At 70.3% G+C, this 57671-nt stretch carries 51 protein-coding genes (1 of these 51 running past the window's edge); 35 read left to right on the top strand and 16 right to left on the bottom strand.

Features of this window, described 5'->3' with window-relative positions; genetic code table 11:
• The 4 genes from GPZ80_RS03755 to groL form a co-directional block, all read left to right on the top strand.
• Positions 1-621, top strand: the 3' portion of a protein-coding gene (locus GPZ80_RS03755) for a hypothetical protein (RefSeq protein WP_187218376.1). 402 nt of this gene lie to the left of the window's left edge; 621 of the gene's 1023 nt are visible here — the last part of the coding sequence; the start codon falls outside the window, past its left edge; the stop codon is at positions 619-621.
• A 55-nt stretch (positions 622-676) separates the two neighbouring features.
• Positions 677-1444, top strand: a complete 768-nt coding sequence (locus GPZ80_RS03750; protein ID WP_187218375.1) for a hypothetical protein — start codon at positions 677-679, stop codon at positions 1442-1444.
• Positions 1445-2154: 710 nt separating this feature from the next.
• Positions 2155-2448 carry a co-chaperone GroES gene (groES, locus tag GPZ80_RS03745; protein ID WP_091384212.1) on the top strand — a complete coding sequence of 98 codons (294 nt, stop codon included), beginning with the start codon at positions 2155-2157 and terminating at the stop codon, positions 2446-2448.
• A 94-nt stretch (positions 2449-2542) separates the two neighbouring features.
• The gene (gene groL / locus GPZ80_RS03740) at positions 2543-4165 is read left to right on the top strand and encodes a chaperonin GroEL (RefSeq protein WP_187218374.1); all 1623 of its coding nucleotides are present in this window, start codon (positions 2543-2545) and stop codon (positions 4163-4165) included.
• A 57-nt stretch (positions 4166-4222) separates the two neighbouring features.
• Here the strand turns inward: groL and GPZ80_RS03735 are convergent, their stop codons facing one another.
• Positions 4223-4522 carry a WhiB family transcriptional regulator gene (locus GPZ80_RS03735; protein ID WP_091384209.1) on the bottom strand — a complete coding sequence of 100 codons (300 nt, stop codon included), beginning with the start codon at positions 4520-4522 and terminating at the stop codon, positions 4223-4225.
• A 202-nt stretch (positions 4523-4724) separates the two neighbouring features.
• Between GPZ80_RS03735 and GPZ80_RS03730 the strand changes: the two genes are divergently transcribed.
• The 5 genes from GPZ80_RS03730 (at position 4725) to GPZ80_RS03710 (ending at position 9226) form a co-directional block, all read left to right on the top strand.
• Complete coding sequence (locus GPZ80_RS03730; protein WP_312880100.1) at positions 4725-5786, top strand: MerR family transcriptional regulator; 1062 nt, start codon at positions 4725-4727, stop codon at positions 5784-5786.
• Positions 5783-6685, top strand: a complete 903-nt coding sequence (locus GPZ80_RS03725; protein WP_187218372.1) for a hypothetical protein — start codon at positions 5783-5785, stop codon at positions 6683-6685. The genes GPZ80_RS03730 and GPZ80_RS03725 overlap by 4 nt, the downstream gene beginning before the upstream one ends.
• 126 nt (positions 6686-6811) lie before the next feature.
• Complete coding sequence (locus GPZ80_RS03720) at positions 6812-7408, top strand: response regulator transcription factor (RefSeq protein WP_018682728.1); 597 nt, start codon at positions 6812-6814, stop codon at positions 7406-7408.
• Positions 7409-7606: 198 nt separating this feature from the next.
• Entirely contained in the window at positions 7607-8179 is a 573-nt protein-coding gene (locus tag GPZ80_RS03715) for a sigma-70 family RNA polymerase sigma factor (protein WP_187218371.1), read from the top strand.
• Entirely contained in the window at positions 8180-9226 is a 1047-nt protein-coding gene (locus GPZ80_RS03710) for an anti-sigma-D factor RsdA (protein ID WP_187218370.1), read from the top strand.
• 116 nt (positions 9227-9342) lie between these two features.
• On the opposite strand, the gene GPZ80_RS32425 is transcribed toward GPZ80_RS03710, so the two are convergent.
• Positions 9343-9783, bottom strand: coding sequence for a DUF5319 domain-containing protein (locus GPZ80_RS32425; RefSeq protein WP_376771632.1), 441 nt, complete (start codon positions 9781-9783; stop codon positions 9343-9345).
• A 164-nt stretch (positions 9784-9947) separates the two neighbouring features.
• Here GPZ80_RS32425 and guaB point away from each other — a divergent pair, with 164 nt between their 5' ends.
• From guaB to GPZ80_RS03670, 7 genes are all read left to right on the top strand, one after another.
• A complete protein-coding gene (guaB, locus tag GPZ80_RS03700) occupies positions 9948-11459 on the top strand; it encodes an IMP dehydrogenase (RefSeq protein WP_187218926.1) in 1512 nt (503 codons plus the stop codon).
• A 25-nt stretch (positions 11460-11484) separates the two neighbouring features.
• On the top strand, positions 11485-12630 hold the full coding sequence (locus tag GPZ80_RS03695) for a GuaB3 family IMP dehydrogenase-related protein (protein ID WP_187218368.1): 1146 nt from the start codon (positions 11485-11487) through the stop codon (positions 12628-12630).
• The gene (locus tag GPZ80_RS32420) at positions 12627-13133 is read left to right on the top strand and encodes a GNAT family N-acetyltransferase (RefSeq protein WP_187218367.1); all 507 of its coding nucleotides are present in this window, start codon (positions 12627-12629) and stop codon (positions 13131-13133) included. Before GPZ80_RS03695 ends, GPZ80_RS32420 begins: the two co-directional genes overlap by 4 nt.
• Before the next feature lie 73 nt (positions 13134-13206).
• Positions 13207-14925 carry a GMC family oxidoreductase gene (locus tag GPZ80_RS03685; protein WP_187218366.1) on the top strand — a complete coding sequence of 573 codons (1719 nt, stop codon included), beginning with the start codon at positions 13207-13209 and terminating at the stop codon, positions 14923-14925.
• A 77-nt stretch (positions 14926-15002) separates the two neighbouring features.
• The gene (locus tag GPZ80_RS03680; RefSeq protein WP_312880098.1) at positions 15003-15317 is read left to right on the top strand and encodes a plasmid pRiA4b ORF-3 family protein; all 315 of its coding nucleotides are present in this window, start codon (positions 15003-15005) and stop codon (positions 15315-15317) included.
• Between the two features lie 67 nt (positions 15318-15384).
• A complete protein-coding gene (locus GPZ80_RS03675; protein ID WP_187218365.1) occupies positions 15385-16350 on the top strand; it encodes an MBL fold metallo-hydrolase in 966 nt (321 codons plus the stop codon).
• Positions 16347-17909, top strand: coding sequence for an FAD-dependent monooxygenase (locus GPZ80_RS03670; RefSeq protein WP_312880097.1), 1563 nt, complete (start codon positions 16347-16349; stop codon positions 17907-17909). The genes GPZ80_RS03675 and GPZ80_RS03670 overlap by 4 nt, the downstream gene beginning before the upstream one ends.
• Before the next feature lie 370 nt (positions 17910-18279).
• Here GPZ80_RS03670 and GPZ80_RS03665 read toward each other — a convergent pair whose 3' ends face one another.
• Positions 18280-19125, bottom strand: coding sequence for an NmrA family NAD(P)-binding protein (locus tag GPZ80_RS03665; protein ID WP_187218364.1), 846 nt, complete (start codon positions 19123-19125; stop codon positions 18280-18282).
• A gap of 191 nt (positions 19126-19316) precedes the next feature.
• Here GPZ80_RS03665 and GPZ80_RS03660 point away from each other — a divergent pair, with 191 nt between their 5' ends.
• The gene (locus GPZ80_RS03660; RefSeq protein ID WP_187218363.1) at positions 19317-20801 is read left to right on the top strand and encodes an FAD-binding oxidoreductase; all 1485 of its coding nucleotides are present in this window, start codon (positions 19317-19319) and stop codon (positions 20799-20801) included.
• Here GPZ80_RS03660 and GPZ80_RS03655 read toward each other — a convergent pair.
• Positions 20798-22276 carry an aldehyde dehydrogenase family protein gene (locus GPZ80_RS03655; RefSeq protein WP_187218362.1) on the bottom strand — a complete coding sequence of 493 codons (1479 nt, stop codon included), beginning with the start codon at positions 22274-22276 and terminating at the stop codon, positions 20798-20800. The two genes, GPZ80_RS03660 and GPZ80_RS03655, sit on opposite strands and share 4 nt — an antisense overlap.
• 267 nt (positions 22277-22543) lie before the next feature.
• Between GPZ80_RS03655 and guaA the strand changes: the two genes are divergently transcribed.
• Complete coding sequence (gene guaA / locus GPZ80_RS03650) at positions 22544-24100, top strand: glutamine-hydrolyzing GMP synthase (protein WP_187218361.1); 1557 nt, start codon at positions 22544-22546, stop codon at positions 24098-24100.
• 58 nt (positions 24101-24158) lie between these two features.
• On the opposite strand, the gene GPZ80_RS03645 is transcribed toward guaA, so the two are convergent.
• Positions 24159-24362, bottom strand: a complete 204-nt coding sequence (locus tag GPZ80_RS03645; protein WP_187218360.1) for a hypothetical protein — start codon at positions 24360-24362, stop codon at positions 24159-24161.
• Positions 24355-25602: a PspC domain-containing protein gene (locus GPZ80_RS33270; RefSeq protein WP_312880096.1), complete on the bottom strand. Its 1248-nt coding sequence runs from the start codon at positions 25600-25602 to the stop codon at positions 24355-24357. Before GPZ80_RS33270 ends, GPZ80_RS03645 begins: the two co-directional genes overlap by 8 nt.
• Positions 25603-25700: 98 nt before the next feature.
• Between GPZ80_RS33270 and GPZ80_RS03635 the strand changes: the two genes are divergently transcribed.
• From GPZ80_RS03635 to GPZ80_RS03625, 3 genes are read left to right on the top strand one after another with little or no spacing between them, the layout of a single operon-like run.
• Positions 25701-26981 (top strand): PspC domain-containing protein, encoded by a 1281-nt coding sequence (locus GPZ80_RS03635; RefSeq protein ID WP_312880095.1) that lies wholly within the window; start codon positions 25701-25703, stop codon positions 26979-26981.
• Positions 26978-27652 (top strand): response regulator, encoded by a 675-nt coding sequence (locus tag GPZ80_RS03630; RefSeq protein WP_187218357.1) that lies wholly within the window; start codon positions 26978-26980, stop codon positions 27650-27652. Before GPZ80_RS03635 ends, GPZ80_RS03630 begins: the two co-directional genes overlap by 4 nt.
• A gap of 40 nt (positions 27653-27692) precedes the next feature.
• Complete coding sequence (locus GPZ80_RS03625; RefSeq protein WP_222718850.1) at positions 27693-28568, top strand: XRE family transcriptional regulator; 876 nt, start codon at positions 27693-27695, stop codon at positions 28566-28568.
• Here the strand turns inward: GPZ80_RS03625 and GPZ80_RS03620 are convergent.
• Positions 28565-29494, bottom strand: coding sequence for a DMT family transporter (locus GPZ80_RS03620; RefSeq protein ID WP_376771630.1), 930 nt, complete (start codon positions 29492-29494; stop codon positions 28565-28567). The two genes, GPZ80_RS03625 and GPZ80_RS03620, sit on opposite strands and share 4 nt — an antisense overlap.
• A gap of 94 nt (positions 29495-29588) precedes the next feature.
• Here GPZ80_RS03620 and GPZ80_RS03615 point away from each other — a divergent pair, with 94 nt between their 5' ends.
• Complete coding sequence (locus tag GPZ80_RS03615) at positions 29589-30488, top strand: LysR family transcriptional regulator (protein WP_187218355.1); 900 nt, start codon at positions 29589-29591, stop codon at positions 30486-30488.
• Here the strand turns inward: GPZ80_RS03615 and GPZ80_RS03610 are convergent, their stop codons facing one another.
• The 7 genes from GPZ80_RS03610 to GPZ80_RS03580 form a co-directional block, all read right to left on the bottom strand.
• The gene (locus GPZ80_RS03610) at positions 30489-32228 is read right to left on the bottom strand and encodes a serine/threonine-protein kinase (protein WP_187218354.1); all 1740 of its coding nucleotides are present in this window, start codon (positions 32226-32228) and stop codon (positions 30489-30491) included. It lies immediately after the preceding gene.
• Between the two features lie 13 nt (positions 32229-32241).
• A complete protein-coding gene (locus GPZ80_RS03605) occupies positions 32242-33552 on the bottom strand; it encodes a serine/threonine-protein kinase (protein WP_187218353.1) in 1311 nt (436 codons plus the stop codon).
• A gap of 243 nt (positions 33553-33795) precedes the next feature.
• Entirely contained in the window at positions 33796-34608 is an 813-nt protein-coding gene (locus tag GPZ80_RS03600; protein WP_187218352.1) for a hypothetical protein, read from the bottom strand.
• A gap of 137 nt (positions 34609-34745) precedes the next feature.
• Positions 34746-35582, bottom strand: a complete 837-nt coding sequence (locus GPZ80_RS03595; protein WP_187218351.1) for a hypothetical protein — start codon at positions 35580-35582, stop codon at positions 34746-34748.
• Between the two features lie 153 nt (positions 35583-35735).
• Positions 35736-36455: a PIG-L deacetylase family protein gene (locus GPZ80_RS03590; RefSeq protein ID WP_187218350.1), complete on the bottom strand. Its 720-nt coding sequence runs from the start codon at positions 36453-36455 to the stop codon at positions 35736-35738.
• A 123-nt stretch (positions 36456-36578) separates the two neighbouring features.
• On the bottom strand, positions 36579-36887 hold the full coding sequence (locus GPZ80_RS03585; protein ID WP_187218349.1) for a hypothetical protein: 309 nt from the start codon (positions 36885-36887) through the stop codon (positions 36579-36581).
• Between the two features lie 83 nt (positions 36888-36970).
• Positions 36971-37258 carry a chorismate mutase gene (locus GPZ80_RS03580; RefSeq protein WP_187218348.1) on the bottom strand — a complete coding sequence of 96 codons (288 nt, stop codon included), beginning with the start codon at positions 37256-37258 and terminating at the stop codon, positions 36971-36973.
• Positions 37259-37517: 259 nt separating this feature from the next.
• Between GPZ80_RS03580 and pcrA the strand changes: the two genes are divergently transcribed.
• Entirely contained in the window at positions 37518-39872 is a 2355-nt protein-coding gene (pcrA, locus tag GPZ80_RS03575; RefSeq protein ID WP_187218347.1) for a DNA helicase PcrA, read from the top strand.
• A 112-nt stretch (positions 39873-39984) separates the two neighbouring features.
• On the top strand, positions 39985-40284 hold the full coding sequence (locus tag GPZ80_RS03570; RefSeq protein WP_187218346.1) for a hypothetical protein: 300 nt from the start codon (positions 39985-39987) through the stop codon (positions 40282-40284).
• A gap of 22 nt (positions 40285-40306) precedes the next feature.
• On the opposite strand, the gene GPZ80_RS03565 is transcribed toward GPZ80_RS03570, so the two are convergent.
• Positions 40307-40984, bottom strand: coding sequence for a M23 family metallopeptidase (locus tag GPZ80_RS03565; RefSeq protein WP_312880093.1), 678 nt, complete (start codon positions 40982-40984; stop codon positions 40307-40309).
• Between the two features lie 1067 nt (positions 40985-42051).
• Here GPZ80_RS03565 and GPZ80_RS03560 point away from each other — a divergent pair.
• The 8 genes from GPZ80_RS03560 (at position 42052) to purH (ending at position 51036) form a co-directional block, all read left to right on the top strand.
• The gene (locus GPZ80_RS03560) at positions 42052-43830 is read left to right on the top strand and encodes a hypothetical protein (protein ID WP_187218344.1); all 1779 of its coding nucleotides are present in this window, start codon (positions 42052-42054) and stop codon (positions 43828-43830) included.
• Positions 43827-44099 carry a hypothetical protein gene (locus GPZ80_RS03555; RefSeq protein WP_187218343.1) on the top strand — a complete coding sequence of 91 codons (273 nt, stop codon included), beginning with the start codon at positions 43827-43829 and terminating at the stop codon, positions 44097-44099. Before GPZ80_RS03560 ends, GPZ80_RS03555 begins: the two co-directional genes overlap by 4 nt.
• A 134-nt stretch (positions 44100-44233) precedes the next feature.
• Complete coding sequence (gene sucC / locus GPZ80_RS03550) at positions 44234-45403, top strand: ADP-forming succinate--CoA ligase subunit beta (protein WP_187218342.1); 1170 nt, start codon at positions 44234-44236, stop codon at positions 45401-45403.
• 2 nt (positions 45404-45405) lie between these two features.
• Positions 45406-46329 carry a succinate--CoA ligase subunit alpha gene (gene sucD, locus GPZ80_RS03545; protein WP_187218341.1) on the top strand — a complete coding sequence of 308 codons (924 nt, stop codon included), beginning with the start codon at positions 45406-45408 and terminating at the stop codon, positions 46327-46329.
• 184 nt (positions 46330-46513) lie between these two features.
• The gene (locus GPZ80_RS03540) at positions 46514-47176 is read left to right on the top strand and encodes a DUF5336 domain-containing protein (RefSeq protein WP_222718849.1); all 663 of its coding nucleotides are present in this window, start codon (positions 46514-46516) and stop codon (positions 47174-47176) included.
• 132 nt (positions 47177-47308) lie between these two features.
• Positions 47309-48667 (top strand): cell division protein PerM, encoded by a 1359-nt coding sequence (locus GPZ80_RS03535; protein WP_187218340.1) that lies wholly within the window; start codon positions 47309-47311, stop codon positions 48665-48667.
• A 153-nt stretch (positions 48668-48820) separates the two neighbouring features.
• Positions 48821-49459: a phosphoribosylglycinamide formyltransferase gene (gene purN, locus GPZ80_RS03530; RefSeq protein ID WP_312880092.1), complete on the top strand. Its 639-nt coding sequence runs from the start codon at positions 48821-48823 to the stop codon at positions 49457-49459.
• A complete protein-coding gene (gene purH, locus GPZ80_RS03525) occupies positions 49456-51036 on the top strand; it encodes a bifunctional phosphoribosylaminoimidazolecarboxamide formyltransferase/IMP cyclohydrolase (protein ID WP_312880091.1) in 1581 nt (526 codons plus the stop codon). Before purN ends, purH begins: the two co-directional genes overlap by 4 nt.
• 294 nt (positions 51037-51330) lie before the next feature.
• Here purH and GPZ80_RS03520 read toward each other — a convergent pair whose 3' ends face one another.
• Positions 51331-51951, bottom strand: coding sequence for a hypothetical protein (locus GPZ80_RS03520; protein ID WP_187218339.1), 621 nt, complete (start codon positions 51949-51951; stop codon positions 51331-51333).
• On the opposite strand from GPZ80_RS03520, the gene imuA' reads away from it, so the two are divergent.
• The 3 genes from imuA' to GPZ80_RS03505 all read left to right on the top strand — a co-directional run bounded on the left by imuA' (position 51877) and on the right by GPZ80_RS03505 (position 57630).
• On the top strand, positions 51877-52557 hold the full coding sequence (gene imuA' / locus GPZ80_RS03515; protein WP_512699338.1) for a DnaE2-dependent mutagenesis accessory factor ImuA': 681 nt from the start codon (positions 51877-51879) through the stop codon (positions 52555-52557). The two genes, GPZ80_RS03520 and imuA', sit on opposite strands and share 75 nt — an antisense overlap.
• Before the next feature lie 83 nt (positions 52558-52640).
• Positions 52641-54197 carry a DNA polymerase Y family protein gene (locus GPZ80_RS03510; RefSeq protein ID WP_187218337.1) on the top strand — a complete coding sequence of 519 codons (1557 nt, stop codon included), beginning with the start codon at positions 52641-52643 and terminating at the stop codon, positions 54195-54197.
• 118 nt (positions 54198-54315) lie between these two features.
• Positions 54316-57630 (top strand): error-prone DNA polymerase, encoded by a 3315-nt coding sequence (locus GPZ80_RS03505; protein ID WP_187218336.1) that lies wholly within the window; start codon positions 54316-54318, stop codon positions 57628-57630.
• Positions 57631-57671 lie beyond the last annotated feature (41 nt).

The following is a 57671-nucleotide window of genomic DNA, read 5'->3' as shown; positions in this document are numbered from 1 at the left end:
ACCTATAGCCCGAGCTGCAACGCTCGTGACCACCAACTCCACCTGGCTGATCGGCAGATCACCGCCGGGATGACCTGGGACACCCGCCCGGCCTCGGCACGCCACCTCGGTACCGTCTCGGTAGGGGCCGTGCATACCAACTGCACCGGTCACAAGGGTGTCGAGTTCGACATCGACACGTGGGGCATCGGCACCACAAGCACGTACTACATGCGTGCTTCCAGCAGCACCGACCAGCTCGCCTGGCGCAAGTACGACCCCGCGCAGACCAAGCTGTCCATCGACTACAACACGATTCCGGAAAAGCCCACTGAGCTGAGCACCGATCCGCCACTACCCGCGGCGTGCGGGCACTGCGCTGGAGTTCCGTATCTCGCCGACGCGTCGATCCGGTTGAGGACCCGGTTGAACGACGCGGACGGCGATCTGCTGCGCCCCCAGTGGCGCCTCGCGGAGAACGGCGCCGAAACGGCGGCTTGGGATGGTCCGCAGCAGGCTTCCGGTGCGATGCACGACGTGCAGATCGATCTCACAGGCAAAAACGGCAAGACCGTCGGGTGGTGGGTGCACGGAGCGGACAGCAGGCACTCGAGCACCGCCTTCCCCGCTGGTTCTGCGTGACCCGAGTGGGCTGACCAGTGTGGATGACAGGCGCGGTACCTGCGGGGAACGCCGGGTGGACTGCCAGGCGGCGGCACCTCCGCCAAGTGGTGGTTCGCCTGCTGGTGGATCCCAGCCGAGCGGCGGCAGCACCGTTGCTGATGTGGTGGACGCCGTTACGTCGACCAGTACCAAGGGCTCCGCGAGGCCACTGACTTCGCTCGCCGATCTGCTGGGCGTGCCTGCTCCGAAGCCGCCTGCGCCGAAACTGGTGGAGGGTAAGGACAAAACCGCGCGCGATCTGCTCGCTGAGTGGTACCACTCCGACTACCGGCGCGGCGATCCGGTGATCGTGTACGAATTCTGGGATGGTGACTTCTTCGCCGAGCAGATCCGCAACCACTGGTATTTCCGTCGAGATTTCTGGAACGAAATCAACCCCGCCGTGCTTGCTGGCACGCGAACGGAAGGTACCACCAGCTTCGCCCTTGGTGACCATTCGACGGCGGAGAAGCTTTTCATCATGGCGAACGATATGCTCAATTTCACGAATCTCGGTGGCAATGGAAACCTTGAAGCGTCAACGCTCGGCAGTTTCGATGTTCGTTGGCGTCTAGTCGAGGGCAGTCTGGTAAACGGTTCTTGCATGGTGAAACTCGAGATAAAGAACTTCACTACGGTGAAGTCTGCTCTTAGGGATCCCGTGGGTGGCTACAAGGGGGCGAAATCGGATGGTGCTATACTCTTCCAACATTCCATCAGTCAATTCGGCGGTAAAGCTGGCGTGAGATATCAGCAGGATCAGTGGCAGGTTATTCACCTGCTTGAGGAATGGCGGCCGTGACGTTGAAGCAGGGCAGGGTGAGGTCCACTGTCAGGTGGGCCCTCGCCCTGGCGACGCTGGCATTCAGCTTTACTTCGGCGGCCTGTTCGGCAGTCATTGGATGTGCCCCGTCAAAGCTCGTGATTCCAGCACCCGAACTGGTGGGGAACTATCAGCTTGTTCAGGGCGACTCCACGCTCAAGTTGCGGGATGACGGAACGTTTGTGGCCGTCGCTATTCACGCGGAAGAGACGCCCATGGGGGACACTCGAGAACTGTCTGGAACCGGCACGTGGGAAGCAGTCGTGACCAAGGGCGGGACCAGGGTGAGTCTGAGCTTTCAGAACGCGCCTGAACATCCGGGTGGTTACTATTTCGAGATGACTGCTTCTGGGGATCAGTCGAATCCATGGTTGTATAGATTCGCGGGAGATCCCGACTCCTGTCGGGTGAATCGGTACGACCGCACGCCTGCGTGACGACTTCGCGGGCCAGTCCATAGTCAAGAGTCTCGAAGCGGGCGCCTGTGACGCCGAGAGACCCCCGTTCGACGCTCGGTGGTCAGGCATGCTTCGCCAGGCCGGGGGTGTGTTGCACGGTTAGCACTCGCGTGGGTAGAGTGCCAAATGTACGGCACCAGCACCGCCCCGGCACCCGCGACGGCGGGGTGGCAGGAGCCGTCAGTCATAGGAACCTGCCAACGCTTTCGACGACCCGTGGAGGTCACAGCGGTGAGCGTCAACATCAAGCCGCTCGAGGACAAGATTGTTGTCCAGGCGAGCGAAGCCGAGGCCACGACCGCGTCTGGTCTGGTCATCCCGGACACCGCCAAGGAGAAGCCCCAGGAGGGCAAGGTCCTGGCTGTGGGTCCGGGCCGGATCGACGACAAGGGCAACCGCGTCCCCGTGGACGTGGCTGTCGGCGACGTCGTCATCTACTCCAAGTACGGCGGCACCGAGGTCAAGTACAACGGCGAGGAGTACCTCATCCTCTCCGCCCGCGACGTGCTGGCTGTCGTCAACTAGACACCCGGCTGACCTAGTCGAACGCCCCGGCGGCCCCGTTCGGGGCACCGGGGCGTTCTTCATTCGAGTGCCCGCGTATATCGAGAGGTAATCAATGCCCAAGCAGATCAGTTTCGACGAGGACGCTCGTCGGGCCCTTGAGCGCGGGGTGAACAAGCTCGCCGACGCGGTCAAGGTCACCCTCGGCCCGCGTGGGCGTCACGTCGTGCTCGCCAAGAAGTTCGGTGGGCCGACGGTCACCAACGACGGTGTCACCATCGCCCGTGAGATCGAGTTGGAAGACTCGTTCGAGAACCTGGGCGCGCAGCTGGCCAAGAACGTCGCCACCAAGACCAACGACATCGCGGGCGACGGCACCACCACCGCCACCGTGCTGGCCCAGGCGCTCGTGCGCGTCGGCCTGCGCAACGTGGCCGCCGGCGCCAACCCGACCGCGATCGGCCGGGGCATCCAGGCCGCCTCGGACGCCGTTGTCGCCTCGCTGCTCTCGAAGGCCACGCCCGTCAAGGGCCGCGACAACGTCGCCCAGGTCGGCACCGTCGCCTCGCGTGACGCGTCGATCGGCGCGCTGCTCGGCGAGGCCATCGAGAAGGTCGGCGAGGACGGTGTGATCACCGTGGAGGAGTCCTCCACGCTGGCCACCGAGCTCGTCATCACCGAGGGCGTCCAGTTCGACAAGGGGTACGTCTCGGCGCACTTCGCCACGGACCTCGAGTCGCAGGAAGCCGTGCTGGAGGACTGCTACGTCCTGCTGCACCGCGACAAGATCTCGGCGCTCGCCGACCTGCTGCCGATCCTGGAGAAGGTCGCCGAGTCCGGCAAGTCCGTCCTGATCGTCGCCGAGGACGTCGAGGGTGAGGCGCTGTCGACGCTGGTCGTCAACGCCCTGCGCAAGACGATCAAGGCTGTCGCGGTCAAGGCCCCGTTCTTCGGCGACCGCCGCAAGGCGTTCCTCGATGACCTCGCCGTCGTCACCGGCGGCCAGGTCATCGCCGCCGAGGTCGGCCTCAAGCTGTCCGAGGCGACCCTCGACTCGCTGGGCACCGCCCGCCGCGTCGTGGTCACCAAGGACGAGACCACGCTGGTCGAGGGTGGCGGCTCCAAGGCCGACATCGCCGGTCGGGCCGAGCAGCTCCGCAAGGAGATCGAGGCCTCCGACTCCGACTGGGACCGCGAGAAGCTGCAGGAGCGGCTCGCGAAGCTCTCCGGCGGCGTCGCGGTCATCAAGGTCGGCGCCCCGACCGAGACCGAGCTGTCGGAGCGCAAGCACCGCATCGAGGACGCGGTCGCGGCCACCAAGGCGGCTGTCGAAGAGGGCATCGTCCCCGGAGGCGGTTCCGCGCTGGTGCACGTCGCCAAGGAGCTCGAGGGCAACCTCGGCCTCACCGGTGACGAGGCGACCGGTGTCGCGATCGTCCGCGAGGCGCTCGCCGCGCCGCTGTTCTGGATCGCCACGAACGGCGGCCAGGAAGGTGCGGTCGTCGTCAACAAGGTCGCCGAGCTGCCGTGGGGCCAGGGCTTCAACGCGGCGAAGCTGACCTACGGCGACCTGCTCGCCGACGGTGTCGTCGACCCGGTGAAGGTCACCCGCTCCGCGGTGGCCAACGCGGCGTCGATCGCTCGCATGGTGCTGACCACCGAGGTCTCCATCGTCGAGAAGAAGGCGGAAGAGCCCGCCGGTCAGGGCCACGGCCACGGCCACGGTCACGGCCACTAGTTTTCCCGCACGGAGAAGGCCCGTTCGCCTCGGCGAACGGGCCTTCTCGCGTGTGCGCTAGTTGGCGACGGCCAGCGTGCGTTTCTCGGTTTTGATGATCGCCTCCCGCTCCGACTCCGAAAGCCCGCCCCAGATCCCGTAGGGCTCGTGCACGGCGAGCGCGTGGGTCCGGCAGAGGGACAGGACCGGGCATGCCTGGCAGATCGCCTTGGCCTTGGACTCGCGACGCGCGCGGGCGGGTCCGCGCTCCCCATCCGGATGGAAGAAGAACGCGCTATCCATGCCTCTGCACGAGCCGTCGAGCTGCCAGTCCCACACATCGGCGTTCGGACCGGGGAGCCTGCGAGTGTCCGCCATGATGGCCGCCTCCATGTCTGTGGGAAGGGAGTCAATACTCCATTCGGTGCAGCGGCTTACACGCTAGAACCGCGTCAATACTTGTTCAAGAGTGATCGACTCATTCGTACCGCGATTCAGCCGATCGGCATCACCCAGTCGACGCAGCGTGGTCATGTATCCAGTTGCCGGACACTCGGCGTCACCCGACGATGGTGCGGTGGTGACCAAATCCGAGCAGGCGACACCGAGCGGTTCCACGGACAGTGGGCCGCCGGGGGACAGTGAGGCCGCCGAGGCCGCCGACTCCGACGAATCAGGCGAACCGACGCTTCCGGTCGCCGCCGTGGCCCGCAGGCTCGGCATCGCGCCGTCGACCCTGCGCACCTGGGACCGCCGCTACGGGGTCGGCCCGAGTGGGCACACGACGGGCAGCCACCGCCGGTACGCGCCCTCCGACATCGCCCGCCTGGAGCTGATGCAGCGGGCCCTGCTCAAGGGCGCGGCGCCCGCCGAGGCCGCCGACTATGCCCGCAGGGTCTCCGCGGAGACCGGTGCGGGCAGGCCTCAGTCGGATCGCCAGGCCGAGTCCGTCGCCCCGGCCGACCAGGACAGCGACTGGCTCTCGGACATCGCCGATCAGAGCAGGTCACAGGGGTCGCCGGACCCGCGCGGGCTGGGCCGGGCGGCGCTGGCGATGGACGACGAGTCGATGCAGGTGATGATCGCCGAGGCGATCGAGAGCTACGGCGTGGCAACCACCTGGGACTCGATGATCCGTCCCGTGCTGTCCGCGGTGTCCAATCGCTGGGTGCACGCGGGGGACTGCGTGGAGCTCGAACACCTCGTGGACGAGTGCGTGCTTGCCGCCATGATCCGGGCCACCCCGCTGGTGCCCGCGCCGCGCAACACCCGGCCGATCCTGCTCTGCTGCGCGCCCGGCGAACGGCACTCGCTGCCCCTCTACGTCCTGCGCGCCGCCCTGGCCCGCCGGGGGCTCGGCACCCGCATGCTGGGTGCCGCGCTGCCCGCCGCGTCCCTCGCCGCCGCCGTCCGGCGCACCGCTCCGACCGCCGTGGCGCTCTGGGCGCAGGTTTCGGCCAATGGAGGCGCGGACGTGATCGAGCAGATTCCGCGCACGAGGCAGCACATGCGGATCTTCGCGTGCGGGCCGGGTTGGTTCGACACCGACATGCCGGGCCGGGTCGAGCACCTCGACGATCTCGCGGGCGCGGTGGACCGGATCGAATCCGTCGTGCTCGGCGAGGCAGACTCGACCAGGTGAGTGACCCCGATCGGGCGGCGCGCTGGACGGCCGCATTCGGCGAAAACCCGAAAGCAGTAACGCCCGGCGGGCCCGCCGAGCCGCTCGACTTGTGGTTCGCGGCCGTCGCTCTCGGTGGCCGGGGTCAGTACGCCCGAGCCGCTGACCTGCTGCGGAGGTTGATCTCCAGCCCGGATCCGGTGATCGCCGCGTTGGCCGCCGCGACCCGCGCGTCGCATCTTCGCCAAGTCGGCGGTCACGCCCTCGCCCGGTCGTTCGACGCGGCGGGTCTGAACCGGCTCGCCCGGGCCGGCTTGATCGGGCCCGGCGGCATCGACGGTGATCATCCCGACCTGCCCGGACCCTCTGGCGCCGACGTCCGCGCGGCGCGGTCCGACGTCCTGCTTGGCCTCGCCGCCGACGCCATCGGCCTGGGCCGCACCGCCGAGGCGCGCAGGCTCTTCGGAATCGAGTCCACCTTGGGGGACGCGGGCTGGCGCGCGGAGATCCGGCGGGGTTGGGTCGCGGCGGAGACGGAACTGGGGGCGGGGTCCGCGCGGGCCGCTGTGGTGCCCGCTGAGGCCGCCAGGGCCGCCGCGGCGAGGTCAGGGTCGGTGCGCCACCAGGTCAAGTCAGCGCTCGTGCTGGGGGCCTCGCTGGCCGCCGTCGGAGATCGCGAACGGGCCCGGGTCCTGATCTTCGACGCGCTCGCCGACGCCACCCGGCACGGGCTCGTCCCCCTCGTCTGGCCCTGCGCCATGGTGCTCGCCGACCTCGACCCGGACGAGGCGCGAGCGCACCGGCGCACGGCAGCGCACGCCCTGCACTGTGTGTTACGAAACTGCGACCCGACCGCCCGGAGCCTCGCGATGGCGTCGCCATGGGTCCCGACCTGGCTGTTCTCGAGTTGGTCCGATTAGGTGAACGCACCCAGACGGGCATCCGGCGGATTTGTTGACAGATTTACCACCGGATCGTGTCAAGGTTCGGTGCGCAGCGTCCGATAGGGGAATTGGAACGTCACTCGGCTGCAGGAAGGAGTCCCCGTGACGACGGTCTTGATCTGCGATGACCGACGCAGCGTGCGGGAGGGTTTGACCCGTGTCATGTCCGCTGTACCAGGGGTCAGTCGCATCGACTGCGTAGCGCACGGTGACGAGTTGCTCGCCCGCTTCTCTAGGCAACCGGTGGACGTTGTCCTCGTCGGCACCCAGCGCGCCGTGCCCACCGGTGTGGAAGCCACGCGACGCCTCGTCTCCGCGAACCCGCAGGCCAACGTCATCGTGTTCGGCGCGCCTGACGACGCGGGAAGCATCGCCGCCGCTATCGCGGGTGGCGCCCGCGGATACCTCCGGTGGGACGCCTCGCGTCCGGAGCTTGTGGCCGCCCTTGCCCACACGCTCGCCAGCACCTCGGTGCCCGCGCCGCGTCAGCCCTCCGACCCGGGCGTCCAGCTCACCGACCGCGAACTGCAGGTTCTCCGCGGCATGAGCCAGGGCAAGAGCAATGGGCAGATCGGCCGCGAGCTGTATCTCTCCGAAGACACCGTGAAGACCCACGCCAGGCGGTTGTTCCGCAAGCTGGGGGTCCGGGACCGCGCTCAGGCGGTCGCTCACGGATTCAGGCGCGGCCTGGTGTCGTAAGCCAGTGTCGGCGGCGAGCCGTGCGTGCCCGTGGCAATACGGGCACGCACGGCTCGCCGTGTTTCCGCCACCGTGACGCTGCCCACTCCCGGACCGCCCGTCGCCGGGCGGTACCGTGGGTGCCGACGTGCTGAGGTGAGTGCCTTGGACCGTGTCCATCAATCGACCGCACTAGTAACGCCAAGGCTGCAATCTGCGATGACCACATTGGGGGACGGACTGGACGCTTCGGTAAGCGCTGCCGTCGAGGGCGACCCTCAGGCGATCGGACGGGTCCTCGCGTCCGTTCGGCCCCTCGTAGTGCGCTATTGCCGTGCCCGTGTCGGAAGGCAGGAACGCTCGTTCGCCTCGGCGGACGACGTGGCCCAGGAGGTGTGTCTCGCGGTGTTGACGGCACTGCCTGGCTACCGCGACCAAGGTCGGCCATTCCTGGCGTTCGTCTACGGGATCGCGGCGCACAAGGTGGCCGACGCCCATCGGGCCTCCGCACGAAACCGTGCCGAGCCCGTCGCCGACGTGCCCGACGAGCCGGAGTTGGACGCGGGCCCCGAACAGCGAGCCATGCAGGGAGAACTCAGCAGGCGGATGAGTGATCTACTGCGTGTCCTGCCCGACAAGCAACGTGAGATCGTAGTGCTGCGCGTCGTGGTCGGCCTCTCGGCGGAAGAGACCGCCGAGGCCGTGGGCTCCACCCCGGGCGCGGTTCGGGTGGCCCAACACCGGGCGCTGGCCCGGCTGCGCAAGACATTGTCAGCGGAGGAGGTGGTCTGAGTGTCCGACCAGGGCAAACACGGCAGACGTCGTGATGACGAGGCAGAACTCACCCTGCCCCGCTCCAACAACCCCGACAACGGCACGGTCGTTCCGGTGGACTTCGGTCTGCGGTTCGGCGACGACTTCGACCTGAACGGCCCGGGCGGCGACTCGTTCGGCAGGCTCGACGCGTCCGACCTCGACTCCGAGCTCGATGACGCCATCGACTTCTCGCTCGTGCACGCCGACGACGCCTTCCTCGACGCGCTGGGTGCCGCGATCCGCGGTGAGACCCCCGACGAGACCAGTGTCCGCGACGACGAACTCGCCGCCCTCCTGTCGTCCTGGCGCGACGACGTCGACGCCGAGCCCATCAGGGAGCTCGTCGACACCAAGTACGCCGTGGCCACCGTCATCGCCGCCAAGGCCCGCAGCAGGCGCAGGCCGCGTCTGCTCGTGCCCTTCGCCGCGGCCGCCGCGGTGCTCGCCATCGCCTTCACCGGCGCGGGCCTCGCCGCCAAGGACGCCCAGCCCGGCGACACCCTGTGGGGCCTGACCCGGGTGCTCTACGCCGACCACGCCCGCTCGGTCGAGGCCGCCGTGTCGGTCCGCCAAGACCTGAACATCGCCCAGACGGCGCTGGCCGAGGGCAAGCTCGCCGAAGCCAAGGACAAGCTCGACGAGGCGCAGAAGGGGCTGCCGTCGGTGTCGTCGGAGGACGGCCAGGCCGACCTCGCGGCGCTGCACAGCACCCTGGTCTCCCAACTGCCCGGCAGCCCGGCGAACGAGGCCGCGCCGCCGCCGTCGGCCAACCCGACCACCGCCGCGCCGTCGTCCGCCGTGCCGACCACCGAGCCGACCACGCCTGAGCCCTCGTCGCCGAGCACACCGCCGTCGACCACGACCCCGAGCGCGCCGTCGAGCACCACCGAGGCGCCGACGACGTCGGTCACCGACCCCCAGAGCGAACCTCGCTCCGATCCCGCGACCTCGGGCGGCGGGTCCGTCCCGAACACCGGTGAGGACTCCACCGGATCCGCCCCGGACGCCGTGACCACCCCGTAGGCAGCTGACAGAAGGCCCCCGCCGATCTGAACTGGTCCCCGGAAGCTGGAACTGAATTCTCAGTCCGACTTCCGGGGAGCAGTTCAATCCGGTGGGGGCCTTCTGTTTAGGTCAGCTCAGTGCGCGGTCTCCGACGCGGTGACGCCGTCGGCGTAGCCCCGGCAGTACTCCCAGCTCACGTACGCCTCGGGGTCCGGGTCGAACGCGGGCTCGTGCGGCCGCATGCGCCCGTCGTTGAGCAGCTGTTCGAGGCTGGCGGCCAGTAGGGCCCAGTCGTGGAAGTGCGGCTCCTGGCACTCGCCGCAGTCCACGACGATCCCGCGCACGCCACGCGGCTGCAGGAGCGCCTGGTAGACGGCGAGGTCGGCCAGGTCGTCGAGTAGCTCTACCCGCTCTTCACCGGACATCGGCACACCCGACTCCTCCTGCGGCTCATCCAGCGCGCGGGCCGGGTCGTCGGGATCTCCCGCGAACGGGTCCGGCGGGAGCGCCCCGGAGGGTCTGTCATCCCACGGACCACCCGGGAAGGGGCTCGGCGGAACTGCGTCATGCGGCACGACCACGCACGGTACCGGGCCGACCCGCGCCCGCGCCCGGATACGATGGTGGAACCGTGCACTTCGCGACCCCGCGCGACCCCGCCGCGCGGCCGCAGGCCACCCCCGAACCCCCGGTCCGGCCACCGGGTCCGCCAGCCATGCAGGAAGGTCCGCCACCCATCATGACCAGCGAGCTCAACGCTGACGGAGTCCCCCACAAGTTCGCCACCCTGGGCCTCACTTTCGATGATGTCCTGCTCCAGCCCGCACAGTCGGATGTGATCCCGAGCACGGTGGACACGGGGACTCGCATTTCGCGCAATGTCACGCTGCGCATCCCGCTTGCCTCGGCCGCGATGGACACCGTCACCGAGGCCCGCATGGCGATCGCGATGGCTCGGCAGGGCGGCATCGGCATCCTGCAGCGCAACCTGTCGATCGAGGAGCAGGCGCGCGCGGCTGAAACGGTCAAGCGCTCCGAAGCGGGCATGGTCACCGACCCGGTCACCTGCTCGCCGAACGACACGCTCGCCGAGGTCGACGCGATGTGCGCCCGCTACCGCATCTCCGGCCTGCCGGTGACCGACGCCGAGGGCACGCTCGTCGGCATCATCACCAACCGCGACATGCGCTTCGAGGTCGACCACACCCGCCTGGTCAGCGAGGTCATGACCAAGGGCCCGCTGGTCAGCGCCCAGGTCGGTGTGTCGGCCGAGGCCGCGCTGGGCCTGCTGCGCAGGCACAAGGTGGAGAAGCTGCCGATCATCGACGGCGAGGGCAAGCTCCGCGGCCTGATCACGGTCAAGGACTTCGTCAAGACCGAGCAGTACCCCAACGCGACCAAGGACCCGGACGGCAGGCTCATCTGCGGCGCGGCCGTGGGCGTCGGCGACGACGGCTACAAGCGCGCGATGACCCTGTTCGACGCCGGTGTCGACGTCCTGATGGTCGACACCGCGCACGGCCACTCGCGCGCGGTCCTCGACATCGTGACCCGGCTGAAGAAGGAACTCGGCGACGCGGTCGACGTGGTCGGCGGCAACGTGGCGACCCGCGCGGGTGCGCAGGCCCTGATCGACGCGGGCGCCGACGGCGTCAAGGTCGGCGTCGGCCCCGGCTCGATCTGCACCACCCGTGTGGTCGCCGGTGTCGGTGTCCCGCAGATCACCGCGATCTACGAGGCCGCGCAGGCGTGCGCCCCGGTCAAGGTCCCGGTGATCGGCGACGGCGGCATCCAGCACTCCGGCGACATCGCCAAGGCGATCGCCGCGGGCGCCAGCGCGGTGATGCTCGGCAGCCTGCTCGCCGGCACCGCCGAGGCGCCGGGCGAGCTGATCCTCGTCAACGGCAAGCAGTTCAAGAGCTACCGCGGCATGGGCTCGCTGGGCGCCATGCAGTCGCGCGGTGAGGCCCGGTCCTACTCCAAGGACCGCTACGCCCAGGACGACGTGCTCGCCGAGGACAAGCTGGTCCCCGAGGGCATCGAAGGGCGCATCCCGTTCCGCGGGCCGCTGTCGAGCGTCGTGCACCAGCTCATCGGCGGGCTGCGCGCGGGCATGGGGTACACCGGCTCGCGCACCATCACCGAACTGCAGCAGGCGCAGCTCATCCGCATCACCGCCGCGGGCCTCAAGGAGAGCCACCCGCACGACGTCACCATGACCGTCGAAGCGCCGAACTACACCACTCGCTAGTCAGTGCACTGAGAGGAACATCCAAGTGCGGGATCTTGTCGACATCGGCATGGGTCGGACCGCCCGGCGGGCCTACGGGCTCGACGAGGTCGAGATCGTGCCGTCGCGGCGCACCCGGTCGTCGAAGGACGTCTCCACCGCGTGGCAGATCGATGCCTACCGGTTCGACATCCCACTGATGACCCACCCGACCGACGCGATCGTCTCGCCCGCCATGGCGGTGGCGGTCGGTCAGCAGGGCGGGCTCGGCGTGATCAACGCCGAAGGCCTTTGGGCGCGCCACGCGGGCGCCGAGAAGGTGCTGGCGAAGCTGGTCGAGGCCGCCGACTCCGATGAGGAGGGCGACCCGGGGCTGGTCGGCATGCTGCAGGAGCTGCACGCCGCGCCACTGCGGATCGACCTGATCACCGAGGCGATCAAGCAGGTCCGCGAGTCGGGTGTCACGGTCGCCGCGCGGGTCAGCCCGCAGCACGCCGCCGAGCTCACTCCGCACCTGGTGGCGGCGGGTGTCGAGATCCTCATCGTGCAGGGCACGATCATCTCGGCCGAGCACGTGGCCCGCGAGGAGACGGCGGAGCCGCTCAACCTCAAGGACTTCATCGCCGACCTCGACATCCCGGTCATCGCGGGCGGCGTGCACGACTACCGCACCGCGATGCACCTGATGCGCACCGGCGCGGCGGGCGTGATTGTCGGCTACGGCGACTCCGGCGGGGTCACCACGACCGACAGCTCGCTGGGCATCGGGGTGCCGATGGCGACCGCGATCGTCGACGCCGCGGCCGCGCGCCGCGACTACCTCGACGAGACCGGCGGCCGCTACGTGCACGTCATCGCCGACGGCGGCATCTACACCAGCGGCGACATCGCCAAGGCCATCGGCTGCGGCGCGGACGCCGTCATGCTGGGCGCTCCGCTGGCCATGGCGAGCGAGGCGCCCGCCAAGGGCCTGTACTGGACTCCGGCCGCCGCGCATCCGTCGCTGCCGCGCAGCAGTGTCGAACAGGTCAACTACCGTGAGCCGGTTGATTTGCAGACCCTGCTGTTCGGGCCGTCGTCGGACCCGGACGGCGTGGTCAACCTGTTCGGCGCGCTGCGTCGCTCGATGGCGAAGACCGGCTACTCGGACCTCAAGGAGTTCCAGAAGGTCGGTCTGACGGTTCGGTCGTGAGGAAGGTCGTCGCCGCGGTCGGCCGGGTCGTCCTGGCCGACCAGCTCGAGTCGGACCAGGCCGCCATCCTCGCGGCGAGCGACGGCGCCTTCGACGTCGACCCGGACGACCGGCCGAAGGCGCCGCCAGTCGGGCTGTCGCGGGTCTCGGTGCTCGACGCCGAGACCGGCGAGCTGCTCGGGGTGCTGAGCTGGCACGAGACGGGCTGGGGTCGCACCCGCGCGTGCGGCGCCTGGAATCTGGGCGTCATGCTGCTGCCGGCCGCCCGCGGGCGGGGCTTGGGCGCGGTCGCCGTGCGCCTGCTGATCCGGCACCTGTTCGCCACCACCGACCTCGACCGGGTCGAGGCGGCGACCGATGTCGACAACGTGGCCGCCTGTCGGGCGCTGGAGCGGGCCGGATTCCTGCGCGAGGGCGTCGTGCGCGGCGCGCAGCTTCGCGGGGGCGTCCGCAGGGACATGATCCTGTACGGCGTTTTGCGCTCTGACCTCAAGGAACACTGACTGTTACTTACGGTTACAGGAAATCTTGGGTCTGACTCTGGTCACTGGCTGTTCAGCCCCTTAATCTCTGCATATGGCTACGCAACTCACCGGTAACAACCCGGACTTCGATGTCGTTGTCGTCGGTTCGGGATTCGGCGGCAGCGTGGCCGCGTTGCGGCTCACCGAGAAGGGCTACCGGGTCGCGGTGATCGAGGCGGGCCGCCGCTTCGCCGACGACGAGTTCGCCAAGACCTCGTGGGACGTGCGCAAATACCTCTGGGCCCCCGCGGTCGGGTGCTACGGCATCCAGCGGATCCACATGCTCAAGGACGTCGTGGTGCTGGCCGGGTCGGGTGTCGGCGGCGGATCGCTGGTCTACGCGAACACGCTGTACAAGCCGCTCAAGCCCTTCTACCAGGACCGGCAGTGGGCTGACATCACCGACTGGGAGTCGGAGTTGGCGCCGCACTACGACCAGGCGTCGCGGATGCTCGGCGTGGTCACCAACCCGACCGTGACGCCGTCGGACGAGGTCATGCAGAAGGTCGCCGCCGACATGGGCGTCGCCGACAGCTACCACCCGACACCGGTCGGCGTGTTCTTCGGCGAGCCGGGGGAGAAGGCCGCGGACCCGTACTTCGGCGGCGCGGGCCCTGAGCGCACCGGCTGCACCGAGTGCGGCTCCTGCATGACCGGCTGCCGGGTCGGCGCGAAGAACACGCTGGTCAAGAACTATCTTTACCTGGCGGAGAAGGGCGGAGCCGAAGTTCTGCCGCTGACCACCGTCACCGCACTGCGCGAGCGCGAGGACGGCACCTACGAGGTCGACGTGCGCGCGACCGGCAAGCGCCTCAGGAAGGGCCGCCGGACAATCACCGCGGGCCAGGTCGTGCTCGCCGCGGGCACCTGGGGCACCCAGAACCTGCTCCACAGCATGCGCGACAAGGGCACCCTGCCGAAGCTCTCGGCCAAGCTGGGCGAGCTGACCAGGACCAACTCCGAGTCGATCATCGGCGCCGCCCGCGACAAGGTCGACCCGGACAACAACTACAGCACTGGTGTCGCGATCACGTCGTCGATCCACCCCGACGACATCACCCACATCGAGCCCGTGCGGTACGGCAAGGGCAGCAACGCGATGAGCCTGATGCAGACCATCGCCACCGACGGCGGCTCGAACGTGCCCCGCTGGCGCCAGGCCGTCCGCTTCCTCGTGCGGCACCCGGTCAAGTCCGTCAGCCTGCTGCAGGGCTACCGCTGGAGCGAGCGGACCGTGATCCTGCTGGTGATGCAGAGCCTCGACAACTCGATCACCACGTACACCAAGCCCGGCTGGTTCGGCAGGCGCAAGTACACGTCGAAGCAGGGCCACGGCGAGCCCAACCCGTCGTACATCCCGGCAGGCCAGGTCGCCAACGAACTGACCGCGAAGCACATCGGCGGCACCGCTGGTGGAACCTGGGGCGAGGTCTTCAACATCCCGCTGACCGCCCACTTCATCGGCGGCTGCGCCATCGCCGCCGACGAGTCCCAGGGCGTCATCGACCCGTACCACCGCGTCTTCAACTACCCGGGGATCTCCGTCGTCGACGGCGCCGCCATCACGGCCAACCTGGGCGTGAATCCGTCCTTGACGATCGCCGCCCAGTCCGAGCGCGCGTTCTCCTTCTGGCCGAACAAGGGCGAACCCGACCCGCGTCCGGCGCAGGAAGCGGGCTACCAGCGGATCAAGCCGGTGCCCCCGGCCAACCCGGCCGTCCCGGCCGAGGCCCCGGGTGCGCTGCGGCTGAAGATCGTCGACGTTCGCTGATCAGCCGAGGGTTCGCTGGATCTCGGCGAGGTCCCGGCGAATCGCGGCGTGCCGTTCGCACAGCATCCTCGGTCGCGGTGGGCTGCCCGATCGACCTCGCCCGCTATCGGCTGGTGTTCGGTGCCTGGGACCACGAGATCATGGTCGAGAAGGTGCTCGAACCCGGCAAGGAAGGCACCTTGCCTCGGTGCGCAGGAGGCCGCCGCGCCGCGCCGCCCGAGGACTGCGGCGGCATCTGGGGCTACGCCGACCTCGTCGAAATCCTCGCCGATCCCGCTCACGAGGACCACGCGGACCGGCTCGAATGGCTCGGACTCGACGCCGCCGCCGATTTCGATCCGGGTGTGTTCAGCGCCTCCGAGGTGACCAAGGGCCTGTCCGACCCGCGGTGACGCGGAGTTGTCCACAGCGCCGGCAGAGGATCTTTTGTCGGACGCCACCAGGTGGCACTGTGGAGGCGTGACAAAAGCATTCGCGTCCAGTGCGGACCTGCGACGAAAAGTCGAGACGTTCACCGATCTCGCCGACGGCGTCTACGCGCTCACGGCCGAGGGCGACCCGAACGTTTGCGCCGTCGAGGGCGAAGACTTCCTGGTGTGCTTCGAGGCCCGGGCGACCCCCGCGGCTGCCCGCCGGTGGCTCGACCAGTTGCGCGAACGCACCGACAAGCCGGTTCGCTATCTGGTCCTGAGTCACTACCACGCGGTCCGGACCCTGGGCGCGAGCGCTTTCGACGCTCAGGAGATCGTGGCGCACGAGGCCACGCGGACCCTGATCGCCGAGCGCGGGGAAGCCGACTGGGCCAGTGAGTTCGGGCGGATGCCGCGTTTGTTCGAGGAGCCCGAGAGCATCCCTGGACTCACCTGGCCGACGATCACCTTCACCGACCGGCTGACCATCCCCCTCGGCGGCGACCGGGGCGATCTCGTCCTCGCCTACTGCGGGCGCGGCCACACCGCGGGCGACATCGTCGCCTGGCTGCCGAAGCACAAGATCCTCTTCGCCGGCGACCTGGTCGAGTCCCACGCCGCCCTCTACACCGGCGATGCCTTCCACGACGACTGGGCGACGTCCACTTTGGACAACGTGGCCGCGTTCGGGGCGGAGACGGTGGTCGGCGGCCGGGGCGAGGTCGCCCATGGGCGCGTGGCGGTCGACGCCGCCATCGCACAGAGCAGGCACTTCCTCGACGAACTGCGCCGCATCGTCGGCGAAGTCCACCGCCGCAAGGGAACCGTCGCCGAGGCGTTCACCGCCACGCACGCCGCGCTCGAACCGGAGTACGGCCGGTGGCCGATCTTCGAGCACTGTCTGCCCTTCGACGTCCAGCGCTACTGGGACGAACTCGACGGCGTCGACTGGCCGGTCGTGTGGACCGCCGAACGAGACCGCGAGGTTTGGGCGAGCCTGCGGGGGGAGAAGTGAGCGAGCCGGTGCTGATCGTCGGCGCCGGTCCGGTCGGCCTGACGGGTGCGATTCTCCTTGCCCGCCAAGGAATCCCGACGATCGTCCTGGAATCGCGGGAAACCCGGGCCATCATCGGCAGCCGGGCGATCTGCGTTCAGCGCGACATCTTGGACATCCTGGAGCGGGCCGGGGTCGGCCGAAAGATCGTCGACGCCGGGGTCACCTGGTACTCGGGGCGGATGTTCTACCGGGAGCACGAGGTCGTCGTCATGACGTTCCCCGAGCCGCCACCCGGCCAGTTCCCACCGTTCGTGAACACCCCGCAGAACATCATCGAGCAGATCCTCGAAGACCAGGCGGCGCGCGAGCCCTTGGTCGACCTGCGCTACGACCACACCGTCGTCGCACTCTCGCAGGACGACGACGGTGTCACCCTGTCCGTCGACACCCCGGGTGGCCGGGCCGACGTTCGCGGCACCCACTGCATCGCCGCCGACGGGTCCCGCTCCACCGTGCGCAAGCTGCTTGACCTGCCGTTCGAGGGCCGCTCCTTCGACGACAAGTTCCTGATCACCGACATCCGCGCCAAGCTCGACTTCCCGGTCCCCGAGCGCCGGTTCTACTTCGACCCGGAGTGGAACCCCGGCAGGCAGGTGCTGCTGCACCCGCAGCCCGACTCGGTGTGGCGGATCGACTGGCAGGTCCCGGAGGACTTCGATCTCGACACCGAACGGGAGAACGGCGGCCTGCACGCCCGGGTCCGCCAGGTCATCGGCGAGGGCGCCGACTACGAGCTGATCTGGGCCTCGCTCTACCGGTTCCACCAGCGCAGGGTGCCGCGCATGCGGGTCGACCGGGTCCTGCTGGCTGGCGACGCCGCGCATGTCATGAGCCCCTTCGGGGCCCGCGGCATGAACTCCGGCCTCGCGGACGCGGAGAACGCGGCGTGGAAGCTCGCCGCCGTCCGGTCCGGCTGGGCGGGCCCCGACCTCCTGGACACCTACGACACCGAACGCGGCGCCGCGGCCGACGAGAACCTCAAGGTCACCGCCACGACCATGCGGTTCCTGGTCCCCGCGGACGACGCCGAGCGCGCCCGCCGCAAAGACGTCCTGGAACGAAGCATCCACGACCAGGCCGCGCGATCCGAGATCAACTCCGGCAAGCTCTCGGAACCGTTCTGGTACCTGGATTCCCCACTCACCACCCCCGGCGCCGACACGGCGGCTTTCCCGACCGAACCGAGCGTCCCCCGCCCACCGATCCCCGGCGTCATCTGCCCGGACACCCAGCTCGGCGAAACCCGCCTCCGCGACACCTTCGGCGTGAACTTCACCGTGCTGCTCGGCCCGGCCGCCACCACGCCGGAAGTCCCCGACTCGGTGCCGGCGACGACGGTGGTCCGCCTGACTCAAGAGGCAGCGCAGGAGTTGCAGTTGGCTCCCACCGGCCTCGCCGTCGTCCGCCCAGACGGCTACCTGGCCGCGAAACTCACCGAAGCCCGCACCCGCACAGACTTACCCATCGCCCTCCGCCGCGCGTGCGGATGGGTGCACCAGGAGGCGACGCGGACCTGAGTGGCTCGCAGGGAACGCCGACACCACCACGACCACTCCGGCCGACGGCCGACGGGACAGGCCGAAGACAACGCGCCGACAGGCAGCGTCGTGTCGAGGGCGTCCGGTCACGGACGACGCGAGTCGGCCCGAGCTTCCGGCGGGTGATGGCACCCCCGGCGACCGAGGGCCGACACCACGGTCCCCGTGGCCGCTCGCATCGTCCTGCTGCTCACCGGAGTGGGGCGCCGAGGCGAGAGCCCCGGCATTGGCTGGGGGTGACGGGCGCAAGGAGCTGATCTTCGGTGCGACTCCGGTCACGGCCCCCGTGGCCGGCCATCAACACCGAGCGTGGGGGCGCGGAGCCGGGATCCGGTCTGGATACTTCTTGTCAGCGGAAGTCCGCCGTGTGGTCCACCGCCCACTGCCGGAAGGATCGAGCCGGGCTGCCCGTTATGCGCTCCACCTCATCGTTGACCGGCTCCGGATTGACGAGCATCTCCGCCTGGGCGGGCAACACGGCCTCCACCAGCTCTGCCGGGTAGCCCGCGGTCTTCATCTGCTCGACGGCCTCCTCCAGCGTGACCTCGACGAACCGAACCGGTCGCCCGATCGCCTCACTGATCAGCGCCACCTGCCGCTCCTGGGTGACCAGTTCGCGGCCGGTGATCACCGGCCGGGCGCCGATCAACGTGTCGGTGGTCAGCGCCTGGATGGCGACCGCGGCCATGTCCGCCTCGTGGATCAGCGGGCGGGCCAGCGTTGCGAACGGCGCCCGCACGACGCCGGTCGACCGGACCTCCTCCGCCCAGCCCAGCGTGTTGCTCGCGAACCCGGTGGGCCGCAGCGCGGTCCACTCCAGGCCCGATGCCTCGATCAGCCGCTCCAACTCCGTATGGAACATGGTGATCGCTTCGCCCGGCTCGTCGCTTCCGACCCCCTCCGATGACAGGTACACCGCCCGTCGGGCGCGCTTCCCGATCGCATCGATCACCTCCGGCGCGTCCTCGGCGCTCAGGAACGGCCACACCAGGAACACCGAATCGATGCCCTCCAGCGCCGCGTCCAATGACGCCGGATCGCCGAGATCGCCGCGTACCGCCCGCACCCCCTCCGGGAAGTCCGCCTCCCCTCGCACCAGCGCCCGCACGGGCACACCCGCCGCGTGCAGTTGGGCCACCACCGCGCCGCCCACATTTCCAGTCGCGCCGGTCACCAGGATCTTGGGCTGTGCCATCGGAATGTCCCCATCTCGTCGTTCGATGACATGACCTTCGTACATCGACCAAGGTCGAGGTCAAGCTGTCGGCGCGCGCCGAGACGACCTCACATCCGTCGCCCGTTCACGATCGACAGCCGACCCACTGGGAACGCGACCGACTAGCACCACCCTCCGCCGAATGGTGCAATCGCACCGGGAGGTGCGGTTTGGGGATCAGCAGGCGCACGCTGCTTTGGGCTGCCGGGGTCGGGGCGGCGACTGCCGCCTGCTCCAAGCCCGCCCCCCATCAGCCCTCCACGACGCCCACGACGACGGCTGCCCCAACGCGCCCCGCCGCGGTCGCGCCGGATTGGGAAGGGCTCAGGGCCAAGGTCGCGGGCCTGACCCAATCAGGTTCCCCCGACTACGACACGGCCCGCCGTTCATACAACACCTTCTTCGACCGCAAGCAGCCCGCCGCGGTCGCCGCCGTCCGGACACCCGAGCAGGTGCAGGCGTGTGTGGAGTTGGCCCGGCAGTCCCAGCTCCCCATCGCCGCCCGAAGCGGCGGCCACAGCTACGCCGGGTACTCCGTCCCCGAATCCGGTCTCGTCGTCGACCTCAGGGCCATGAACAAGGTCGATATCCAGGGCACGACGGCCACGATCGGTGCGGGCGCGCTGCTGTTCGACGTCTACACCGCGCTCGCCCAGGCGGGACGGTGCATCCCGGCCGGGTCGTGTCCCTCCGTCGGCATCGCGGGCCTCACCCTCGGCGGCGGTGTCGGCGTGCTGTCCCGCAAATACGGTCTGACCTGCGACAAGCTGACCGCCATCCAGCTCGTGACCGCAGACGGCATACTCCGTGACGTCACCGCGGACGCCGACCCGGACCTGTTCTGGGCCCTGCGCGGCGGTGGCGGCGGCAACTTCGGCATCGTCACCTCGTTCACCTTCGCCACCGACCCCGCCCCCGACCTGGTCGTCTTCCATCTCACCTTCCCCGCCGGGGCCGCCCCCGCGGTCGTCGGGGCGTGGCAGAACTGGGTGGCGCGGGCGCCGGTCGACCTGTGGTCCAACTGCGTCATCGCCGGCGGCTCCCCGCCGCAAGCGCGGGTCGGTGGCGCCTTCGTGGGCGCACAGGCGACCCTCAACCAGCTGCTCGAAACCCTGCTCAAGGCCGTCGGAACCCGCCCGACGAACCGGATGGTCGGTCAGCGCCGCTACCTGGACGCCATGCGCTACTTCGGTGGCTGCACCAACCGCTCCTGCGCCCCCGAGACCCAGCCGCGCGAGGCGTTCGTCGCGTCATCACGCATCATCACCAAGCCGATCGGCGACCCCGCCGGGCTGACGAATCTCCTCCAAGGCCGGGTCGACCTCGACATCCTGCTCGACTCGCTCGGCGGCGCCGTGAACGCGGTCAAACCCGCGGACACCGCCTTCCCGCACCGCGACGCCCTGGCGACGGTGCAGATCTACCAGAAAGCCGCTCCCGACGGGCAGGAAGCGGCCGTCCGGGCCGTTGCCGAGGTGCGCGACGGTGTGGGCAAGCTCGGCGCGCGCGGCGGGTACGTCAACTACATCGAGGCGGCCATGCCCGACTGGGGCGTCCTCTACTACGACGCCAACCTCAGCCGCCTGCGTGCCGTCGCCCGCCGCTACGACCCCGACCGGATCTTCACCTTCCCCCAGTCGATCCACCGCGCCTAAAGATCAATCCCGGACAGCACCATCGTCTGGTCCTCGGTGTAGTCGTCCATCGCCGACCGCACTCCCTCACGCCCGGTGCCGGAGCCCTTGACCCCGCCGTACGGCATCTGGTCGGCCCGGTACGACGGCACGTCGCCGATGACCACGCCGCCCACCTCCAACTCCGCCGCGGCCCGGAACGCCACCCGCAGGTCGGTGGTGAACACACCCGCCTGCAGCCCGTACTCCGTGCCGTTGGCCAGCTCGAACGCCTCGTCCACCGAGTCGACGACCGACACCACCAGCACCGGCCCGAAGACCTCCTCGCAGCTCACCTTGGCCGTCAGCGGCACGTCGACCAGCACCGTCGGCTCGATCGTCGTCCCCTTGCGGTCGCCGCCGGTCAGCACCCGCCCGCCCGCCGAGACCGCCTCGGCGATCCAGTCGGTGACCCGCGCCGCGTTGTCCTCGTCGATGACCGGCCCGACCTCGACCTCGGGGTCGTGCGGGTCCCCGGTGCGCAGCCCGGACACGGCGTCGACGAGTTTGGGCACGAAGGCGTCGGCCACGTCCCGGTGCACGATCACCCGCTGCACCGCGATGCACGACTGCCCGCCCTGGTAGTTGCCGAACAGCGCGATCCGTTTCGCCGCGTGGTCCAGGTCGGTCCAGTCCGGGCAGATGATCGCCGCGCTGTTGCTCCCCAACTCCATGACCACGTGCTTGCGCGGCGCCGATTGCATGATTCCCCACCCGACCTTGGTCGAACCGGTGAACGAGATCACCGGCAGCCGCGGGTCCTCCACCAGCGCCGACATCGCCGACCCGCGGACCGGCAGCACGGAGAACGCCCCGGCGGGCAGATCCGTCTCCGCCAGGATCTCCCCGAGCAGCAGGGCCGACAGCGGCGTCGCCGAGGCGGGCTTGACGATCACCGGCGAACCGACGGCCAACGCCGGGGCCACCTTGTGCGCGACCAGGTTCAGCGGGAAGTTGAACGGCGCCACCGCCAGCACCGGCCCCCGGGGCCGCCGCCGGATCAGGCCCAGCCTGCCCTCGCCGTTCGCGTCGGTGTCGAACCGCTGCAGTTCTCCCGCGAAGCGCCGGGCCTCCTCGGCGGCGAAGCGGAACGTCGACACCGCCCGCGCGACCTCGATCTCCGCCCACTTCAGCGGCTTGCCGTTCTCGGCGGTGATCGTCTCGGCGATCTCCTCCGAGCGCTCGGCCAGCGTCCGCGACACGTGGTCCAGAGCGGCGGCGCGCACATGTGCCGGGGTGGACCGGAATTCCTTGGCGACACCCGCCGCGGCCGCGATCGCGCGCTCGACGTGGTCCGCCTCGGGGACCGACACGGTGGCCACGTCCGTGCCGTCGTAGGGGTGGTGCACCTCAAGGGTCTGCCCGCTGTTCTCGGGCCTGCCCGCCACCCAGAACGGACGCGGTTTGGCCGTGATGACATCGGTGTCATCGTCGTCAGTGTTGTCGTGCGTGGTCATGTCACAACCGTAGGCCCGAGGCCCGCGCCGGGCTCGCCAAGCTACGATGGCCGTGGCTGACCGACGATGGTGGCTAGGGTTCCGCCGCTCCGACCAGGGGCGGGTCTGGTTCGAGCGCCACGGAAAACCTGCGCGGCACGGTGCGCAGGCAGGCATCTCCGGGAGAGAAACCCAGGGAGGGACCGGTCGGCACACAGTGCTGCTTGCTGTGTGCCGAGAAGGTTCCACACCCCTTCCCGGCTTCCGGCAACTGACGGAAGGTAGCCAATGACCGACACCCGACCCGTTCTGGTGGTCGACTTCGGCGCGCAGTACGCGCAGCTGATCGCTCGCCGGGTCCGCGAGGCCCAGGTCTACTCCGAGGTCGTCCCGCACACCGCGACCGTCGAGGAGATGCTCGCGAAGGACCCGTCCGCGATCGTCCTGTCCGGCGGCCCGTCGAGCGTCTACGCCGAGGGCGCGCCCAAGGTCGACCCCGCCCTGTTCGAGGCGGGCGTCCCCGTCTTCGGCATCTGCTACGGCTTCCAGGCCATGGCGGGCGCGCTCGGCGGCACCGTCGAGCACACCGGCACCCGCGAGTTCGGCCGCACCGACCTCAACGCCACCGGTGGCGAACTCCATGACGATCTCCCCGCGCGCCACCCGGTCTGGATGAGCCACGGCGACTGCGTCACCAAGGCGCCCGAGGGCTTCACCGTCACCGCGTCGTCCGAGGGCGCCCCCGTGGCCGCGTTCGAGAACGTCGAGCGCCGCTTCGCCGGCGTGCAGTACCACCCCGAGGTCGCGCACTCCCCGCACGGCCAGGAGGTGCTGCGCCGCTTCCTGCACGACATCGCCGGCGTCCGTCCACAGTGGACCACGTCGTCGATCGTCGAGGAGCAGGTCGCGCGCATCCGCGAGCAGGTCGGCGACGGCAAGGCGATCTGCGGCCTGTCCGGCGGCGTCGACTCCGCGGTCGCCGCTGCCCTGGTCCACCGAGCCATCGGCGACCGCCTGACCTGTGTCTTCGTCGACCACGGCCTGCTTCGCGCGGGGGAGCGCGCCCAGGTCGAGCGCGACTACGTCACCGCGACGGGCGTCCGCCTGGTCACCGTCGACGCCCGCGAACGCTTCCTCGACGCGCTGGCCGGGGTCACCGACCCCGAGGAGAAGCGCAAGATCATCGGCCGGGAGTTCATCCGGGTCTTCGAGCAGGCCGAGCTGGACCTGCAGGCCGAGGCGGGTGGCGACAAGTACCGCTTTCTGGTCCAGGGCACCCTGTACCCCGACGTCGTCGAGTCCGGCGGCGGCGCGGGCGCGGCCAACATCAAGAGCCACCACAACGTCGGCGGCCTGCCCGACGACCTCGACTTCGAGCTGGTCGAGCCGCTGCGCGCGCTGTTCAAGGACGAGGTCCGCCGGGTCGGCCTGGAGCTGGGCCTGCCCGAGACAATCGTGCACCGCCAGCCGTTCCCCGGGCCGGGCCTGGGCATCCGGATCATCGGCGAGGTCAACGCCACGAACCTGGAGATCCTGCGCTCGGCCGACGCGATCGCCCGCGAGGAACTCACCGCCGCCGGTCTTGACCGCGACATCTGGCAGTGCCCGGTCGTGCTGCTCGCCGACGTCCGCAGCGTCGGCGTCCAGGGCGACGGCCGCACCTACGGCCACCCGGTCGTGCTGCGCCCGGTGTCTAGCGAGGACGCGATGACCGCCGACTGGACGCGGCTGCCCTACGACGTCCTGGAGCGGGTCTCGACCCGCATCACCAACGAGGTCGCCGAGGTCAACCGGGTCGTGCTCGACGTGACGAGCAAGCCGCCGGGCACCATCGAGTGGGAGTGAGAACGCCGAACGGCCCGGTCGCCTTGACCGGGCCGTTCGCGTTGTGAGTGGCCGCTGCCTACTGGTTCTTGCCCCGCATGGTCGACCCGAGCAGCAGCATCAGCCCACCGATGACCGCGCCGCCCGCGATGAGCCACCGCGCGTCCGGCAGCGCGTCCCAGATCGCGCCGTCGGTCAGCACGAACGCCGACACCAGCAGCGTCGCGATTCCGGCGAGCAGGGCGAACGGGTCGAACCGCTTCCCGCACGACTGTTCAGCCACGACGCACCTCCACGCTTCCCGGACCGCTCACGATGGCGTCCAGCTCGATGACCAGGCCGCCCTTGCCGTCAGGTCCCAGATCGACGGTGGTGACCTTCGAGTCCGGACCGTTGCGCTCATCGTTGAGGCACTTCACCGACCCCACCCCGGCGGAGCACTTCACCGTGACGTCGGCCGTCTCCGGCACGATGACCGTCACGTCGCCGACGTCGACCTTCGCCTTCGTCTTGACCTCACCGCTCGTGGGCAGCTCCCGCAGGTCCAGGGTCACCGAGCCCAGGTTGCGCTGGTAGCTCGACCGCACCTGCTCGATGGTGAGCGGCTTGTCGTCCACGTCGCCGACCCCCTCCGCGGTGATTCCGGTCGGCCACACCACGGTCATCGCGATGCCCACCGCGGCCAGCGGAACCGCCAGCCCGATCAGCCCCCGGCCACCACCGCTGAACGCGCCCGCGACCAGACCGAGTCCGAGGATCCCCAGGATGACGCCGATCCCGTGCTGGAAAGTCAGCCAGCCACCGGTGTCCGGGCCGACCAGCACCCCGACGCCGACCGCGAGCAGCACGAACGCCATGGTCACCAAGCCGACCTTCGACCGCCTGCGCGGCGCGGGTGGCTCCGGGTCGGGCTCGCGCGAGCTTGGTTCCGGCAGGTCCCACGCGAAGGGCGCGGCGCCAAGCGGGTCCCAGGCGGGCGGCCGCTGCTGCTGCGCTTCGTAGCCGGGGTCGATCGGGTCCCACACCACGGTCGGTCCCGTCTCCGTCTCCGAAGTCCGCGCGGCGGCCGGCGGCCGGGCGACGCCCAGGTGCGACCGGTGCCGGTGCAGCAGGAACAGCGAGCCGCCGATGAGCGCGACGGCGAGGAACCCGCTGAAGTCGCGGTCGAAGAACCACCAGAACGCCGGGAGCATCGCCACGCAGAGCGCGACGGTGAACGCCGTCGAACTGGAACTGCTGCCGTGCCCCGCGAGCGCCTCAATGGGGGAGGCCTCGTCGTCCTCCTCGGCCAGGAACAGCCAGCCGAGCAGGTAGGCGAGCACGCCTGCGCCGCCGAAGAAGGTCGCGACCACGAAGGCCACTCGGACAATGACCGGATCGATGCCGTATCGGGCGCCGATGCCCGCGGCGACGCCCGCGACCTTGCGGCCCTGTCGAGGCCGCCGTGGGCGGGTCGCCCAGAAGTCCTTGAGCGTGTCCTCCACGCTCGGTGCGCTGTGCGCTTTAGTCGATTCGCCACTCACGAGAGAAAGCATGGCCGCCGGAGCGGGCCGCGCACATCCGGGAACGACCCTGACATCGGCTTCAGGGTGTTCCCCCGATGTGGCCCTGGCTCGCGCGTGTGAGCATTCTTGGTGTGGAAGCACAGATCCTCGAGGAGGTCGACGCGGACCAGCAGCGGGCTCAGTCGAACACGGTGGCGGTGCCGGACCCGGTCCGGCTGTACCGCCGCCGGTCCGGTCGCGCGGTCGCGGGGGTCGCGGGGGGTGTCGCCGACCACCTCGGCGTCGACGTGCTGTGGGTGCGGATCGCGTTCGCCCTGCTCGCCTCGCTCGGCGGCGCGGGCGTCCTCGCGTACGGTCTGCTCTGGATCTTCGCGCCGCAGCAGCCGGACGACGCGCGGTCCATCTCAACCAGGGAACGGCAGCAGGCCTACGGCCTGATCGCGCTCGGCGCGGGTCTCACCGTCGGTGCGGGCACGCTCTCCGGCGTCGTGAGCGGCTGGGTGGCGGGCGGTCTCGGGGTCGCCCTCGTCGGCGCCGCCGTCGTCTGGCGCGAAGCCGACCAGTCGCAGCGCCGCCGGGCCAAGGGAGCGCTGCTCGGCGCCGGTGGCAGGCCCGCCCTGGTGCGGGTGCTGACCGGCGCGGCCCTGGTGATCACCGGCATCGTCCTGTTCCTGGTCAGCAGCATCGGCCTCAACCAGGTGCAGTTCACCCTGCTCGCGGTGCTCGCCGCCCTTATCGGCGTCGGTGTGCTCACCGTCCCGTGGTGGCTCAAGCTGGTCCGCGACCTGGGCGAGGAGCGTCGCGCCCGCATCCGCACGGAGGAACGTGCCGAGATCGCCGCGCACCTGCACGACTCGGTCCTGCAGACCCTCGCCCTGATCCAGAAGCAGGCGGAGGCCCCGCGCGAGGTCCTGCGGCTGGCCCGCGGCCAGGAGCGGCAGCTGCGCAGCTGGCTCTACGGCCCGTCCGGCTACGGCCGCGCGGTCGACGGCCTGGCCCACGGCACCCTCTCCGACGCCGTCGCGCGCGCGGCGGGCGAGGTCGAGGACACGTTCGCGATCAAGGTCAGCCACGTCGTCGTCGGCGACTGCGAACTCGACGAGCGCCTGGTCGCCGTGGTCATGGCGGCCCGGGAGGCGATGGTCAACGCGGCCAAGCACGCCGGGGTCGCCGAGGTGTCGGTCTACGCCGAGGTCGAACCCGAGAAGGTCACGGTGTTCGTCCGCGACCGGGGCAACGGATTCGACCCGGACACCGTTCCCGACGACCGGCATGGGCTCGCCGACTCGATCAGGGGCAGGATGGAGCGCAACGGTGGTGAGATCCGGTTGCGAACCGCGCCCGGGGACGGCACCGAGGTCCAGCTCAACATGCCGCGCGCGAAGGTGACCACATGACCGAACAGACGAAGTCCCGCCAGCCCGTGCGCGTGTTCCTGGTGGACGACCACAGCATGTTCCGCGCGGGCGTGCGCGCCGAGCTCGACACGATCACCGACGACATCGAGGTGATCGGCGAGGCGGGCACGGTCGGCGAGGCCGTCGCCGGGATCGGCCACCTCAAGCCGGACGTGGTGCTGCTCGACGTCCACATGCCCGACGGCGGCGGCGCCGAGGTGCTGCGCCAGTCCCGCAAGGCCACGCCGGACGTGGTGTTCCTCGCGCTGTCGGTGTCCGACGCCGCCGAGGACGTCATCGCGGTGATCCGCGCGGGTGCCCGCGGCTACGTCACCAAGACGATCTCCAGCCAGGAACTCGCCAAGGCGGTCGTGCGGGTCGCCGACGGCGACGCGGTGTTCTCCCCGCGCCTGGCCGGTTTCGTCCTCGACGCCTTCGCCGACCGCCCGGGCGCGGCGCCGATCAGCGACCCGGAACTCGACCTGCTGACCCCGCGCGAACGCGACGTGCTGCGCCTGCTGGCCCGCGGGTACGCCTACAAGGAGATCGCCGCGGAGCTGTTCATCTCGGTGAAGACGGTGGAGACCCACGTGTCCAGCGTCCTGCGCAAGACGCAGCTGTCCAACCGCTACGAGCTGTCCCGCTGGGCGTCGGACCGCAGGCTCGTCTGACCGCTTTCCCGGCCATGGACACGACGGTTAACGTGTGCCCGTGAGTGACTCCGCCTTCGCCACCGCCCTTCGTGAGGCGATCCGGGCACGCGGAATCAGCATGGAGCGGCTTCGCGACCGGCTGCGTGAGCGCGGCACGCCGGTCAGCGTCGCCACCCTGAGCTACTGGCAGTCCGGTCGCAGCCAGCCCGAACGCCAGTCGTCCCTGGCTGCTGTCGGACATCTTGAACAGGTCTTGGAGCTGGACCCCGGCGCGCTTATCAGCCTGTTGGGGGCGCCCCGCCCCCGTGGACGCGCGGTCACCCGAGAAGCGATCGGCTTCGGCGACCTGTGGCCTGAGCCGCTGACCAACGTGCTGACCGGCGTCGACACGACCTGGGACAGCCGGCTGAGCCGGATCAGCTTGCACGACCGCGTCGTGATCGGCCCGGACCGCACCGAACTCTCCCAGTCGATCCGCCAGGTGCTGCGCGCCGAGGAGGACGGTGTCGACCGGTGGGTGGGGATCTTCGAGGTCGACGAGCCCGGCACCCCGCTGCCGGTCACGCGCGCGGTGTGGAACTGCCGGATCGGCACGGTCAGCGTCGATTTCGACGCCGGCCTGAGCGTCACCGAACTGATCTTCCCCAAACCGCTCGCGCGTGGTGAGACGATCCTGACCGAACACGCCTTGGAGAACCCGTCACCGCAGCCGCAATCGGTGATGTACGAGCGCCGGTGCAGGCTGCCGGTCAAGGAACTGCTGCTGGAGATCCGCTTCGACCCGTCGGCGCTGCCCAGCAAGTGCGTGCACTACACGGTTGTCGACGGCCACGAACGCCCCCGCGTCCTGCAGTTGGACGCTGAGGGATCGGTGCACGCCCTGGCCAACGACTTCGGCCCGGGCCGCTTCGGCATCCGCTGGGAGTGGGACTAGGCCTTGGCCGCCAAGGCGGGCACCGGCACGATCGGGACCAGCACCGGCTTGCGCTGCCATCGGGTCATCCCGACCCCGACCAGCACCACGAGCATGCCCGCGATCACCCGCGGCGTGATCTGCTCGCCGAGCGCGACCGCCCCCAGGAGCACCGAGACGACCGGAAGCAGATAGCCCACCGTGGTGGCGTTGGTCGCGCCCTCGTCGGCGATCAACCGGTAGTTGAGCGCGAACGCGAAGCCGGTGCCGAAGACGCCGAGGATGCCCACCGCGATCAGGGCCGTGGCATTGAGGTGGACGGGCTGCAGCCCGCCGACCGGCACGGCGACAGCGGTCAGACCGGTCGCGGTGAGCAGTTGAGCCGCCGACAGGGCGATCGGCGCGGTGCCGCGGCCGGAGATCTTGCGCCCGATGTAGGCATAGCTGACCGCGTAGCTCAGGGCCGCGCCGAGGATCGCCAGGGCGTCCCAGCTCGCCACGCCCGCCTTCTCCCACGGCGCGAAGATCAGCAGCGTCCCGAGGAAGCCGAGCAGCAGGCCGCCGAGGCGCACCGGGCCCAGGTTGCCGCGTTCGGAGCCGATCACGATGCCGATCAGCAGCGCCCACAGCGGGGTCGTCGCGTTGAGCACGCCCGCGATACCGGTGTCGACAGTCCGCTCACCCACCGCGAACAGCACGAACGGCAGCGCGTTGCCGAAGAACGCCGCGAACACCAGGTGCCCCCACACGGTGCGGTCGGTCGGCAGCCGGTGCCGCTGCGAGTAGCAGAGGACGAGCACCACGATGGCGCCCAGGGCACTCCGCGTCACCGCGATCTGGATGGGCGACAGGCCGGTCAGCGCCAGCTTGATCCACAGGAAGCTCGATCCCCAGAGCAGGGCCAACAGGCCCATCCGCACCAAAGTCGCTCGGCCACCGCTGATCACGTGCTTCCTCCCCCTGCTCGACAGCGATTACGTTGCCTGAGACAACTAGGCAGGACAAGTGAAATGTTATGCATCGACCATTAAGCTGAGCTACATGCTTGATGTCCGACGGATGCAGGTCCTGCGCGCGGTGGTCACCAGCGGCTCGGTCACCGCGGCGGCAACGAACCTCGGCTACACGCCCTCGGCGATCAGCCAGCAGATCGCCGCGCTGGAGAAACAGGCAGGCCTGGCCCTGCTCGAACGGGTCGGTCGCGGCGTGCAGCCCACGGCCGCGGGTAGGCTGCTCACCGAGCACGCGGCGACCATCAGCCAGAACCTGGCCGAAGCCGAGACCGCGCTGGCCGACCTCCGCGACGGCCGCACCGGGCGGCTGGCGATCCGCTACTTCGCCACCGCCGGGGCCGCGCTCGTGCCGCCCGCCCTGGCCAAGCTGCGCCGGGACCACCCCGGTGTGCGGGTCGACCTCAAGCTGATCGACCCGGAGAGTCCCCTGCCCGAGGTCGAGTCCGGGCGCGCCGACCTCGCGATCGTCGTGCATCCGCGGCAGGGCCCGCTGCGCGGTGGCGTCCGGCTCATCCACCTGCTCGACGACCCATACCGGGCCGTCCTCCCACGCGGCCACCGGCTCGCGGGCAAACGCGTCCTGGACCTCGTCGATCTCGCCGACGAACCGTGGATCGGCAACGAGTGGCCCGCGGGCCCGTGCCTTCAGGTGATGCTCGACGCCTGCGCCGCGGCGGGTTTCAGCCCGAACCTCGTGGTCGAGAGCGAGGACTACACGACGGCCCAGGGGTTCGTCGCCGCGGGCCTGGGCATCAGCGTGATCCCGCAGATGGGACTCGGCAGCCGCCATCCCGGGGTCGTGGTGCGCAAGCTGCGCCGACCCGAGCCGATCCGGGCGATCCACGCCGCCGTGCGTGAGTCCTCGATGAACCAGCCTGCCCTGCGCGACCTGATCGAGGCCCTGCGGGAAGCCGCCGAGTCTCGCTGATCAGCCGTCGGAGCGGCCGCGACGGGCGAAGTTATCGATCTTGATGGTGCCGTCGACCTCGGTCATGACCCACGTGTACCGCTCGGTCGAGGACTTGCCGTCCTTGCTGAACCGGACGTCGCCCTCGATCTTGTTGTCCTCGGCCTTCGCCGATAACAGCTCGACCTTGTCGAGCGCGTCGTAGAACTTCTTGAAGTTCTCGTACCCGCTGGACTTGGCCTGGGCGCGCGCGGTGAGCAGCGCCCACGCCGACTCCGGGTCGTCGGGCAGCAGCGCGTAGTAGGCGCGCAGGGCCTGCTCGTACTGGGCCGCGGTCGGCTTGTCCGGTGTCGTGGTCGTGGTCGTGGTGGTCGGCTCAGTTGTCGTGGTCGTCGTTTTGGTCGTGGTCGCCTTGGTCGTCGTCACCGGCACGGGCTTCGTGGTGGGGCTCGACGATTTCGGCGCATCCTTGTTGGTCAGCAGGCTGGCCACCAGGATCCCGATCAGCGCGGCGCCGATGATCGCCAGGATGGTCAGGATGATCGAGCGCGCGTCGTGTTTGCGCGCGGGCTCCGGCCGCCGCGCAGCGGGCCGTGCCCCGCCAGGAGGCGTGCGCGGACCTTGCGGGCGCGCGCCGGCACCGCCTGGGGGCGTGCGCGGACCAGAGCCACCGGGCGGCGTGCGGGGATTGGAGCCGCCGGGCGGCGTGCGGGGACCCGACGACATCGCCGACATGCGCTGCGGCTCGGCCCGGTTCATCGGACCCGACGGGTGCGGCTCGGCGAACGGGTTGACGTCGAGGCGGGTGCCGGGCGGGAAACCCCCGGCGGGCGTCGGCGGCGGGCCCATCGGGCGCTGTTGCTGTTGCTGTTGTTGCTGCTGTTGCGGCTTGGGATAAGGGTCGGTCCGCTGGTTCGCCAGGGCGATCGACGGCAGCGGCTTGCCCGCCGCGACCGCCGCCAGCGCGTCCCGGGCCACCGTCATCGTCGGCCGCTCGTTCGGGTCCGCGCGCAGCAACTGCATCAGCAGCGCGGTGAGCACACCGGCCTGCCGCGGGGGCTGCACCTTGCCCGCCGCGACGGCGTACAGCAGCGCCAGGGTGTTCTCGCTCAACCCGAACGGCGAGTGCCCCTCGACCGCGGTGTAGAGCGTCGAACCGAGGGAGAACACGTCGGCGGCCGACGTCGGGGTCTCGCCCTTGGCCACCTCCGGCGCCAGGTAGGCGGGGGTGCCCGCGAGCATCCCGGTCGCGGTGACGGTGATGTCGCCGGTCGCCCGGGAGATCCCGAAATCGGTGATCTTGACCGTGCCGTCCTCGCCGAGCAGCACGTTGGCGGGCTTGACGTCGCGGTGCACGATCCCCGCCGCGTGCGCGGCCACCAGGGCGGCGGCGATCTGCGAACCGATCCGGGCGGCCTCGACCGGGGCGAGGTACTCGCGCTCGTTGAGCACCGTCGCCAGGCTCTTCGACGGCAGGTACTCCATGATCAGCCACGGCTCGCCGTCGTGTTCGGCGACGTCGTAGACGGTGATCGCGTTCGGATGGGCGAGCCGGGCCGCGATCCGGCCCTCCCGCATCGCGCGTTGCCGCGCCTCCTCGGCCTGCTCGGCCGACAGGCCCGGCTGGGACAGCAACTGCTTGACCGCGACCGTGCGGTGCAGCCGGTCGTCGTGCGCCTGCCAGACCACACCCATGGCGCCACTGCCGATGCGGGAACCAAGCCGGTAGCGCCCGGCGACCATGACCTGCTCGTCGGTCATCGGGGCTCCTGAATCAACGGGTCGTCGTGACCGCGGTCGGTTCCGTGGCCGACGTCGTGGGCGACGGCGACACTGACGGGGTTGTGGTGACCGTATCCGAGGTCGACGTGGGAGTGCTCGGCGCAGTCGTGGTCGTTGTGGTCGGGGTCACCGTGCTCGAGTTCTTCTCGGAGGTGGACGTCGGCGTCGGATTCACCTTCACCGGCGGCTTCACCGAGGTCAGCTCCGGTTCCTCGACCGAAGTCACCGTGACCGTCGAGGTGGGCACGTTGTTCAGCCGGGTCGGGCCGTCATTGATCTTTTCGGCGGCGCCGCCCTTGTTGACCACCATCCACGCGCCGAGCGCCAGCGCGACCGTGACCGCGGCGCTGGCGAACACCAGTGGCTTCGCGGACTTCGCGCGCGGCTCGGGCTGCTCGCGCTCGCCGGTGGGGCCGGTGGCGACCACCAGCCGGGTGGCCACGTCCGGCTCGGCGGCCGCGATCTTGGGCAGGTTGGGCTCCTCGCCCCGCGCGACTGTCGCCAGGAGGTCGCGCGCGCGACCCGCGCTGGGCCGGTCTTCGACGTCGGTGGCCAGCAACGCCATCAGCACGCCGGTAAGCGCGCCGGACTGCTTCGGCTCGTTCAGCTTGCCGGACGCGACCGCGTGCAACAGGCCGAGCGTGTTCTCGGAGAGCCCGAACGGGGGTTCGCCCTCGGCGGCGGCGTAGAGCGTCGAGCCGAGGGAGAAGACATCGGAGGCGGCCGACGGCTCGCGGCCGATCGCCACCTCGGGCGCCAAGTACGCGGGCGTGCCCGCGATCAGGCCGGTCTTGGTGACGGTGACGTCGTCGGTGGCCCGGGAGATGCCGAAGTCGGTGATCTTCACCGAGCCGTCGTCGCCGAGCAGGATGTTGCCGGGCTTGATGTCGCGGTGCACGATCCCGGCGGCGTGCGCGGCGGCGAGCGCGGCCGCGACCTGGCTGCCGATCCGGGCGACCTCGACCGGGTCCATCGGCCCGTCGTCGGACAGCGCGATGGCCAGGCTGACCGACGGCAGGTATTCCATGATCAGACAGGGGACGCCGTCCTCGTCGACCACGTCGAACACCGCGATGGCGTTCGGATGGTGCAGGCGGGCGGCGATCCGTCCCTCGCGCAGACAGCGGGCGACGGCCTCATCGGCTTCCTCGGGGGGCAGGCCGGGCGGCAGCAGCAGCTTCTTGACCGCGACCGAGCGGCTCAGCCGTTCGTCGATCGCGCGCCAGACCACACCCATGGCACCGCTGCCGATGCGTTCGACCAGCCGGTAGCGCCCGGCGACCAACCGGCCCTCGTCGCTCATCCCGACCGGAACCTCCCTCGCCCACGAAGCGCCTCGTGGGGTTCACGTCGCGCGCGCAGGGTGCGCGCCATCGGCCTGACCAGGGGAACCAGCGCGGACGCCGCGTGGGGGACCCAAGTGCCCGACCGTTCAAGGCTAGGCGTTCACGCTGCGCGCACGAACGCAACCCTGTTCCCCCGAAGCCCCGATACAGCGGCTACATATTGTCACAGGAGGGCATCGAATTGGGCCGTTCGTGGCGAACTAGTTGAGTTGAGCTGACAGCAGTTCTGCTCCGGTGATCCGCTGCGGGACGGTGTCGGCCACCGTCAGCAGCTGTTTGATCCGCAGCTGGGAGCCGCCGATCAGATGCATTCGAACGACCGCGACCACACCGTTGGCCTGTTCGACCACCTCGAGCACCTCGACCTTGCTCACCCTGGACCAAGAACCGAGGAACTGGCCGAGGGTGGTGCTGAACACGTCGCCCGACAGCAGGGCGTAGGCCCGGGTCGGGTCGCTTTCGATGAGCCGGTAGTACTCGATCACCAGCTCCCGGCTCGAGGTCTTGGGCCGCACCTGCTCCGGGATCTGCACCGGCTGTGGCGTGTCGCCCGTCGCGACCCGGTCCGCGCCCTGGGCGCCGTGGGCCCCACCCGTGCGCGCGGGCGGGATCGCGGGACCCGCGACCTGGCCCTTGTTCAGGGTCGCGGACGCGCTGCCGGTCTTCGGGTCGGCCAGGCGGGCACCGGCGACCGCGCGATTGAGCTCGTCGGGCAGGAGGGCACGCTCGCCGGTGATCTGGTTGCTGGGTCGGGCGCTCGTGTCGGCCGATTCGCGGTCACGGGTGATCACGGTGGCGGCTGCCACGGCCCCGCACAGCGTCGCCGTGGCCACGCTCAGCACGGCGATCTTCGCCATCGTCGCGGCGCGCGACTGCGGCGGCCGGTGCGAGGTCGGCTCGTGCGGCACGAGGTCATCGATGTCGGCGGGCAGCTCGATCCGCTTGCCGATCAACTCGGTGACGTGAACGGAACCGGAGCGGACGTGCCGCTTGCCGGTCGTCGGACGATCCACTGACGCTTCCTCCGCCTGAGTTTCGCTGTTCGGGGCAACTCGTACCGTGCCGCTGCTGCCCTACACCACTCTTTCTCGGTCGATCACCCGATCGAGGCGATAGGCGGCAGCAATATTCACTCAAAAGGAGTAGTCAGTCACCCCGTGCGAGTGTCGCTGGTGATCTTTGGATCACCGCCATAGGTGAAAACAAGCTCACGTTCCTCGGTGACGACAGTGCCGTCCTTGCGGACCAGCCGCAGCGTCGAGAACGTCTTCGACCGGTTGGCGTCGATCGTGATCCGCTGCACCTCGATCCGCTCGACGTCGGCGTAGCGCCGCTCCAGCTCCTCCTGGCCGTCGTAACGGGCCTGGCCGGTGGTCATCGAGTACGCGGCGTCCGGATCCCGCGTGACCTGCGCGAAGTAGGTCTCGGTGCGGTCGCCGATCTTCTCCGGGTCGGCCACCGGGCCGACCAGGACCGGGGTCTGCACCGTCGTGCGGGTCGGTGAGGGGGCTGTTGTCGTCGTCGTGGGCGGCGCCGCGGTGGGGGTCGGGGCGGGCACGGCAGGCGTGCCCTTGCCGGGGGGCGGAGCGGTGAGCTGTTGACGGTCGGACGGTTTGACCGACGTCGTGGGCGCCGCGGCGCTGGGAGCGGGCTCGGACGGGCGTTCCGACACCAGCGCGTCACCCGGCAGTTCCAGGGGCAGTCCCGGATAGCTCGGCAGACCCGGCAGCGCGTCGACCACCTCGGGCTTGCGGGGGGCGGTGACCAGGGTGACCGCGGCATAGGTCAGGCCGACCATCACCAGGAGCGTGGCGGCCACGGCGAACCACGCCGCGTGCCGCCAGGTGCGCGGCGGTGTCACCGACGCCGGGATGCTGCCCAGGTCGAACTTGGCCAGGCCGGTCGCGGGCGCGTCCGGGAACAGGCCGGCGATCACCGGCAGGACGTCGGTCTCCTCCTCGGGACCGGCTGGGTGAATGGGTGGCATCCGCGGTGGCCGAGACGTCCGAGACGACGCGCTCGTGCCTCGCCGGTGTCGCCCTCGGCCTGGTCCGTCCTGCGCGGTGTCCCGCCCGCTCGCCATGTGGTGGAGACTCCTGTCCTAGCCGGTCGTGACGCGGTGTCGCCGACCGATTACCGGTCAGCTGGTGTCGACGACCTGGAACTCCTCGGCCAAGTGTCCGTCGGGAAAGCCGTACTTGCCTGCCACAGCGGCGAAGAAGGGCCGCATCTGCTCTTCCAGGTTCGGGTTTTCACCCACTTGGGACACGTGCGCGCGCAGCGCCGCCATCCGCTTCTCAAAGCTGTCGGTGATGTCGACCGCGTGGTTGCGCGACGCGACCGGCCCGTCGGCCAGCCAGAGCTCGCGGACGGTCCACGGCGCCAGCCCCTCGGTGCGCAGCTCCGGGTGCGCGTGTCCGTTGCGCGCGTCCGGGTAGATCGCGGCGAACGCGGCCATTCCGACGGCCCGGTGGTCCGGGTGGGTGGTGACGACCATGTCCCAGTTGATCTCGGGGGACCACGTCAACACCCGGTCTGGCCGGACCTGGCGGATCACCCGGGAGATGTCGCGGCGCAGCTGGATCGAGGCCACGACCGCGCCGTCGGGGTGGTCGAGGAAGGTGACCGAGCGGACGCCGAGCAACTCGGCCGCGGCCCGTTGCTCGGCTCTGCGGGTCTCGGCGATGTTCTCGCCGCTGGCCTCACCAGAGGTGCAGACGCAGTAATGGACCTCGATGCCCGCCGCCGTCCACGTCGCCACCGTGCCCGCGGCGCCGAAGTCGACGTCATCCGGGTGCGCGGTCACGACCAGCGCTCTGCGCACCTCGGTGGCGTCGGGGGATGGTGTAGCCGTACTCACTCAGCAAAGAGTAAGCCGTTGCACAGCGTTCGTAGGCCAGGGCGCGCCACTCGTCGCGACCTCACACGTTCGGGTGAACGTAGGCCCATTTCTCTTCTGTGGGTGCGAATCGACCCGCCCGGGTTAGTCGCCGCCGCGGTATTTCGCCATCGTCGTCGACAGCGAACTGCCCGCGACCGCGCCCGAGCCGCCCGCCACGAGGATGGCCAGCACGTCGGCGAACCCGCCGCCGCTGGTGAGCAACCAGCCCAGCAGCGCGCCCGCGGCGGTGACGCCGGCGATGGGCCACCGGCCCCGCACGTACTGGGCGACCGGCGCGCCGCTCACCCCGCGCTTGCGCGCCGCGGAGTTGAGCAGCGCCAGGTAACCCGCGAAACCGAGTGCCGCGAAGAAGGCGACGATGGCCACGATGACAGCGATGAGATCGAGCATGGGTTCAGTCTGCCCGAGCCAACGCCGGTTCGACTCAGGGATCGCCCGGAGGCGGCCCCTGATCTATTACCGGCCCGACCTGGCTACGACCGGCCCAACCTGCCGCGGCCGAGGTCGAGCAGCGCCATCGCCAGCGTGCGGCCCGCGGGACCGAGTTCGCGGTAGCGCGCGACCACGTCCATCTCGCGGTTGACCACGATGCGCGGTCCGCCCGCGGCCATGCGCGCGGCGCCGATCGTCTGCGAGACCTCGGCCCGGCGCTTCACCAGGCGCAGGATCTCGCGGTCCAACTCGTCGATTTCTTTCCGCAGCTCGGCGACTTCCTCGGGGGCGGGAAGCTCGATGCTGGCTTTGACCGTGTTCTCGGACATCGTGATCCTCAGCGGTTCGGCGGAGATTCTCAGCTCCCGAGCGCACAAAGCCCCGGGGTCCGAGGACTCCGGGGCTTCGTGGTGGTTTTAGGTGCTATGCCACAACGGGAGCCGGAGTCCGGATCCCGTAAAAAAACTCGTAGTGGCGCTGCACGGATCGAGTGTGACACACCGTGGCCGCGCGGTCGACCCGGCGTCCGGCTTGTGGGATCGGCACTTTTCGTCTTAGTCGGTGGCCCCCGGTACCGTTGCTCGCACGATGGAAGCACTCTTCGACCTCCCCACCACCGAGCCCGCCGCGCCCCGCCGCCAGTCCGGCTCCGCAGCGCTCCTCGACGACCTCAACGACCAGCAGCGGCGCGCCGTCGAGCACATCGGCAGCCCGCTGCTCGTGGTCGCGGGCGCGGGCTCCGGCAAGACCAGGGTGCTCACCCGGCGTATCGCGTACCTGCTCGGGGAACGCAATGTCCACCCGGGCCAGGTCATGGCGATCACCTTCACGAACAAGGCCGCGGCCGAGATGAAGGAGCGCGTCGCCGACCTCGTCGGCAGGCGGGCCAACGCGATGTGGGTGTCGACGTTCCACTCGATGTGCGTGCGGGTGCTGCGTCGTGAGGCCAAGACGCTGGGCATGACGTCGAGCTTCTCCATCTACGACGCCGACGACTCGCGCCGCCTCATCACGCTCGTCGCGCGCGATATCGACCTCGACCCCAAGCGCTACCCGGCGCGCACGCTGTCGATCCACATCTCGAACCTCAAGAACGAGCTGATCGGGCCCGAGCAGGCTTCGTCCGCGGCCGCCAACGACCTCGAGCGCCGCGTCGCCGAGGTCTACGTGGAGTACCAGAGCAGGCTGCGCCAGGCCAACGCGATGGACTTCGACGACCTGATCATGCGCACGGTCGAGCTGCTGCAGGGGTTCCCGGACGTCGCCGAGTACTACCACCGGCGCTTCCGGCATGTTCTTGTCGACGAGTACCAGGACACCAACCACGCCCAGTACACGCTGGTGCGCGAGCTGGTCGGGCGCGGCACCGACGGCCTGCCGCCCGCCGAACTGTGCGTCGTCGGCGACGCCGACCAGTCGATCTACGCCTTCCGCGGCGCCACCATCCGCAACATCGTCGAGTTCGAGCGCGACTATCCCAACGCGACGACGGTCATGCTGGAGCAGAACTACCGTTCCACCCAGACCATCCTCAACGCCGCCAACGCGGTCATCTCGCGCAACCCGGACCGGCGCGACAAGCGGCTGTGGACCGCGCTCGGCGACGGCGAGAAGATCGTCGCCTATGTCGGCGACAACGAGCACGACGAGGCGTCGTTCGTCGCGCGCGAGATCGACCAGCTGGTCGACGCGGGCATCGCGAACAACTGCGACGTGGCGGTGTTCTACCGGACGAACAACCAGTCCCGGGTGTTCGAGGAGATCTTCATCCGGATGGGACTGCCGTACAAGGTCGTCGGCGGCGTCCGCTTCTACGAGCGGCGTGAAGTCCGGGATGCCTTGGCGTACTTGAGGGTTCTCGCGAACCCGGAGGACACGGTCAGTCTCCGCCGAGTCCTCAACGTCCCCCGGCGGGGTATCGGCGACCGCGCGGAGGCATGTGTCTCCACCCACGCCGACCGCGAGCGCATCTCCTTCGCCGCCGCGCTGAACGACGCGGCCGTGGGCAAGGTGGCGCTGCTGAACCCGCGCTCCCAGCGCGCGATCGCGGGTTTCGTCGAGCTGATCGACGGCCTTCGCCGCTTCGTCGACGACGGCCAGGATGTCGCCGAGATCCTCGACGCGGTCCTCGACCAGACCGGCTACCGCGCGGAACTCGAAGCCAGCGACGACCCGCAGGACGCCTCGCGACTGGAGAACCTCACCGAGTTGGTGACGGTGGCCCGCGAGTTCACCGAGGCCCCCGCCGACGAGCCGCCGCCCGACGCGGTCGACTCCGCCACGGTGGGCCCGGAGGCGGGCTCCCTGGCCGCCTTCCTGGAGCGTGTGTCCCTCGTGGCCGACGCCGACCAGGTCCCCGACCCGGACGACGAGTCCGGCGGCATGGTCACGCTGATGACCCTGCACACCGCCAAGGGCTTGGAATACCCCGTGGTGTTCTCCACGGGCTGGGAAGACGGGATCTTCCCGCACATGCGCGCGTTGAGCGATCCCACGGAACTCGCCGAGGAACGCCGCCTCGCGTACGTGGGCATCACCCGCGCTCGCGAACGGCTCTACCTGTCCCGCGCGATCGTCCGGTCGGCCTGGGGTCAGCCCATGACCAACCCGGCGTCCCGGTTCTTCGACGAGATCCCCGCCGACTTGATCGACTGGCGGCGGATGGGTCCCGACCGCTCCAGCCCCAGCCGGGCCACGACCTGGGGCTCTCGGGCCACCGGGACCGGGCGCGCGGGGCTGCGTCCGGCGCCGTCCAAGGGCTGGCAGGACACCACGGCCCTGACGTTGGACGTGGGCGACCGGGTCAACCACGACAAGTACGGCCTGGGCACCGTCGTCGCCACCGACGGCACCGGCCCGCGCGCGACGGCGACGATCGACTTCGGCACCGCCGGAACGATCCGCCTCATGCTGATCGGCAGCGTCCCCTTGGTGAAGCTCTAAGCCTCCGCGGGACGCTCGGTCACTCGATCGAGTCACGTTCGAACTGATGTTCGAAAATTGTCGGTCCCCTGCGGTTCACTATCCCCATGGCGCAACCAGGGGGGAACAGGGAATGGACGAACTGCTGCACCGGCTTCTCGCCGAGGCGGTGGGCCGCTACCTCGACGCGGTCGACCGCCTCGCCGCCAAGCAGCACGCGGTCGTCGGCGGCGAACTGCGCAGGCTCACGGCGGCGTGGCGCAGCGTGCTCGGGCTCCATCGGCCCACGGGGGCCCGCACCCGCTGTGCGGGGTGCGGGCGGGCTCACCTTCCGGCGCCTGGGCGGCGTGGCTCGATGTGCGCGGTGTGGCGCGTCGCGAGCGCCTATTTCGTGCGGGCCGACCCGGAGGGCGGGGTGGTGCTCAGGCGATGACGCTCGCTGGGGCTCGGGTGCCTCAGACCCTGATGCCGCGCGCGGTCAGCCAGGGCAGCGGGTTCATCTTGCGGCCGCTGGCGTCCCACACCTCGAAGTGCAGGTGCGGACCGGTGGACTGGCCGCGGTTGCCCATGTGGGCGATCAGTTGGCCTGCCTTGACCCGCTGGCCTTCGCGTACGACGTAGTCGTTGATGTGGCCGTAGACCGTGACGGTGCCGTCGGAGTGCTGGACGCGGACCCAGAGGCCGAAGCCGCTGGCGCTGCCCGCTTCGATCACGGTGCCGTCGGCGACCGAGACGATCGGCGTGCCGATGCGGTTGGCGATGTCGATGCCGTAGTGGGTGGTGCCCCAGCGGGCGCCGAAGCCGGAGGTCAGGCGGCCGGACGCAGGCGAGAAAGCCTTCGGGCGGGCCGCTTCCTCCTTCTGCTTCTGGACCTCGGCGGCACGCGCGTTGCGGGCCTGGGTGACGCGCTCGGAGGAGGCCATCTTCTGGGCCTCGAGCGTGCCGTCGGAGGTCTTCGCGAGCGTCAGCAGCTCGGGCGCGATCGGCCCGTCACCACCCATGCCACCCATGTGGGAGGCGGCGTCGCGGGTGCCTGCCAGCGGAACGATGTCGTCGCTCGACGAGCCGGCGGCGGATTGGAGGGTCTGCCCCGCAGCGGCCGCGGCGAAGGCGCCGACGGCCACAGCGGCCACGACGACCCGCCCGCGCAGCGCGGACGAGGGTGGAGCGATTCGGTGCGCACCGCGATCTCGAGGGGCGCGATCAAGCGCTTCGTCGAGCACGGTGAACTCGCGTTCACCGCCGGTGGAGCGATGTCGAGACAAAGCTAGCCTTCCGCCTTCGGGGAGTCAGATCCGGACACCGGCTCGCGGGGGACGAGCGCTAGGTGGTGAGGACTCCGGGCGGGGGACCCGGATGGGGTGGCGTGGAGCAGGTTGCCAGCCCCAGTCCATTCGTGATCGGACTGTGACAACGGACTCGGGGACAGTAACGGGGAGATACCGGGATGGGCAACATCCACACGTGATGTCTGCCAACCGTGGCGAGGGGCGGAAGTTCCTGTACAGCGGTTACTACCCAAAGTTAACCCCACCTCACGCCCTCTAGTGTGACCTGGGTCTCGTTTCAATAGGCCATTTAGGTGGTCCGCGCAGAGTCGATCGGCCCCACCCGCCGCGACAATCCGCCATCAACCGCACCAACCCCGGCAGTCGCTCCACCCCCAACCCGCCTGTGGCCTGCGTCCACGCCTCGGGGCGCATCTCAACCCCGCCGCACCCACCAGGCACGTTCGACTCCGCGCGCCAACGCCGGCCTGCGCCCAGATCAATTCAGACCGACCTAAGCCCAGCCCAACCGGCCCCGCCCAACCTGGCGCAGCCCAGCCCGGCCCGTCCCAGCCCGCCCGTCCAACCGAACCGGCGGACTTGGGTCGAGCCGAGCCGCGCCGGGCCGCGCCGGGTCGAGCCGGGTCGAGCCGGGTCGAGCCGGGCTGCGCCGGGCCGGGTCGAGCCGGGCTGCGCCGGGCCGGGCCGCGCCGGGCCGCGCCGCGCCGGGCCGACCGGGCCGACCGGGCCGAGCACCGAGCCATCTGCCCGCAGTCCTGCCGACCCGTCCGCTCACCAGCCCGACCCGGCCCCACCTGTTCGGTTTCCAACTCACCCACGCCCACAACGCCCGCCGCCGCATCCCTCCCATCAGGTGGCTCCCGCAGCGCGGAAGCGGTCGGATGCGGCAGGCCTTGCTAGCGTTGCCCGCGATGACCTCGCGGATTCGAACGTCGCTCCTCCGCCCCGCGGACCAGGCCGACGGCGCACTTCCCGTTGTTCGCATCGGCTGGGCCGACGTGCCGGGCAGGCTCCGGGTCGCGCTCTTCCTCGGGGTTGCCGGTGCTGTACTCCTCGTCGCCGGGCCCGCCATGGGGCTGGTGGAAGACGCGCCCGACGCCGGTTTCGGCGCCCTGCCCCTCCTCGCCGTGCTCGCCGCGGTTCCGCCGCTGCTCGCGATCGGCTTCGTCGCCGCCAAAGCCCCCGCCACCGGGGCCGCCGTCTTGGTCGGTTCCGCGATGCTCGCCCCCGGACGCGCCCTCCTCGACGCGCAGTTCGCCGTGGACGCGCTGCTCACCTCGCGCCCCGAGATCCTGGTGCCGACCGTCCTCGCGCCCCTCACCGCCGCCCCCGGCCTGTGGGTGCTGCTCGCGGGCCATGGCGCGGTCGCGCTCGCGGGCCTCCTCGCGGTCGGCCGCGCGGGCGCCGTCCCCGGCTCGCCCTACGCCGCCGAGTTCGACGACCACTCCGCCGACCGCTCGACCAAGGCGCAGGGCACCTCCCTGGTGCTCGCCCTCGTCGCCGCGCTGCTCGCCGCCGTCGGCCTGCTGCTCGCCCCGTTCCGCTCGGACAACGCCTTCGTCCTGGCCAGCAGCGTGATCGACGCCCCGCCGCTGGCCCGCTTCGGTGTCCTGCTCGTCGCGGGCGCGGGCGCGGCAGGCGCGGTCTTCGGCGCCGGGTCGGCCCGCCCACCGGTCGCCCGCGGCGTGGTCCTCGGCGTGACAGCGGCCGTCGCGGGCCTCACCGTCCCGCAGCTCGCGGCCGCCACCGCCGTCGACCGCCTGCACCTCGCCCCCGGCCCGGTCATCGCCCTGTCCGCGCTGGTCGCCCTGACCGTCGCGGTCTGGCTGCTCAACCGCCAGGAGAACCCCGCCGAGGACCGCGCGACCGAACTCGACACCGGCCGCCTGCACCTGGCCGCCGGAGTCCTCGGCCTGGCCTCCGCCGCCGCCGCGTTGGCCGCCGCGACCTCCGTCCAACTCGTGGTCACCGGCGGCCTCGACCGTCCCGTCGCCTATTCCAGCAGGCTGTTCGTCCCCGCCGCGATCGTCGTGCTCGCGCTGGCTGTGCCGCTCCTGTTCGCGCGCGCCGCCGCCGCGACCCGCCCCGCGTTCGCGGTCGCTGTGATCGCGATACCGCTGGTCGCGGCCAGTTCGAGCGACGCCGTCTTCACCGCCATGAGCGCCAGCGACGCCGTCAGCGCGGGCCCCGGCGCCTGGCTCGGCGGGATCGCGGCCGTGCTCGCGGTCGCCGCCGCCTGCGTCGCCGCGCTCGCCGGAGTGGCCGAGCGCGACGACGTCGACCTCACCCAGCGCCAGGCCAACCTCACCCTCGCCGCGCCCCTCGCCGCGGCGGCGCTGTTCGCCATCGGCGCGTTCGGCCTGCCCGTCCTCAAAGCCACCGGCTTCGTCGCGCCCGGCATCTGGTCGCACTTCCGCCCGGCGTCGTGGGGTCTGCTCCTCGGCGTCATCGTGGTCCTCGCGGTCATCACCGTCTCCGCGTTCGCACGCCCACCACGCGGCGGCGCGCTCCTCGCCGGTGCCGCGGCGCTGGTCGCGGTCCACGCGCTGGAGTTCACCCTCACGTCCGACCGCGCGGAGCGGGCGACCGCGGGCCCCGGCACCTGGCTGTCGCTGGCCTGCGTGGCCGCGCTGCTCGTCTCCGCCCTCATCGCCGCCATCGCGCGACCCGCCGTGAAAACGCGCCGATGACCGCCCGGGTGGTCCTGGCCGAGTTCGGCGAAGCCGACCTGCATGCCGTGGCGCGGCTGCTCCGCGACAGCGGGATCGAGGTCGTCTTCGCCGGCCACGGGAGCCCCGATCAGGTGGTGACCATCGCGATTCAAGAGGACGCCGACGCGATCGCGGTCGACGACCACGTGGGCATGGTCACGGCGCGGCTCAAGGAGCGAAACGCCTCCGACATCGAGGTTTACGACTACATCGACGTGCTCACTTGGGCCGCGAAGGCGAAGTGGTGACAGACCTCACCGTGATAGTGACCCTCTGGTGACAGACTTCACCGGGTGTGAAGTTTCAGGTCAATCCGCAGGTCGCTAGGGTCTTCACGTCTGACAGCATCGCGTCGAAGACACCGTAGTCAGGAGACTGTCGAGTGGACCTGTACGAGTACCAGGCGAAGGATCTTTTCGCCGCCCACGGGGTCCCGGTGCTGCCGGGCGACGTGGCTGACACCCCCGAGAAGGCCCGCGCCATCGCGGAAGAGCTCGGTTCGACCGTGGTCATCAAGGCCCAGGTCAAGACCGGCGGCCGGGGTAAGGCGGGCGGCGTCAAGCTCGCCGACAACGCCGACGACGCCCAGGCCAAGGCCGAGGGCATCCTCGGCCTGGACATCAAGGGCCACATCACCCGCAAGGTGCTGGTGACGGTCGCGTCCGACATCGCCGAGGAGTACTACTTCTCGTTCCTGCTCGACCGCGCCAACCGCACCTTCCTCGCCATGGCGTCGGCTGAGGGCGGCATGGACATCGAGCAGCTCGCCGTCGAGCGCCCCGAGGCCCTCGCCAAGATCCCGGTCAACGCCATCGAGGGCGTCGACCTGGCCAAGGCGCAGGAAATCGTCGCAGCGGCCAAGATCCCCGCCGTGGTGGCCGAGCAGGCCGCCGACGTCATCGTCAAGCTGTGGGAAGCCTTCGTCGGCGAGGACGCCACGCTGGTCGAGGTCAACCCGCTGGTCCGCGACCCGCAGGACAAGATCATCGCCCTCGACGGCAAGGTCACCCTCGACGAGAACGCGGGCTTCCGCCACCCGGCGCACGCCGACCTGGTGGACCAGGAGGCCGAGGACCCGCTGGAGGCCGCGGCCAAGGCCAAGGACCTCAACTACGTCAAGCTCGACGGCGAGGTCGGCATCATCGGCAACGGCGCGGGCCTGGTCATGTCCACTCTGGACGTGGTGGCCTACGCGGGCGAGAAGCACAACGGCGTCAAGCCCGCCAACTTCCTCGACATCGGCGGCGGCGCGTCCGCCGAGGTGATGGCGAACGGCCTGCACATCATCCTGAACGACCCGGCGGTCAAGTCGGTGTTCGTCAACGTCTTCGGCGGCATCACCGCCTGTGACGCGGTCGCCAACGGCATCGTCGCGGCGCTGGAGATCCTCGGTGACGAGGCCACCAAGCCGCTGGTCGTGCGCCTCGACGGCAACAACGTCGACGAGGGCCGCCGCATCCTGGCCGAGGCCAACCACCCGCTCGTGACCGTGGTGGACACTATGGACAACGCTGCCGACAAGGCCGCCGAACTCGCGGCTGCGGGGGTCTGACAATGGCTATCTTCCTGACTGACCAGAGCAAGGTCATCGTCCAGGGCATGACCGGTTCCGAGGGCACCAAGCACACGGGCCGCATGCTCAAGTCCGGCACGAACATCGTCGGCGGTGTCAACCCGAAGAAGGCGGGCACCAAGGTCGAGATCGAGGGCGTGTCCCTGCCGGTCTTCGCCACCGTCGCCGAGGCGATGGAGGCCACCGGCGCCGACGTGTCGGTGATCTTCGTTCCGCCGAAGTTCGCCAAGGACGCCGTCATCGAGGCGATCGACGCGGGCATCGACCTGGCCGTCGTCATCACCGAGGGCATCCCGGTGCACGACAGCGCGTACTTCTGGGCGCACGCGGTGGCCAAGGGAGAGGGCCCTGTGACACCGGGGGCACCCCGGACCCCGAGGACACGCATCATCGGTCCGAACTGCCCCGGCCTCATCAGCCCCGGAAAGTCCAACGCGGGCATCATCCCGGCCGACATCACCGGCCCGGGCAAGATCGGTCTGGTGTCGAAGTCCGGCACCCTGACCTACCAGATGATGTACGAGCTGCGCGACATCGGCTTCTCGTCCGCGGTCGGCATCGGTGGCGACCCGATCATCGGCACCACCCACATCGACGCCCTCGAGGCGTTCGAGCAGGACCCGGAGACCGAGCTGATCGTCATGATCGGCGAGATCGGTGGCGACGCCGAAGAGCGGGCCGCGGCCTACATCAAGGACAACGTCACCAAGCCGGTCGTCGGCTACGTGGCTGGCTTCACCGCGCCCGAGGGCAAGACCATGGGGCACGCGGGCGCGATCGTGTCCGGCTCGGCAGGCACCGCGCAGGCGAAGAAGGAGGCCCTCGAGGCCGCCGGGGTCAAGGTCGGCAAGACGCCGTCCGAGACCGCTGCCCTGGCTCGCGAGCTGTTCCAGGCCGGGAACTGACAGCCTGATCTTCTGAAGATCACGGGGCCGGACGCGTTCGCGCGTCCGGCCCTTGTTGTTTTCAAGTTGTTTCCACGATGGGGAACCATCGCCTGCCGGTGTCCGTCGGATCACCGCAATGGGCTAGCGTCTCGCTGGCTGAAAGATTGTTTCTGTGCGTCGAGCTAGCTGAGGAGAGCACGCGATGACCTATCCAGGCGGGGCACCGGGTGGTTACCCGGGTCAAGGTCCGCAGCAGCCCACGATGGGCTACGCGCCCACGCCGGCCGGCCCGAAGCTCGAACTGGCACAGATCCTGCACCTCGCGGTCGCGGGTCTCGGCGTGCTCAACCTGTTTCTCGGGTTCGCTCCGCTCAGCTCGGGCGTGAACTTCTACGAGGCGTTCTCGGGTTGGATCCCGGGCCTGCTGTTCCTGGGCGGCCTGCTGTCGCTGCCGGTGATCCTGCCGGGTGACAAGAAGGTTGGCCTCACGCCGCCCGCGATCATCCTGTCGGTCGTGCTGGCGTACCTGTTCATGATCTTCTCGATCGACGGCTCGCTCAAGGCGGGCGGCGTCATGGTGCTGATCTTCGGCATCCTGCAGGCCGGTGCCGCAGTGGCCGCGTTCCTCTTCGACAACGGCATCATCAAAGCGCCGCAGCCCGCTCCGGCCAACCCCTACGGCCAGCCCGGTGGCTACAACCCGCCGTCCGCGCCGTTCCAGCAGCAGCACCAGCAGCAGGCGCCGTTCCAGCCGCAGCAGCCGCAGCCGCAGCCGCAGCAGCAGCAGCAGACCTTCGCGCCGCCGCCGGGACAGTTCGGCCAGGCGCCGGGCACCCCGCCGGGCGGATACCCGCAGCAGGGCTGAGCACGACGTTCTCCACGGGGCGGCACCGTCATCGACGGTGCCGCCCCGTTCGTGTGTGAAGGTGTTCACCGGATCGGTTGACGGCGGCGTGGCACCCCGGGGCTGCCATCACCCGAATGCCACAGTGGGGCCATGGCGCTGCTGGAGACCGACCGGATCACACCGGTGGCGCGCGCCCGGGTGTTGGCCGTAGCCGCTCTGGGTCCGCTGCTCACCGGGTACGCCGCCGTAGCCGCGGTGATGGCGCTGGTCACGGCGATCGCCTCCAGATCCCACTTCTCCACGGTCGGTGTGCTCATCGCCGCGCTGCCCGGGTGGCTTGCCGCCCACCAGGTCCCGTTGATCGTGCAGGGCCATGAGCTGGGTGTGCTGCCCCTGCTGCCGACGCTGCTGCTGGTGGTGGTGGTGGCCCGCACCGCCGCGGGCGCCGCCGAGCGTGTCGACGCTGTCGGTCCGCGGGAGACCGGGCACGTCATCCTGGCTGTCGTGGCGGCCCATGCCGCCTTCGGTCTCACCATCGCCGTGGTTCTCGGCGGCGGTCCGGTCGTAGTCGACCCGCTGGCCGGGTTCTACTACCCGGCCCTGCTCGCCGGACTCGCCGCGTACGTCGGCCTGCTGCGCCGCTCCGGGACCCTGGACTGGTGCGCCGAACGAGTCGACGACTTCGCCTGGGCCGGGCTGCGGGCCGGGCTGCTGGCGGTCGCCGCGCTGGTCGCCGCGGGCTCGCTGGTGGTGACGTTCGGGCTCGCCATGTCCTATGGCGCGGCGAACACGATGTTCGCCGTGGACGGGCCCGGCAGCGCGCTCGGCATGCTGCTTCTCTCCGCCGGGTACCTGCCCAACGCCGTGATCGCGGGAACCGCGTTCATCGCGGGCCCCGGGTTCTCGATGGGCGCGGTGTCGGTCGCCCCGCTCGACTTCGACGGCGGCCCGGTGCCCGCGCTGCCGTTGCTCAGCGCGCTGCCCGAGCAGGCCGCGGCGTGGTGGCTCGCACTGTTCCTGCTGCCCGCCGCCATCGGCGCGTTGGTCGGCTGGGTGCTGCGGTCGGTTGCGGAGTCCCCTAAAGACCGGTTGCGGTCGGTCGCCGTCGCCTCCGTCGTGGTGGCGCTCAGCTTCGCGGTGCTCGCGGGCAGTGCGGGCGGCGCGCTCGGCGGCGGCCCGTTCCACCCGCTCGACCTGCGGGCCGCGCTGGTGTCGTTCGCCCTGGCCTGCTGGGTCGCGGTGCCCGGCGGCTTCGTGGCCTGGTTCGCGGGGGAGCGGCCGGTCGTCGAGGGTCCCGTGGGCCTCATCGACCCCGAGGACCCGGAGGAAGAGGAACCCGAAGACTCTGATGAGCCCACCGACGAAGCTGTCGAAGAGGTTGTCGAGGAGCAGGCTGAGGAGTCCGAAGAGGAGTCCGCCGACGACGAAGACGTCGACGAGGAAGACGTCGACGAGGACACCCCGGATGAGAACCCCGACACAAACGAGTCGACTACTGCCGCCACCTAAGGGGACCGTGACGACAGCCAACCACGGTCACCCACCAGTCCGCTCCATCACCCGCCTGGTGCCCCCAAGATTAAATTCCGGGGTGGCGGACTAGCCGCGGGCCGCTGAACAAGATCGACTGCGGACCGCCTACGCTGGGCCTATCCCGTTCCGGTGCCGCAGGAGACCACGCTGAGTTCCCAGTTCCAGCCGGCAGTGCCTGCCAGGATCGTCGTCCTGGTGTCGGGTTCGGGCACCCTGTTGCAGGCCCTGCTCGATGACGCCGGGATACCCGCCCGGATCGTCGCCGTCGGCGCCGACCGCAAAGGCATCGAGGGACTGGCCCGCGCCGATCGCGCGAACGTCCCCACCTTCTCCGTCCGCGTCGCCGACCACGCCGACCGCGCGGCCTGGGATCTCGCTCTGACCGAGGCCGTCGCCGCCTATGAACCGGATCTGGTGGTGTCCGCCGGGTTCATGAAGATCCTCGGGCCCGAGTTCCTCACCCGCTTCGCCCACCGGGTCATCAACACCCATCCCGCGCTGTTGCCGTCGTTCCCCGGCGCGCACGCGGTCGACGACGCGCTCGCCTACGGCGTCCAGGTCACCGGAAGCACGGTCCACCTGGTCGACGGCGGCGTGGACACCGGCCCGATCATCGCCCAGGAGCCCGTCCCCGTGGCCCCCGGCGATGACGCGGCCACCCTGCATGAACGGATCAAGACGGTGGAGCGACGGCTCCTGGTCGACGTGGTCACCAGGATGGCGCGCGACGGATACACCGTGGACGGACGAAAGGTGAGCATCCCGTGACTGGGCATCCCGAGACTGGGCAGCAGCGGAAGCCGGTTCGCCGGGCGCTGATCGGCGTGTCGGACAAGGCGGGCCTGCTGGAGCTGGCCACCGGTCTGCACGCGGCGGGCGTGGAGATCGTCTCGACCGGCGGCACGGCGAAGACCCTCGCCGACGCCGGTGTGCCGGTCACCCCGGTCGAGGAGGTCACCGGCTTCCCGGAGTCGCTCGACGGCCGGGTCAAGACCCTGCACCCGCGCGTGCACGCGGGTCTGCTCGCCGACACCCGCAACCCGGCGCACGTCGCGCAGCTCGAAGAGCTCGGCATCGCCGCGTTCGACCTGCTCGTGGTCAACCTCTACCCGTTCGCCAAGACGGTCGCCTCGGGCGCGTCGGCCGACGAGTGCGTCGAGCAGATCGATATCGGCGGCCCGGCCATGGTCCGCGCGTCGGCCAAGAACCACGGCAGCGTGGCCGTCGTGGTCGACCCGTCGCGGTACGAGTGGGTGCTCGCCGAGGTCAACGCGGGCGGCTTCACCCTGGCCGACCGGCAGAAGCTCGCGCTGGAGGCCTTCCGGCACACGGCGTCCTACGACGTCGCCGTCGCGTCCTGGATGGGCAGCGTGCTGTCGCCGGACGACGAGGGCTCGGGCTTCCCCGGTTGGGTCGGCGCCACCTGGCAGCGCTCCAACGTCCTGCGCTACGGCGAGAACCCGCACCAGCGGGCCGCGCTGTACACCCAGGGCGACGGTTCGAGCGGCCTCGCGACCGCCACGCAGCTGCACGGCAAGGAGATGTCGTACAACAACTACGTCGACGCCGACGCGGCGTGGCGTGCCGCGTACGACCACGAGGCGCCGTGTGTGGCGATCATCAAGCACGCCAACCCATGCGGCATCGCGGTGGCCGAGATCGACATCGCCGAGGCCCACCGCAAGGCCCACGCCTGCGACCCGTCGAGCGCGTTCGGCGGCGTCATCGCGGCCAACCGTGAGGTCAGCGTGGCCATGGCCGAGCAGATCGCCGAGGTCTTCACCGAGGTCGTGGTGGCCCCCGCGTACGCCGACGGCGCCGTCGAGGTGCTCACCAGGAAGAAGAACGTCCGCATCCTGACCGCGGAGCCTGCCCGCCGGGGCGTCGAGCTGCGCCCGGTGTCGGGCGGGTTGCTTGTGCAGACCGTCGACACCATCGACGCCGACGGCGACGACCCGGCCAAGTGGACCCTGGCGACGGGAGCCGCGGTTGACGACGCCACCCTCGCCGACCTCGCCTTCGCGTGGCGAGCCTGCCGCGCGGTGAAGTCCAACGCCATCCTGCTGGCCAACGACGGCGCCACGGTCGGCGTCGGCATGGGCCAGGTCAACCGAGTCGACGCGGCCCGCCTCGCGGTGGCCCGCGCGGGCGAGCGGGCCACCGGTTCGGTGGCCGCGTCGGACGCGTTCTTCCCGTTCCCCGACGGCCTGGAGGTCCTGCTCGAAGCAGGCGTCCGCGCGATCGTGCAGCCCGGCGGCTCGGTCCGCGACCCGGAGGTCATCGCGGTCGCGGAGGCCGCGGGGGTGCCGGTGTACCTGACCGGGACGCGACACTTCGCGCACTGAGTAGTTCAAAGCAACTAACCGTGTGGCCTGGCCTTTTGGCCAGGCCACACGTGTTTGTGTGGAGCGGTTGACAGGGCTTCGCCGGGCTCGTATGGTTTCGGTATCGAACATACGTTCGAACGGGGTGGGCGGAGTCGAGGCCACTCGCCCCGCCGCCGTCTCCCCACGGCACTCGCGTAACTGAGCGGTACGCGCAGCAGGCGCGGGGAGGTGTGAGCGGTGCGGTCGCTGGCTGCTTTCGGCGCGGGGAAGAACCCGGAAGCGGTCAGCGACCCTGCCCTCGATCACCCTGCCCTAGGCGATCCTGCTCTGGATCGTCAAGCTCTGGCCGACCCTGTCCATGCTCGATCGGCCCGCGATCGTGCGGCTCTGGACCACCCAGCTCTGGTCCATTCCGCCCCGGATCGCCCCACCCTGACTGATCCCACTGCGGCTCGATCGGTCCGGGATTGCGCGACCTTCGATCGCCAAACTTTGGCCAACCCTGCCCTCGATCACCCGGTCCTTGATCACCGTGCGCTGGATCAACCCGTCCTCGACCGCCTTGTCCTCGACGACTCTGTCCTCGGCGACTCTGTCCTCGATCCAGGCGGTCGCCCCAGTCTCTTCACCCCCGACGACCTCCGCGCCGCCTTGGCCGTCCTGGATCCTCGATCCCCGCGGCGAACCGAGCGGGTCGAGGGCGTCACGTTCGATTCCTCCCCGATCGATCCGACCGAGGGCGTCCTCGACTTCGGCGACCCCGAAGACCGCGCAGGCGAACCGGCCGTCGACGTGCGCTCCTTCTCCGGCGCCACCCACGCGCGGAATAGCCGCCCACGCGATCCGAGTCCTGCGCCACTGCGTCGAGGCGCCGAAGGCGTCGTCGCCCTCGATTCCTCGGTCCGCCTCGCATGGTCCGAGCGAGCGCTCCACCGCGATGGCCCTCCTGAGCCGCGCGTCCTCCCTGTCCGTGAAGACCTCGCGCCCCTCTTTCCCTGGGGTGGTCTCCGCCGCGGCGGCACCGTGGCTGTCCGCGACTCCGTCGCGCTGCTGCTCACCCTGCTCGCCGAGGCCACCGCGAACGGTTCCTGGGCCGCGGTCGTCGGCGTTCCCGACCTCGGTGTCCTCGCCGCCGCCGAACTCGGTGTCGCGATGGACCGGCTCGCCCTCGTGTCCGACCCCGGCAACGACGTGGTCACCATCGCCGCCGCCCTGCTCGACGGCTTCGACGTGGTCGCCATCGCCACCCCCAAGATCACCGACGCGCAGGCCCGCAGACTCTCCGCGCGGGCGCGCAGCCGTGGCACCGCGCTCGTCGCGTTCGGGGCGTGGCCGGGCGCCGATCTGGAGCTGCGCTGCACCCGCGCCCGCTGGTCCGGCCTCGGCGACGGGCACGGCCACCTCCGCGCCCGCCTGGTCGAGGTTCACGCCCGCGGCCGAGGGGCAGCCGCCCGGCCGGTCCGCGCCCGACTCGCCCTCCAAGGCACTCCGTTCACGCCGCCTCGCGGCCCTTGTCCACAGCTGAGCAAGACCGGTTGACACCCCCCTGTGTCGAACGTATGTTCGAGTCAAGCGAATCGTCTCCCCACGATGAGCACCTTCGATCAACCCTGGGGAGAGCCATGTCCCGCCTGCTCGTCGTCTGGTGTCCCGACTGGCCAGTCGTCGCCGCGAGCACGGTCGCGGGTCTGCCGCTCGACACCCCCGCCGCCGTCTTCGCCGCCAACCGCGTCGTCGCCGCCAACGCCCGCGCCCGCGCCGACGGCGTCCAGCGGGCGATGCGCCGCCGGGAGGCACAGAGCCGCTGCCCGGACCTGGTCGTCTTCTTGGCCGACGTCGACCGCGACGCCCGGATGTTCGAGCCGGTGGCCATGGCGGTCGAGGAGTTGGCCGTCGGCGTCGAGGTGATCCGGCCCGGAGTCGTCGCCGTCCCCGCACGCGGGCCCGTGGGCTACTTCGGTTCCGAGGAGGCCGCCGCCGAACGCCTCATCGACCAGGTCGCCGCCCGGACCGGCGCCGAATGTCAGATCGGCCTCGCCGACGGCCTCTTCGCCGCCACCCTGGCCGCCCATCGAAACCGACTCGTCCCGCCAGGCGGGAGCCCCGAATTCCTTGCCCCGCTGACCATCCGCGAACTCGAATCAGGCAGACCGGACCTGGTCGACCTGCTGCGCAGACTCGGCATCCGCACCCTCGGCGCGTTCGCCGCCCTGGACCCCGGCGATGTCTCCACCCGGTTCGGCGCCGACGCCAAGCTCGCCCACCGCCTGGCGAGCGGACTGGAAGAACGCCCGCCCGCCCGCAGACGCCCGCCAGTCGACCTGTCCGTCACCCACAACCCCGACCCGCCCATCGACCGGGTCGACGCCGCCGCGTTCGTCGCCCGCACGCTTGGCGAGCGCCTCCACGCCTGCTTGGCCGCGCACGGTCTCGCCTGCACTCGCCTGGGCATCCACGCGAGCACCGCCAACGGCGAGACCCGTGGCCGCGTGTGGCGCTGCGCCGACCCGCTCACCGCGTCCGGCATCGCCGACCGCGTCCGCTGGCAGCTCGACGGCTGGCTGCGCGGCGGCGCGGGGCGTCCTTCGGCGGGCATCACGGTCCTGCGCCTCGAACCAGAGGAACTGGTCGACGGCCGCACCCTTCAACTCGGCCTCTGGCAGGGCGGCCACGACGAACAAGCCGAACGCGCCGCCCGCGCCATGGTCCATGTCCAGGGTCTCCTCGGCCCCGACGCCGTCCTCACCCCGGTCCTCGCAGGCGGCCGGGGCCCCGCCGACCAGGTCCACCTGGTCCCGTGGGGTGACGAGCGCGTCCCGCCCACACCTCCAGACCGCCCATGGCCGGGCCGATTACCCGCACCGTCACCCGCCGCCATCCCGGTCCGCCCGCTGCCCGCGTCGGTGTGCGACGAGGCAGGAGTCGAAATCGGGGTGACCGGCCGGTTCCGCCTCACCGGCGAGCCCGCCCGCGTGGCCTACGGCGGCGGGCGTCCCCGCGCGGTCGTGGGCTGGGCCGGCCCGTGGCCCGCGGACGAACGCTGGTGGGACCCGGATTCCGCCCGCAGGCGCGCCCGCCTGCAAGTGCTGTTGACCGAACAGTCCGAAGAGGACAGCCAGGAGGCGCTCCTCCTGGTGCGTGAGAACAAAAGATGGTCCGTAGAAGGGATATACGCCTGATGCGATACGACGAAGACCCGCTCACCGCCATCGACGGAGCCGACTGGATCGACTTGACCGACCTGATCCCGCTGCCGCGCCGCTCGCCCGAATCCCTGTCTCCCTGACCGGCTGACGGATGGGATGGAACAACCCGCCGGTCCGGTGGTCGGAACTCGAGCGCATCCTCTCCGGCAGGCCGCCGGAAGTCGGCGACGGTGGTGACAGCCCGGGCTGGACTCGCCGCCGCGACCGCTACGTGCCCCCGATGGGTGTCGGGCCGCCCGGGGTCACCGATCAGGCCGATGGGGACTCGCGGGTGCCGTACGCGGAACTGCACTGCCATTCCAACTTCAGCTTCCTCGACGGCGCGAGCCACCCGGAGGAGCTGGTGGAGGCGGCCTCGCTCCTCGGTCTCGACGCGATCGCGCTGACCGACCACGACGGGATGTACGGCGTGGTCCGGTTCGCCGAGGCCGCCAAAGAGCTGGGCATGCGCACGGTGTTCGGCACCGAGCTGAGCCTGGGCCTCACCGCCCCGCAGAACGGTGTCGCCGACCCCGAAGGCGAACATCTGCTCCTACTCGCCGACAAACAGGCCGGCTACCACAGCCTGTGCCGCGTTCTCACCGCCGCGCACCTGCGCGGTGAGGAGAAGGGCAAACCGGTGTACGACCTGCTCGAGGTCGTCGAGGAGACGCGCGATGACTGTGTCGTGCTCACCGGCTGCCGCAAGGGCGGCGTCCGGCTGGCGCTCGCCAGCGGTGGGCCGCAGGCCGCGTTCGAGCAGCTGCGGCTCCTGTCCGCGGCGTACGGACCCGACCGCGTCTTCGTCGAACTGACCGACCATGGCATGCCCGACGACACCGACCGCAACGACCTGCTCGCGGGCATGGCGGCCGACCTCGGCCTGCCGACCGTCGCGACGAACGCCGTGCACTACGCGCACCCGTCGAGGGGGCATCTCGCGGCGGCGATGGCGGCGGTGCGGGCCCGGCGCAGCCTCGACGAGCTGGCGGGTTGGCTGCCGCCCTCGCCCACCGCCCACCTGCGGACCGGGCAGGAGATGGCCGACCGGTTCGCCCGCTACCCGGGCGCCGTGCAGCGCGCCGCCCTGCTCGGCGTGCAACTCGCGTTCGACCTGCACCTGGTCGCGCCGAAGCTGCCGCCGTTCGGCGTGCCCGACGGCCACACCGAGGTCACCTTCCTGCGGAAGCTGACTTACGAGGGCGCCGCGGCCAAGTACGGCTCGTCGGCCGAAAGCCCGCGGGCCTACGCGCAACTCGCCCACGAACTGCAGGTCATCGAGGAACTCGGCTTTCCGGGCTACTTCCTCGTCGTCTGGGACATCGTGAGGTTCTGCCGCGACAACGACATCTTCTGTCAGGGTCGCGGCTCCGCGGCGAACTCGGCGGTCTGCTTCGCGCTCGGGATCACCAATGTCGACGCCGTGCGCTGGGAGCTGCTCTTCGAGCGGTTCCTGGCCCCGGCCCGGGACGGCCCGCCCGACATCGACCTCGACATCGAGTCCGACCGCCGTGAGGAGGCCATCCAGTTCGTCTACGACAAGTACGACCGGCGGCACGCCGCGCAGGTGGCGAACGTGATCACCTATCGCGCCAAGTCGACCGTGCGCGACATGGCCAAGGCGCTGGGCTACTCACCCGGCCAGCAGGACGCCTGGAGCAAGCAGATCGACCGCTGGGGGCCTTTGCAGTCCACATTGGACGACAACCACCTCGACGTGCCGCCCGCCGTGCTCGAACTGGCCGGGCAGTTGGAGAACTTCCCGCGGCACCTGGGAATCCACTCCGGCGGCATGGTCATCTGCGACCGCCCGGTCAGCGAGGTCTGCCCGGTCGAGCCCGCGCGGATGCCCAAACGCACGGTGCTGCAGTGGGACAAGGACGACTGCGCCGCCGTCGGACTGGTCAAGTTCGACCTCCTGGGCCTGGGCATGTTGTCCGCGTTGCACTACGTGGTCGACCTCGTCGATGAGCACCACGGCGTCCGAGTCGACATAGGTGCGCTTAATCTCGCCGACCAGCGGGTCTACGAGATGCTCTGCCGCGCCGACTCGGTCGGCGTCTTCCAGGTTGAGAGCCGTGCCCAGATGGCCACGCTGCCTCGCCTGCGCCCCACGGAGTTCTATGACCTGGTCGTCGAGGTCGCGCTCATCCGGCCGGGGCCGATCCAGGGTGGGTCGGTGCATCCCTTCATCCGCCGCAAGAACAAGAAGGAGGAGCCCACCGTCGACCACCCGCTGCTGGAGAACGCGCTGCGCAAGACGCTCGGTGTCCCGCTCTTCCAGGAGCAGCTCATGCAGATCGCGGTCGACGTCGCCGACTTCAGCCCCGCCGAGGCCGACGAACTGCGCCGCGCCATGGGTGCCAAGCGGTCCACACGGCGGATGGAGCGGTTGCGCGAACGGTTCTACGCCGGTGCCGCGGGCAACGGGCTCGACGAGGCGCTGTCCGCGCGCATCTACGAGAAACTCTTGGCGTTCGCCAACTTCGGCTTCCCGGAGAGCCACGCCCTGAGCTTCGCCTACCTGGTGTTCGCCAGCGCCTGGTTCAAGCTGTACTACCCGGCCGCCTTCTGCGCCGCCCTGCTGCGCGCGCAGCCGATGGGCTTCTACTCGCCGCAGTCCCTGGTCGCCGACGCGCGGCGGCACGGGGTCACCGTGCGCGGGCCGGACATCAACGCCGGCCTCGCGCACGCCACCCTCGAACCGGTTGAACCGGACAGCGATGAGCAGGCCGTTCGCCTGGGTCTCGGCACTGTTCGCCTGATCGGCGACGACCTGGCCGAACGCATCGTCACCGAACGAGGCAAGGGCCCATACCTGGACATGGTCGACTTGGCCCGCCGCGTCCAGCTCACCCGACCCCAGGTGGAAGCGCTGTCGACCGCGGGCGCGTTCGGCTGCTTCGGCCTGCTCCGCCGCGAGGCCCTGTGGGCGGCGGGCGCGGCGGCCGCCGAACGGCCGGATCGCCTGCCGGGCACCGCGGTCGGCGTGAACGCCCCGGAACTACCCGGGATGGACGACCTCGAACTCGCCGTCGCCGACGTCTGGGCCACGGGCCTGTCGCCGGACAGCTTCCCGACCCAGTTCATCCGCGAACGTCTGATCCGCCTGGGCGCCCTCACCGCGGCCGAGTTGTCCAAAGTGGACAACGGGACGCGGGTTCTGCTCGGGGGCGCGGTCACCCACCGACAACGGCCGCAGACCGCGGGCGGTGTCACGTTCCTCAACATCGAGGACGAGACCGGCATGGTCAACGTGGTGTGCTCGCCGGGGCTGTGGGCGCGCTACCGGCGGGTCGCACGATCCAGTTCGGCGCTGCTGATCCGCGGCGTGGTCGAGAATGTCGAGGGGGTCCTGAGTCTCTACGCCGACCAGTTGCAGCGACTCGACATGCGTATCCCGGCCAAGTCGCGCGACTTCCGATGATCCGGGCATGACAGACATCCCAGGAGCTTGAATGTCAAGCA

This window comes from Actinokineospora xionganensis (assembly GCF_014323725.1).
GTDB classification, from domain to species: Bacteria; Actinomycetota; Actinomycetes; order Mycobacteriales; family Pseudonocardiaceae; genus Actinokineospora; species Actinokineospora xionganensis.
Note: the sequence above shows the minus strand (reverse complement) of the source record. Positions and strands in the feature narration are given on the sequence as shown.

Coding starts and splice junctions, on each gene's coding strand:
- groL (WP_187218374.1), top strand. CDS start 2,543: ATGCCCAAGCAGATCAGTTTCGACGAGGACGCTCGTCGGGCCCTTGAG.
- GPZ80_RS03735 (WP_091384209.1), bottom strand. CDS start 4,522: ATGGCGGACACTCGCAGGCTCCCCGGTCCGAACGCCGATGTGTGGGAC.
- GPZ80_RS03715 (WP_187218371.1), top strand. CDS start 7,607: ATGACCACATTGGGGGACGGACTGGACGCTTCGGTAAGCGCTGCCGTC.
- guaB (WP_187218926.1), top strand. CDS start 9,948: ATGACCAGCGAGCTCAACGCTGACGGAGTCCCCCACAAGTTCGCCACC.
- GPZ80_RS03685 (WP_187218366.1), top strand. CDS start 13,207: ATGGCTACGCAACTCACCGGTAACAACCCGGACTTCGATGTCGTTGTC.
- GPZ80_RS03665 (WP_187218364.1), bottom strand. CDS start 19,125: ATGGCACAGCCCAAGATCCTGGTGACCGGCGCGACTGGAAATGTGGGC.
- GPZ80_RS03655 (WP_187218362.1), bottom strand. CDS start 22,276: ATGACCACGCACGACAACACTGACGACGATGACACCGATGTCATCACG.
- guaA (WP_187218361.1), top strand. CDS start 22,544: ATGACCGACACCCGACCCGTTCTGGTGGTCGACTTCGGCGCGCAGTAC.
- GPZ80_RS03630 (WP_187218357.1), top strand. CDS start 26,978: ATGACCGAACAGACGAAGTCCCGCCAGCCCGTGCGCGTGTTCCTGGTG.
- GPZ80_RS03615 (WP_187218355.1), top strand. CDS start 29,589: ATGCTTGATGTCCGACGGATGCAGGTCCTGCGCGCGGTGGTCACCAGC.
- GPZ80_RS03610 (WP_187218354.1), bottom strand. CDS start 32,228: ATGACCGACGAGCAGGTCATGGTCGCCGGGCGCTACCGGCTTGGTTCC.
- GPZ80_RS03605 (WP_187218353.1), bottom strand. CDS start 33,552: ATGAGCGACGAGGGCCGGTTGGTCGCCGGGCGCTACCGGCTGGTCGAA.
- GPZ80_RS03595 (WP_187218351.1), bottom strand. CDS start 35,582: ATGCCACCCATTCACCCAGCCGGTCCCGAGGAGGAGACCGACGTCCTG.
- GPZ80_RS03585 (WP_187218349.1), bottom strand. CDS start 36,887: ATGCTCGATCTCATCGCTGTCATCGTGGCCATCGTCGCCTTCTTCGCG.
- GPZ80_RS03580 (WP_187218348.1), bottom strand. CDS start 37,258: ATGTCCGAGAACACGGTCAAAGCCAGCATCGAGCTTCCCGCCCCCGAG.
- pcrA (WP_187218347.1), top strand. CDS start 37,518: ATGGAAGCACTCTTCGACCTCCCCACCACCGAGCCCGCCGCGCCCCGC.
- GPZ80_RS03570 (WP_187218346.1), top strand. CDS start 39,985: ATGGACGAACTGCTGCACCGGCTTCTCGCCGAGGCGGTGGGCCGCTAC.
- GPZ80_RS03560 (WP_187218344.1), top strand. CDS start 42,052: ATGACCTCGCGGATTCGAACGTCGCTCCTCCGCCCCGCGGACCAGGCC.
- GPZ80_RS03555 (WP_187218343.1), top strand. CDS start 43,827: ATGACCGCCCGGGTGGTCCTGGCCGAGTTCGGCGAAGCCGACCTGCAT.
- sucD (WP_187218341.1), top strand. CDS start 45,406: ATGGCTATCTTCCTGACTGACCAGAGCAAGGTCATCGTCCAGGGCATG.
- GPZ80_RS03540 (WP_222718849.1), top strand. CDS start 46,514: ATGACCTATCCAGGCGGGGCACCGGGTGGTTACCCGGGTCAAGGTCCG.
- GPZ80_RS03535 (WP_187218340.1), top strand. CDS start 47,309: ATGGCGCTGCTGGAGACCGACCGGATCACACCGGTGGCGCGCGCCCGG.
- GPZ80_RS03510 (WP_187218337.1), top strand. CDS start 52,641: ATGTCCCGCCTGCTCGTCGTCTGGTGTCCCGACTGGCCAGTCGTCGCC.
- GPZ80_RS03505 (WP_187218336.1), top strand. CDS start 54,316: ATGGGATGGAACAACCCGCCGGTCCGGTGGTCGGAACTCGAGCGCATC.